52 protein-coding genes (1 of these 52 running past the window's edge) are annotated in these 57,671 nt (G+C 50.1%); 33 read left to right on the top strand and 19 right to left on the bottom strand.

Annotated features, from left to right (window positions below; genetic code table 11):
* Window positions 1-415, top strand: the 3' portion of a protein-coding gene (gene cbiQ / locus C7B82_RS22680; protein WP_106258826.1) for a cobalt ECF transporter T component CbiQ. Its footprint begins 389 nt before the window's first position; the window shows 415 of its 804 coding nt (coding positions 390-804); the start codon falls outside the window, past its left edge; the stop codon is at window positions 413-415.
* The gene (locus C7B82_RS22675) at window positions 399-1,253 is read left to right on the top strand and encodes an energy-coupling factor ABC transporter ATP-binding protein (RefSeq protein WP_106258825.1); all 855 of its coding nucleotides are present in this window, start codon (window positions 399-401) and stop codon (window positions 1,251-1,253) included. The genes cbiQ and C7B82_RS22675 overlap by 17 nt, the downstream gene beginning before the upstream one ends.
* 239 nt (window positions 1,254-1,492) lie before the next feature.
* On the opposite strand, the gene C7B82_RS22670 is transcribed toward C7B82_RS22675, so the two are convergent.
* The 10 genes from C7B82_RS22670 to C7B82_RS22630 all read right to left on the bottom strand — a co-directional run bounded on the left by C7B82_RS22670 (window position 1,493) and on the right by C7B82_RS22630 (window position 6,884).
* Window positions 1,493-1,903 (bottom strand): VOC family protein, encoded by a 411-nt coding sequence (locus C7B82_RS22670; protein ID WP_106258823.1) that lies wholly within the window; start codon window positions 1,901-1,903, stop codon window positions 1,493-1,495.
* A gap of 116 nt (window positions 1,904-2,019) precedes the next feature.
* The gene (locus C7B82_RS22665; protein ID WP_106258822.1) at window positions 2,020-2,418 is read right to left on the bottom strand and encodes a cupin domain-containing protein; all 399 of its coding nucleotides are present in this window, start codon (window positions 2,416-2,418) and stop codon (window positions 2,020-2,022) included.
* Window positions 2,419-2,493: 75 nt separating this feature from the next.
* Window positions 2,494-2,976 carry a DUF1579 domain-containing protein gene (locus C7B82_RS22660; protein ID WP_106258820.1) on the bottom strand — a complete coding sequence of 161 codons (483 nt, stop codon included), beginning with the start codon at window positions 2,974-2,976 and terminating at the stop codon, window positions 2,494-2,496.
* Between the two features lie 60 nt (window positions 2,977-3,036).
* Complete coding sequence (locus C7B82_RS22655; RefSeq protein WP_106258818.1) at window positions 3,037-3,447, bottom strand: VOC family protein; 411 nt, start codon at window positions 3,445-3,447, stop codon at window positions 3,037-3,039.
* A gap of 369 nt (window positions 3,448-3,816) precedes the next feature.
* Window positions 3,817-4,293, bottom strand: coding sequence for an SRPBCC domain-containing protein (locus tag C7B82_RS22650; protein ID WP_106258816.1), 477 nt, complete (start codon window positions 4,291-4,293; stop codon window positions 3,817-3,819).
* 341 nt (window positions 4,294-4,634) lie between these two features.
* Window positions 4,635-5,129: an SRPBCC domain-containing protein gene (locus tag C7B82_RS22645; RefSeq protein ID WP_106258815.1), complete on the bottom strand. Its 495-nt coding sequence runs from the start codon at window positions 5,127-5,129 to the stop codon at window positions 4,635-4,637.
* Window positions 5,119-5,463, bottom strand: coding sequence for an ArsR/SmtB family transcription factor (locus C7B82_RS22640; protein WP_106258813.1), 345 nt, complete (start codon window positions 5,461-5,463; stop codon window positions 5,119-5,121). Before C7B82_RS22640 ends, C7B82_RS22645 begins: the two co-directional genes overlap by 11 nt.
* A gap of 80 nt (window positions 5,464-5,543) precedes the next feature.
* Entirely contained in the window at window positions 5,544-5,933 is a 390-nt protein-coding gene (locus C7B82_RS22635; RefSeq protein WP_245940047.1) for an anthrone oxygenase family protein, read from the bottom strand.
* 172 nt (window positions 5,934-6,105) lie between these two features.
* Window positions 6,106-6,246 (bottom strand): hypothetical protein, encoded by a 141-nt coding sequence (locus C7B82_RS32605; protein ID WP_181357615.1) that lies wholly within the window; start codon window positions 6,244-6,246, stop codon window positions 6,106-6,108.
* Complete coding sequence (locus tag C7B82_RS22630; RefSeq protein WP_106258810.1) at window positions 6,243-6,884, bottom strand: FMN-dependent NADH-azoreductase; 642 nt, start codon at window positions 6,882-6,884, stop codon at window positions 6,243-6,245. The genes C7B82_RS32605 and C7B82_RS22630 overlap by 4 nt, the downstream gene beginning before the upstream one ends.
* A 196-nt stretch (window positions 6,885-7,080) precedes the next feature.
* Between C7B82_RS22630 and C7B82_RS22625 the strand changes: the two genes are divergently transcribed.
* The 5 genes from C7B82_RS22625 to C7B82_RS22605 all read left to right on the top strand — a co-directional run bounded on the left by C7B82_RS22625 (window position 7,081) and on the right by C7B82_RS22605 (window position 12,349).
* Window positions 7,081-7,953: a helix-turn-helix domain-containing protein gene (locus C7B82_RS22625; RefSeq protein WP_106258809.1), complete on the top strand. Its 873-nt coding sequence runs from the start codon at window positions 7,081-7,083 to the stop codon at window positions 7,951-7,953.
* 153 nt (window positions 7,954-8,106) lie between these two features.
* Entirely contained in the window at window positions 8,107-9,171 is a 1,065-nt protein-coding gene (locus tag C7B82_RS22620) for an AI-2E family transporter (protein WP_106258808.1), read from the top strand.
* A 196-nt stretch (window positions 9,172-9,367) separates the two neighbouring features.
* Window positions 9,368-10,429 (top strand): RnfABCDGE type electron transport complex subunit D, encoded by a 1,062-nt coding sequence (locus C7B82_RS22615; protein WP_106258807.1) that lies wholly within the window; start codon window positions 9,368-9,370, stop codon window positions 10,427-10,429.
* Window positions 10,430-10,497: 68 nt separating this feature from the next.
* Window positions 10,498-11,874 carry a DUF2330 domain-containing protein gene (locus tag C7B82_RS22610; protein WP_106258806.1) on the top strand — a complete coding sequence of 459 codons (1,377 nt, stop codon included), beginning with the start codon at window positions 10,498-10,500 and terminating at the stop codon, window positions 11,872-11,874.
* Window positions 11,875-11,986: 112 nt separating this feature from the next.
* Complete coding sequence (locus C7B82_RS22605) at window positions 11,987-12,349, top strand: hypothetical protein (RefSeq protein WP_106258805.1); 363 nt, start codon at window positions 11,987-11,989, stop codon at window positions 12,347-12,349.
* A 78-nt stretch (window positions 12,350-12,427) separates the two neighbouring features.
* Here C7B82_RS22605 and C7B82_RS22600 read toward each other — a convergent pair whose 3' ends face one another.
* Window positions 12,428-15,223 carry a WD40 domain-containing protein gene (locus C7B82_RS22600; protein ID WP_106258804.1) on the bottom strand — a complete coding sequence of 932 codons (2,796 nt, stop codon included), beginning with the start codon at window positions 15,221-15,223 and terminating at the stop codon, window positions 12,428-12,430.
* 178 nt (window positions 15,224-15,401) lie between these two features.
* Window positions 15,402-16,223, bottom strand: a complete 822-nt coding sequence (locus tag C7B82_RS22595) for an MOSC domain-containing protein (RefSeq protein ID WP_106258802.1) — start codon at window positions 16,221-16,223, stop codon at window positions 15,402-15,404.
* Window positions 16,224-17,321: 1,098 nt separating this feature from the next.
* Here C7B82_RS22595 and C7B82_RS22590 point away from each other — a divergent pair.
* The 12 genes from C7B82_RS22590 (at window position 17,322) to C7B82_RS22535 (ending at window position 31,345) form a co-directional block, all read left to right on the top strand.
* Window positions 17,322-17,966, top strand: a complete 645-nt coding sequence (locus C7B82_RS22590) for a type 1 glutamine amidotransferase (protein WP_219904645.1) — start codon at window positions 17,322-17,324, stop codon at window positions 17,964-17,966.
* Window positions 17,967-18,252: 286 nt separating this feature from the next.
* Window positions 18,253-18,486 carry an FAD-dependent oxidoreductase gene (locus C7B82_RS35260; protein ID WP_106258799.1) on the top strand — a complete coding sequence of 78 codons (234 nt, stop codon included), beginning with the start codon at window positions 18,253-18,255 and terminating at the stop codon, window positions 18,484-18,486.
* Between the two features lie 359 nt (window positions 18,487-18,845).
* Window positions 18,846-19,712, top strand: coding sequence for a glycosyltransferase family 2 protein (locus C7B82_RS22580; RefSeq protein ID WP_106258797.1), 867 nt, complete (start codon window positions 18,846-18,848; stop codon window positions 19,710-19,712).
* A gap of 219 nt (window positions 19,713-19,931) precedes the next feature.
* On the top strand, window positions 19,932-20,999 hold the full coding sequence (locus C7B82_RS22575; protein WP_106258796.1) for a glycosyltransferase: 1,068 nt from the start codon (window positions 19,932-19,934) through the stop codon (window positions 20,997-20,999).
* A gap of 62 nt (window positions 21,000-21,061) precedes the next feature.
* Window positions 21,062-22,075 carry a glycosyltransferase family 2 protein gene (locus C7B82_RS22570; protein ID WP_245940046.1) on the top strand — a complete coding sequence of 338 codons (1,014 nt, stop codon included), beginning with the start codon at window positions 21,062-21,064 and terminating at the stop codon, window positions 22,073-22,075.
* Window positions 22,072-23,343: a glycosyltransferase family 4 protein gene (locus C7B82_RS22565; protein WP_106258794.1), complete on the top strand. Its 1,272-nt coding sequence runs from the start codon at window positions 22,072-22,074 to the stop codon at window positions 23,341-23,343. Before C7B82_RS22570 ends, C7B82_RS22565 begins: the two co-directional genes overlap by 4 nt.
* A gap of 109 nt (window positions 23,344-23,452) precedes the next feature.
* Entirely contained in the window at window positions 23,453-24,646 is a 1,194-nt protein-coding gene (locus tag C7B82_RS22560; RefSeq protein WP_106258792.1) for a glycosyltransferase family 4 protein, read from the top strand.
* Window positions 24,647-24,749: 103 nt separating this feature from the next.
* Window positions 24,750-26,057, top strand: a complete 1,308-nt coding sequence (locus tag C7B82_RS22555) for a glycosyltransferase family 4 protein (protein WP_106258790.1) — start codon at window positions 24,750-24,752, stop codon at window positions 26,055-26,057.
* A gap of 126 nt (window positions 26,058-26,183) precedes the next feature.
* A complete protein-coding gene (locus tag C7B82_RS22550) occupies window positions 26,184-27,194 on the top strand; it encodes a hypothetical protein (protein ID WP_106258789.1) in 1,011 nt (336 codons plus the stop codon).
* A gap of 427 nt (window positions 27,195-27,621) precedes the next feature.
* Window positions 27,622-28,656 carry a glycosyltransferase family 2 protein gene (locus C7B82_RS22545; RefSeq protein ID WP_181357614.1) on the top strand — a complete coding sequence of 345 codons (1,035 nt, stop codon included), beginning with the start codon at window positions 27,622-27,624 and terminating at the stop codon, window positions 28,654-28,656.
* The gene (locus tag C7B82_RS22540; protein ID WP_106258785.1) at window positions 28,610-29,803 is read left to right on the top strand and encodes a glycosyltransferase family 4 protein; all 1,194 of its coding nucleotides are present in this window, start codon (window positions 28,610-28,612) and stop codon (window positions 29,801-29,803) included. Before C7B82_RS22545 ends, C7B82_RS22540 begins: the two co-directional genes overlap by 47 nt.
* 258 nt (window positions 29,804-30,061) lie before the next feature.
* On the top strand, window positions 30,062-31,345 hold the full coding sequence (locus tag C7B82_RS22535) for a hypothetical protein (protein ID WP_219904644.1): 1,284 nt from the start codon (window positions 30,062-30,064) through the stop codon (window positions 31,343-31,345).
* 171 nt (window positions 31,346-31,516) lie between these two features.
* Here C7B82_RS22535 and C7B82_RS22530 read toward each other — a convergent pair whose 3' ends face one another.
* Together C7B82_RS22530 and C7B82_RS22525 are read right to left on the bottom strand one after the other, a co-directional pair.
* A complete protein-coding gene (locus tag C7B82_RS22530; protein ID WP_106258782.1) occupies window positions 31,517-31,981 on the bottom strand; it encodes a ribonuclease toxin HepT-like protein in 465 nt (154 codons plus the stop codon).
* Window positions 31,963-32,319, bottom strand: a complete 357-nt coding sequence (locus tag C7B82_RS22525; RefSeq protein WP_106258781.1) for a nucleotidyltransferase family protein — start codon at window positions 32,317-32,319, stop codon at window positions 31,963-31,965. The genes C7B82_RS22530 and C7B82_RS22525 overlap by 19 nt, the downstream gene beginning before the upstream one ends.
* 749 nt (window positions 32,320-33,068) lie before the next feature.
* On the opposite strand from C7B82_RS22525, the gene C7B82_RS22520 reads away from it, so the two are divergent.
* From C7B82_RS22520 to C7B82_RS22505, 4 genes are all read left to right on the top strand, one after another.
* Window positions 33,069-34,541: a polysaccharide biosynthesis/export family protein gene (locus C7B82_RS22520; protein ID WP_219904643.1), complete on the top strand. Its 1,473-nt coding sequence runs from the start codon at window positions 33,069-33,071 to the stop codon at window positions 34,539-34,541.
* 115 nt (window positions 34,542-34,656) lie between these two features.
* Window positions 34,657-37,014, top strand: coding sequence for a GumC family protein (locus tag C7B82_RS22515; protein ID WP_106258779.1), 2,358 nt, complete (start codon window positions 34,657-34,659; stop codon window positions 37,012-37,014).
* A gap of 35 nt (window positions 37,015-37,049) precedes the next feature.
* The gene (locus tag C7B82_RS22510; protein WP_181357613.1) at window positions 37,050-38,885 is read left to right on the top strand and encodes a GumC family protein; all 1,836 of its coding nucleotides are present in this window, start codon (window positions 37,050-37,052) and stop codon (window positions 38,883-38,885) included.
* Between the two features lie 48 nt (window positions 38,886-38,933).
* Window positions 38,934-39,758, top strand: a complete 825-nt coding sequence (locus C7B82_RS22505; RefSeq protein ID WP_106258776.1) for a metallophosphoesterase — start codon at window positions 38,934-38,936, stop codon at window positions 39,756-39,758.
* Window positions 39,759-39,844: 86 nt separating this feature from the next.
* Here the strand turns inward: C7B82_RS22505 and hisA are convergent, their stop codons facing one another.
* Entirely contained in the window at window positions 39,845-40,618 is a 774-nt protein-coding gene (hisA, locus tag C7B82_RS22500) for a 1-(5-phosphoribosyl)-5-[(5-phosphoribosylamino)methylideneamino]imidazole-4-carboxamide isomerase (protein ID WP_106258774.1), read from the bottom strand.
* A gap of 374 nt (window positions 40,619-40,992) precedes the next feature.
* Between hisA and C7B82_RS22495 the strand changes: the two genes are divergently transcribed.
* Together C7B82_RS22495 and C7B82_RS22490 are read left to right on the top strand one after the other, a co-directional pair.
* Window positions 40,993-43,152, top strand: coding sequence for an MFS transporter (locus tag C7B82_RS22495; RefSeq protein WP_106258773.1), 2,160 nt, complete (start codon window positions 40,993-40,995; stop codon window positions 43,150-43,152).
* Between the two features lie 490 nt (window positions 43,153-43,642).
* A complete protein-coding gene (locus C7B82_RS22490) occupies window positions 43,643-44,176 on the top strand; it encodes a DoxX family protein (RefSeq protein ID WP_106258772.1) in 534 nt (177 codons plus the stop codon).
* Between the two features lie 203 nt (window positions 44,177-44,379).
* On the opposite strand, the gene C7B82_RS22485 is transcribed toward C7B82_RS22490, so the two are convergent.
* From C7B82_RS22485 to fmdA, 3 genes are all read right to left on the bottom strand, one after another.
* Window positions 44,380-45,462 (bottom strand): aliphatic amidase, encoded by a 1,083-nt coding sequence (locus C7B82_RS22485; protein ID WP_106258770.1) that lies wholly within the window; start codon window positions 45,460-45,462, stop codon window positions 44,380-44,382.
* 187 nt (window positions 45,463-45,649) lie between these two features.
* Entirely contained in the window at window positions 45,650-45,916 is a 267-nt protein-coding gene (locus tag C7B82_RS22480; protein ID WP_106258768.1) for an FmdB family zinc ribbon protein, read from the bottom strand.
* 136 nt (window positions 45,917-46,052) lie between these two features.
* Window positions 46,053-47,258 carry a formamidase gene (gene fmdA / locus C7B82_RS22475; protein WP_106258767.1) on the bottom strand — a complete coding sequence of 402 codons (1,206 nt, stop codon included), beginning with the start codon at window positions 47,256-47,258 and terminating at the stop codon, window positions 46,053-46,055.
* 591 nt (window positions 47,259-47,849) lie between these two features.
* Here fmdA and C7B82_RS22470 point away from each other — a divergent pair.
* From C7B82_RS22470 to ureC, 8 genes are all read left to right on the top strand, one after another.
* Window positions 47,850-48,806, top strand: coding sequence for a leucine-rich repeat protein (locus C7B82_RS22470; protein WP_106258765.1), 957 nt, complete (start codon window positions 47,850-47,852; stop codon window positions 48,804-48,806).
* A gap of 38 nt (window positions 48,807-48,844) precedes the next feature.
* Window positions 48,845-49,678 carry an urease accessory protein UreD gene (locus C7B82_RS22465; protein ID WP_106258764.1) on the top strand — a complete coding sequence of 278 codons (834 nt, stop codon included), beginning with the start codon at window positions 48,845-48,847 and terminating at the stop codon, window positions 49,676-49,678.
* 14 nt (window positions 49,679-49,692) lie between these two features.
* The gene (ureA, locus tag C7B82_RS22460) at window positions 49,693-49,995 is read left to right on the top strand and encodes an urease subunit gamma (RefSeq protein ID WP_106258762.1); all 303 of its coding nucleotides are present in this window, start codon (window positions 49,693-49,695) and stop codon (window positions 49,993-49,995) included.
* A 32-nt stretch (window positions 49,996-50,027) separates the two neighbouring features.
* Window positions 50,028-50,384, top strand: a complete 357-nt coding sequence (locus C7B82_RS22455; protein ID WP_106258761.1) for an urease subunit beta — start codon at window positions 50,028-50,030, stop codon at window positions 50,382-50,384.
* 99 nt (window positions 50,385-50,483) lie between these two features.
* A complete protein-coding gene (locus C7B82_RS22450) occupies window positions 50,484-51,872 on the top strand; it encodes a cytochrome P450 (RefSeq protein WP_106258759.1) in 1,389 nt (462 codons plus the stop codon).
* Window positions 51,873-51,963: 91 nt separating this feature from the next.
* The gene (locus C7B82_RS22445; protein WP_106258758.1) at window positions 51,964-52,341 is read left to right on the top strand and encodes a DUF2237 family protein; all 378 of its coding nucleotides are present in this window, start codon (window positions 51,964-51,966) and stop codon (window positions 52,339-52,341) included.
* 33 nt (window positions 52,342-52,374) lie between these two features.
* On the top strand, window positions 52,375-52,980 hold the full coding sequence (locus tag C7B82_RS22440) for a hypothetical protein (protein ID WP_106258757.1): 606 nt from the start codon (window positions 52,375-52,377) through the stop codon (window positions 52,978-52,980).
* Window positions 52,981-53,148: 168 nt separating this feature from the next.
* On the top strand, window positions 53,149-54,879 hold the full coding sequence (gene ureC, locus C7B82_RS22435) for an urease subunit alpha (protein ID WP_106258755.1): 1,731 nt from the start codon (window positions 53,149-53,151) through the stop codon (window positions 54,877-54,879).
* A gap of 257 nt (window positions 54,880-55,136) precedes the next feature.
* Here the strand turns inward: ureC and C7B82_RS22430 are convergent, their stop codons facing one another.
* Window positions 55,137-56,966 carry a pentapeptide repeat-containing protein gene (locus C7B82_RS22430; RefSeq protein WP_106258754.1) on the bottom strand — a complete coding sequence of 610 codons (1,830 nt, stop codon included), beginning with the start codon at window positions 56,964-56,966 and terminating at the stop codon, window positions 55,137-55,139.
* Window positions 56,967-57,671: the final 705 nt, after the last annotated feature.

The raw sequence follows: 57,671 nt of genomic DNA, 5'->3' as shown, positions 1-57,671 counted from the left end.
TGCCTGCATCTACTTCATCATCCTCACCGTTCCCTTTACCGAAATTTTGGACGTGCTTCGTCGCTTAGGCTGTCCAACGTTGCTCATAGAATTGCTGCTGTTGATGTATCGCTTTATTTTTGTGCTGCTGCGCACTGCCAGTGAACTTTGGACGGCACAGCAATCACGCTGTGGCTACCGCACCTGGCGGCTTTGGATGAAAAGCCTGGGTCTTTTGGTTGGGCAGTTGTTGCGGCGAACGCTAGAAAACTACCGCCAGGTATCGCTTGCCCTCGAATCGCGTGGCTTTACGGGCGACTTTCGCGTTTGTCATTCCCGCCGCTATCAACCATCCAGGCGTTACAGTTTAGAGGCTTTCTTTGGCTGCGCGTTCTTAGCGGCACTAGCAGGGTGGCAATATGCTGTTGGCCTTTGAGCACATTGACTATACCTATCCTGGCAGCCCTCAGCCTGCCGTTCAGAACCTGACGCTGCGCCTTCCCGCTGGCAAACGCTGTGTGCTGCTGGGTCACAATGGTTGCGGTAAAACAACGCTATTCTTGCTGGCTAATGGCCTCTACAAACCTCAACGGGGCGTTATCCGCTGGCAAGGGGCACCCTTGCAGTACGATCGCGCCTCATTAATGGCGTTGCGTCAGCACGTGGGATTAGTGTTTCAAGACCCAGAGCAACAGCTGGTAGCATCTTCGGTAGAAGAAGATATTTCCTACGGACTGTGTAATTTAGGCTTACCGGATGCCGAAGTCAATCGAAAGGTCAGTGAGGCGATCGCTCATTTCAACCTGTCTGAACTGGCATCACGCCCAGTGCATCACCTGAGTTTAGGACAAAAGAAGCGCGTCTCTCTGGCTGATGTGATGGTGCTCCAGCCCAAACTATTGCTTCTGGATGAGCCAACTGCCTATCTCGATCGACTCCATACCCGTGACCTGATGGCAAAGTTGCACCAAATTCAAGCCGCAGGAACCACGATCGCGCTATCAACGCACGACCTGGATTTGGCCTACTGCTGGGCCGACTGGATTTTCGTGCTCAATGAAGGACAACTCGTGTTGGAAGGAACCCCTCAAGACGTCTTCGCCCAACGAGAAACCTTAGAACAAATCCATCTGGGAGTGCCCCTGGTTTTTGATGTCTTGGATAAAGTTGCAGACGCGTTGTCCAAGGATTCCCAAACAACAGAAGAGTCGGCGAGGCATGGTCTACCAGAAACATTGCGACAACGCATTTTAGATTCATTTAGAGCTGGCTAAAAAACGAATCAGTGACTCAGATTTTGGACTTGTTAAAAAGTAACTGCATACGTTTGGATGAGCGATCAGCGATCAGCGATCAGCTTTTTTCTGATAGCTGATCGCTACAGTCCATGACATTATTTCTTTACAGTCTCTTTAGTGTGGCTGTTTGAGGCGTCAATCAACTGGTATCACAGGCTTACTCTGGTGCCATTTGTTGGCTGATATGGCCTCAACAGCCGACATAACGGCATAAACTACGTCTCCTCCCAATGAGACGCTTCAATTTTGTGACCATCTGGATCACGCACAAAACACCCATAGTACGGTTCACCATAGTCTGGTCTACCGCCTGGTGTGCCTTCGTTTATGCCACCCGCCGCTAATGCTGCCTCATAAAACGCATGCACTGCCTCTTTGGTAGGCGCGATGAAGCCAATATGGGTACCGTTGCCAACGGTGGCCGTTTGACCGTCGAGCGGCATACAAACCCAAAACTCTGGATACTGCTTGCCATAGGCGACGGTTCCGGGATGTTCCATGATGCGCTTACAGCCCAGCGTGGGTAAGACACGATCGTAGAAGGCAACGGCTTGCTCAAAATTATTCGTACCAATAGAAATGTGGGAAAGAATGCTGGGATTAGCATCAATAGTCACGTCTGACATCTTTGAACCCTCTATCTGATGGACTAAAATCTGGGTCAAAATCAACACGCGTGTAAGTTCACATTTGAATCAAAAAACGGCTATACCAAGAGACGGTAGAGTGCCATGCAACAGGGTTAAAGCGGTCGATTCTGGGTGCCTTCACCGGGAGTAATAAACAGCATGGAGCAGGGCGTATGCACTTTGGCAGTATGCCATATACCCTGTGGTATAAGGGTGTACGAACCTGGGGTACTCAGTCGAACCGTCTTTTCGGCTCCCACTTGCTCCAGAATCAAATCGACCTGTCCAGACAGCAAACAAACAAATTCATCTCCGGCTGGATGCATTTCCCAAGTGTCCCAGTCTTGATGAAACGTAAAGTGTGAAAGGAGTCTCTTGCCCTTGAAGTCACCAAATTTGTGCTCAAGCGCTTCAAAAAAGCGATCACTCACTGCTACTGGAATGGCGCTACCATCGTCACCAAGCACGACATAGGTGGAACTGAGACTAAAGCAATCGACTTCATGTGTCATGAGCTTAGCTCCGAGCGATAGTATGTCATCAACTTCAGCCTCCTATGTTCCACACTCTTTAGCTTTGGCCTGTCACTATGGCTGCCGCCAATAGTTTGCCGTCATAAACCCCTGCCATTGACCGTCATCGCCCAGCACATGAGACGTTAGCACGCGATGATCGTCACTCTTAAATTCGATCACATCTTTGTACGTCACCATCTTTCCATCATCAGCCATGCTGGGTCCTTCGGTGGTAAGTGTCAAAACCCTTTTTGTCGAGTCTAGCTCACCGTTATAGACCCAGAGATAGGTCATCATCGACCCAATCCATGTGCCGACGTATAATTCTTTTTGTGGGTCATAGCCCAGAGTTACTAAGGTGGTCACGGTACCGCAACCGGGCATCTCGCCTTGTCCTTCGCCTAAAATCCAGAGTCCATCCAGCGATCGCACACTCTCAGTTCCTGTAGATTTTTCAGGTGGTTGATCCGGTCCCATCTTCGCCTCGGTCTCATACGTCCACTCACCAACGAGCTTCTGCAACCATTGATGTTCGCTCTGTAGTTCGGGTTTCATGGTTAACTCCTGTTGTTTTAACGTTTCTAGCAGCAGTTGGCGATTTAGTACATCGAACGGTTAAGCGGCTTTGTCGCAGTTGACCATCCAGGGAATGCCAAATTGATCGACGAGCATCCCAAAACGGGCAGCCCAAAAGGTTTCTTGGATCGGCATCCGTATCGCTCCGTTCTTGGCTAAGGCATGAAATAGACGCTCTGCTTCGACTGGATCGTTAATATTGATCGACACAGAAAAGCCTTTGGTTTCTTCGTAAAGCTCAGGTGGACTGTCAGAACCCATCAGCTCTTGGTCGCCCACAACCAGGTTGGCATGCATAATTTTGTCGCGCAATTCTGGTGACATTTCCTCTGCCACGGGCGACCCCCCGTAGGTCATCATTGCTTCGATTTTGCCACCCAGACACTGCTCATAGAACTTAAACGCTTTTTCACATTGTCCGTTGAACATCAAGTAAGAATTCAATTTCATGCTGTACTCCTTGGATCATTGATTGAGAGATGCGATCGCGTGAAGTGATATCTCTCGCCATCAGATATAGTTCAATTGTACTAATTTTACCATATATGTTGACCCATGAAATTCAACTTCAGCAGGATGCCCTAATTAAGTTGCGGTGTCTGCCACTAAGCGTATTTGAGAGGCATATACGACAGTGAGAGGAAAAGATGGATGCGGGTAAAATTGGTCGTTCACTAACTTTACCTTGCTCCAGTAGAACCTCATCAAAGCGAATCAATCAGGAGTGATGTGAGAAGGGATGCCAAACCCATCTGTTCTCACACCTCAACCGTTCTCACAACGCTGATGACATCACATGTTCTCCTACAAACCCGAGACTTAATCAACCGTTGCCAGATACGCTTCAAGACAATCCAAGCATTCAGACCAGCCCGATCGATGTGCATCACGTCCTTCAACGGACTCAAAGAGCGCTTGATGGAATGTCAGCGTTGTCTTGGCATCACGGTCTGTGAATGTTACCGTCACGATCGTTGTATGACCAGACTTACCGTCTTCGTCCTCCCACGCATGGGTAAAGACAAGGCGTTCTGGCTCGACAATCTCGCGATAGATGCCCTGCACCCAGTAGTCTTTACCTTCCGGCGATCGCAGGCAGGTGCGCCAAGCACCACCCGGCCGGAAGTCTGCCTCGGCGAACGGGATTGTGAAATTGCGTGGCGCACACCAGTGCATCAGGTGCTCACGCTCTGTCCAAACCTTGAATAAGAGGCTGCGTGGTGCATCAAATACACGTGTGATCACAAGCTCCTGATCTAATGATCGAGTCGCCACATCATTGGTTGTTGGGTTCATTTGCTTTCTCCCAAATTGCAGTACAGATTCATACCGGATATGCAGCAAGGCTATCCAGAGCTTCAATCATGGTTGTTCGTAGGCACGCACCAACGTGTCAATATCAAGCTTGTCCATTTGAAGTATGGCGTCCATGACTCGTTTCGATGGCTCTGAACAGGGGCTGTAAAGAAATAACGTCATGGACTGTAGCGGTCAGCCGTCAGCGGTCAGCCATTAGAGAAAAGCTGATAGCTGACAGCTGATCGCTAATCCAAACGTATGCAGTTATTTTTTAACAAGTCCATAGTGGCTCCAGTTTCCTTGATAGTGTGCACAATCTGTTCTGAGGAACGTAGGCTTTACAGAGTCACTAAGTACTCGTCTAGGCAGTCGAAGCTGGAGTTCCACCCACCGATCACTCCCATTTCCTCATGTTTCCGGCGATCGTCAGCAGACGCATGCACGATCTGGAGCGTGAGTTTGGTCTTGCTGCCCAACGCTTCAAAAAGTGCCGTCATAACTATTCCCTGCGGTAAATCAACCTTCACAACCTCTTCGAAACCTTCATCAAATTCATCACTGGTGACAATGCGTTCAAAGGGCACAATTTCGCTAAAGACGCCTTTGACCGGGTATTCTGTGCCATCTGGCCCAATCATGACGTAGCGCCACTGGCCACCTGGCGTTAGATCTAGCGCCTCTACACGGGTTGTAAAGCCTTTAGGCCCCCACCATTGTGCGATGTGTTCCGGTTGGGTCCAGACCTGATAGAACAGTTCAAGCGGCGCATTGAAGATACGGGTGATCACAAGCGTGCGATCGTCTTGAGTCCCCAAACTATTGCTATGGGTCATCATATTTCTCCTGAGTTTGTAATTCGTGCAGGTAATCATCCAGCCGATCGAACCGCTCCTCCCAGAATTGCCGATAGGACTCAAGCCACTCAGCCGCATCCTTGAGTGAGTCTGCTTTGATCTGACAGGGTCGCCATTGCGCTTCCCGACCGCGTGTGATCAGTTGGGCACGCTCCAGCACCTTGAGATGCTTGGAAATGGCCGGAAGGCTCATCTGGAAAGGTTTCGCCAATTCAGTGACCGACGCCTCACCCCTGGCAAGATGAGCCAGGATCGCGCGCCGTGTGGGATCAGCAAGGGCGGCAAAAGTGACGCTCAGTTGATCGGTCGACATCTATATTTAACCGTGCAGTTAATTAAATAATAGGTTAAATGTACTATCCAGGAATGTCAAGTCCTGATTTTATCGATCCGTCATCGACCCAGCGCGATCGTAAATGTAGCGGCAGCGGCGAGTGATGCGACCGTCCGAACGTGATTCCAAAACGTCCAATTAGCAAGATAGTTGCTCCATAGGTTGGCGCCATCAGTGCTGTCTGCTTGGACGATCGCCAGCGCCTCATTGAGCGGCACATTGCATATCATCGTCACGAGAATGGTGCCGAAAAGATAGAGCAGACTGCCAACCAGCCAGTAGGCGGCACCCGGTTGCTGCCACTTTAACAGCGAGGCAACCGCCAGAAAGAGACAAGCTGCCGCCGTGCCAAACAGCACGATCATAAATAACGGATTGATCACCGTAATATTGATCGACTGCATGGCGGCAATGCCCTGTGCTGGCTGCAAGCGGGCAAGAGCGCTCATCACGAAAGAGGAGAAGGCGAAGAAGACTCCGGCTGCCAGCCCGCAGCCTAAGGCTGAAAAAAGCTTCAAGGCGAAAAGTGAGTGGGTTGTACTGGTCATCAAGCCTCCTTCGGATTACCGCTCAACGTTATGGTCTTGCATGAACAAATTAGCGAACAAGCGATCGCCACGCTTAATAAGGATTGTGGATTAAATTAAATTGGTCTAAGAGATTGGTTTTGTCGTGAAGCGATCGCTTCACCAGTAGCCTATCGTCCCAACCGACTCCTACGACTGACTGCTTTTGCAGCAAAAGCAGATGAAAGCGGATCACAACGGCTGCCCCACGAGTTGAGCCACCTGGTCACGGGCAGAGGCGATCGATTGCGCCAAACTTTTACCACCTAATTCATCATTCTCAACATGAATAAAGGTGATAGCAGTGATGCCCATAAACTCAAAGATCGTTCTTAAATAGGGGTCTTGATGATTCATCTTCTCGTTGCGACCACCGGGTTCAAAACCAGAATCCCCTCGTGCCGTAATGATCACCATTTTCTTGCCCAATACAAGCGGTTGGTAAGGGCATGCGGTATTCTCTGGCTCCAACGCAAAAGTTCGTCCCGGACGCACAATCTGATCAATATACGCTTTGAACGTACTGGGAATGCTGAAATTGTACATAGGAATGCCGATGACATAGACATCCGCCGCTAAGAATTCATCCACCAACTGATCACTGATGCGAATGGCCTCTTGGAGCTGTGGGGTTAACAACTCTGGTTGTTGAGTGTACGCGGCTGCAATCCACGGTTCATCCACATGTGGCACAGGGTGACGACCAACATCCCGATAGGTGACCGTGTCGGTAGGATGGGCTTGCTTCCACCGCTCCACAAACTCTCTGGTCATACGGCGAGAGTGCGATCGCTCGCCTCTTGGACTGGAATCAATCTGCAGAATGTGTACCATAGTTCCTCCTGATTAATGACTCGTTCAGCATAGGAAACTTACTTCTGTTGGGCTATCTGATTCCTGTGTCACTATCAAAATCTTGCGATCGATTTGCAGGTGGTGTAGCGGATGTTTCCCTGAAGGTGAGACAACAGGATCAAGCTAAATGGCGTGAGTTCGGTACAATCAAAACTAAATGCCTTGGGTCTGCCTGATGAAGACTCCCGCCACTCATGCAACTGAATCAATGTGCCTACCCGTCTTATCTAGCCGAACGCACGGTTGGGAAAATATTTTGGTCGAGCAATTTCAACATCCTGCCGGTGAGGGAAGCGCGCACTACAGCGATGAACATGCGATTTGTTTGTCTCTTGCACCGCGTCCAGTCCGTTTGCTGCAGATCAGAGGAGGCAAGACCTACGCAGGACTGTATGGGAAAGGCGATATTTCTATCACGCCTGCCAAGATGCCGTTTTTTGCTCGTTGGGATAGTGCTGACCACTACTTGCAGATTCGCCTGACGTCTCGGTTTATCCAACGCGTTGCAACAGAAACCATTGACATCAATCCCGATCGCCTTGAATTAATGCCCGAATTTCGGACTCGTGACCCACAGATTGAGGCGATCGGCATGATGCTGTTTGCCGAACTCCAGCACGAAAATTTAGGTGGCAGGCTTTATATTGAATCGCTGGCAAACGTCCTGGCAGTGCATTTGCTAAGACAGTATGCGGTGTCTAAACCTCACCTTGTCACTTACGAGGGTGGTTTGCCTGAGCGTCAACTGTTGCAAGTGTTGGAGTACATCAATGACCATCTGGATCAAGACATTAAACTTGCAGATTTAGCGTCATTGCTAGGCATGAGCCAGTTTCATTTCAGCCATTTGTTTAAGCAATCGATCGGCACACCGCCTCATCAGTACCTACTGCGGCAACGGATTGAACGGGCAAAGCAACTGTTGAAACAAACCGACCAATCAATTTTGGATATTGCCCTTTTGTGTGGATTCAGTAGCCACAGTCATCTGAGCAAACAGTTCCGGCAATGGACAGCCATGACGCCGACCGCCTACAGAGCGAATTAAATGACCCTGCTTGCATGATTGAGAGCGTTATGGATGCTATAGCTTATGAGCTGAAGCGGCCATTGCTGCCATATAGGTGTGCTTTCAGAAAGGTCTTGGGTCTGAGATACTCAACTCTATGCACCCATTGCCATTCACCTATCGCCACATACCATGCGTCCGCCACCCTCATCCCAGCCCTTGGCTCAACTATGGCAAACCTTCAGTAACTCTACGCTGCTCCACTACCTGTTGCTGTTTGGTTGTGGTTGGGTCACTGTCCTGCTGATTAATTATTTCTATGGCACGATCGCCCTTTTTACCGCTGCAGGCATTTTTGCCGCACTCTTAAACTATCCGGTGGCTTGGCTAGAGCGCTTTATCCCCAGAGGGTTGGCGATCGCGCTCACCTTCATCGGAGCCGTTGCCTTACTGCTGGGGTTGATCACGCTTGTCGGCTTGGAAGTGCTGAATCAGGGACAAGGATTGCTAACTCAGCTGAAAGAGGCGTTGAAGCAGCCAACCTTCCTGCCCTTCCGAGACTTGCTCAACCAATTGGATCTCAGTAACGTCATCGGAACGCTGCAAACAGGGTTGGCTTCTGGCTTAGGCATTGTGCAAAGCATCTTTTCCAGCGTCTTTACTGGCATTTTTGGGGCAGTCATCAGTCTCTATATGCTGATTGATGGTGAAAAGCTGTGGCAGCTATTGCTCAAGCTGGTACCTGTAGCGTCTCGCGATCGTTTTGCCCAAACCTTCCGACACAGTTTTCTTGGCTTCTTGCGTGGGCAACTGCTGTTGATGCTGTTTCTCTCGATCGCTACGTTCCTTGTCTTTTCGCTTTTAGGCATTCACTATGCACTGATTCTGGCGGTGATTGTTGGCGTACTTGATGCCATTCCTGGCGTTGGGGCAACACTTGGAGTTGTGATCATCACCTTACTGGTTCTGGCGTCTCAAGGGGGCGCGATCGCCCTCAAAGTAGTCATTGCCTGCGTCGTACTCCAACAAATTCAAGACAATATTGTGCATCCCAAAGTCATGGGAGATGCGTTGGAACTCAATCCAGTACTTTTGTTTCTGGCTTTGTTTATTGGTGAGCGAGTCGCGGGTTTGTTGGGAGTGTTTCTTGCGATTCCCATTGCGGGTATGATTGCCGCCTGGATGCGATCGGTGCGGGCGGAGACGGCCCCCTTACTGGACGACCCTTTGGAGAATGTTGTTGAGCGATCGGAGTAAGGAACAAGCCTTTAATCACTCCTGCATTCCCCATACAGGCGCACAGCCGTGCGTCCCTACCTACGCCATTCATCTTGCAACGCCGCAATGCCAATTTTTGTTACCCAACGTGTTACTTAATTTGTAACGATTCAGGGATTTCTTTTTAACAAAGTCATAATAGCAGCCATCCAACGTTCTTCACTGAGGGCTGTCGATGCTGTTATGGAATGATACCCGCGTATGGAATGATGCCCGCACGTATCAAATTCTCTTCCTGGGGCTTTTTCTGGTTGTGGGTTTGGGGACACGCGATTGGACGCTACAACCGACCATGATTGCAGTGGCGATCGCAACCTGTGTGACAACGCAGTGGGTGATGATAGCGGTCAGCCATCAGCGGTCAGCGGTCAGCGGTCAGCCGTCAGCCGTCAGCGATCACTCTGAACTCTCTAGCGCAGCAGCGCAAAGCACTACTCAAAACTCAAAACTCGAAACTCAAAACTCAAAACTCAAAACTTCATCCTTCATCCTTCATCCCTCATCCTTCATCCCTCCTTCCTCCTTCCTCTCCTCTCTCCCCAGTGCCCTCGTCACCTCATTGGGGCTGAGCATCCTGGTTCGCGCCGATCACTACAGCACGATAGTTTTGGCGTGTGTAGCGGCGATCGCCAGCAAGTTTCTCATCCGGGTAAACGGGAAGCATGTCTTTAATCCCGGCAACTTTGGCATTGTGACCGCACTCACGCTTGCGCCAGATGCGTGGGTGTCGCCAGGGCAATGGGGTGAAGAAGGCTGGTACGCACTGATGTTTTTAAGCTGTGGTGGTTTAGTTGTGGGGCGAGTCGGTCGGTGGGATACGACGGTGGCGTTTCTGGGCAGCTATGCCGTTCTGGAGGCCGTTCGCAACGTCTTGCTGGGCTGGACGTGGGATGTATGGGCGCATCGCTTGATGAGTGGCTCGCTGTTGATGTTTTCCCTGTTTATGATCACTGACCCGCGCACCATTCCGAATGCCCGGATTGGACGAGTGCTTTGGGCAATGGCGATCGCGCTGCTCACGTTTTCCCTGCGCAACTACCTGTTCCTTTCGACTGCTGTCTTCTGGGCACTCTTCGCGCTGGCACCCCTCAGCATTCTGATTGATGCCTTGTTTCCTGCCGATCGCTTTGTTTGGGGTGAGTCTCTTGGGAAGGGCGCGGAGGGAATGGAGGCAGTAGAAAGCGCAGGGGGAACAGAGGAGCAAGAAATGACTGTACTTGCCACTCAAATCTCGTAACTCAAAACCCTCGTGCTAACCGCTGACGGCTGAACGCCAAATCAACTCAAAACTCAAAACTAATCACCATGAAACCTTTACGTATTCTCATTACTTTATGTTTCACCTGTCTTGTTTGTCTGCTGGTCGCTCCCAGTGCGTGGGCGTTTTGTGGCTTTTACGTAGCCAAGGCAGATGCCAAGTTATATAACCAGGCATCGCAGGTGGCGATCGCGCATTCAGGCAATCGCACTGTACTGACGATGGCGAACGACTTTCAGGGTGAGGTGAAGGATTTTGCGATCGTGGTGCCTGTTCCTGTCGTGCTGCGAAAGGATCAAATCAAAGTTGCTGACCCCAAAATCATCGAGCGACTGGATGCCTTTAGTGCACCACGACTGGTGGAATATTTTGATGAAGATCCCTGCAACGAGGCAATGTACGATCGGGCTGTTCCCGCTCCTTCCGCAGCAGCTGGCATGGCTAGGGAAGAAAATAGAGCACGTAAGGACTCTCTGGGCGTTACGGTAGAGGCGCGTTACACCGTGGGTGAATACGACATTCTACTCTTGAGCGCCAAGGAATCAGATGGACTGCAAACCTGGCTCACCCAAAACGGCTACAAAATTCCTAGAGGCGCGAACCAACTGCTGAAGCCCTACATCCGGCAGAAGCTGAAGTTCTTTGTCGCGAAGGTCAATCTCGATGAGTACGATAAAGCCGGTTATCAATCTCTGCGACCGCTCCAAATCGCCTATGAGTCGCCACGCTTTATGTTGCCAATTCGCTTGGGGATGATCAATGCAAAAGCCGCTCAGGATTTATTGATCTACGTTCTGTCACCGCAAGGGCAAACGGAAGTGACCAATTACCGCACCGTCAAAGTGCCGTCGGATTCGGAGATTCCAGTCTTTGTCAAAAACGAATTTAGCGCTTTCTACAAAGCCATGTTCCAGACGGCCTACGATCGCGAAGATCGCAAAGTTGCCTTTATGGAATACGCCTGGGATATGTCAAACTGCGACCCCTGTTCGGCAGAACCGCTATCGCAAACTGAGTTGAAGCAAGCCGGTGTCTTCTGGCTCGATAATCCCAACAGCGACGCTATGCCCGTGCCATCAGGTAATTTCCGTCGTCCGTTTCCGTCCTCCAGCGTTTTCATCACCCGCCTGCACGTTCGCTACACTCGCGACAAATTTCCCGAAGACTTAATGTTTCAGGAAACGGGCAATCGTGACACATTCCAGGGTCGCTATGTGTTGCGTCATGCCTTTGATGGAAAGCCGAAATGTCAGGCAGCGTATCAGTATCGTCGATCGCTCCCGCGTCGCTTTGAACAACAGGCCCAAAATCTATCTCGTCTGACTGGATGGAATATTCAAGACATTCGTAAAAAGCTGCCTCAAATCGAAGGGGATGCGCGTCCCTTTTGGCAACGAATTCTGTCTAGTTTAGTGGGTCAATAGTGCTGATCGTCCTGCCCAATCGTCGAGAGGCAATAATTGTCTCTCGACAGGGGATGACGCCCCTACTAGGTTGAGGGCAGAATAAGGATGTTGCAACTGAACCCGGCATTTTATGGATAGCTTGAACGATCTGTTTCAGAAAACCCTCTATTTTGGAGCCGGATTGGCCTCGTACACGATCGAAAAAATCGAGCATCTGGATGAAAGCCTTTCAGCGCTGCAGACTGAGGTGCAGCAAACGGTGGATGAGCTGATTGTGCGGGGTGAACAGGTGGTAACGCAAACTCAGCGCTCGTCGGCCGCAACAGAATGGCAGGTTGCGCCCCTTCATCGCCGCCTGGTGATGTTGCTCAACGGTAACGAAACGTTGGCAAAACATCTGGTGGAGCAGACTCAAGAGCAGAACCCCGATCGTTCCCCAGTCTGGGTTTACGAGAAAGTCATCCGTGATCTGGAGCGCGATCGGGGCTTATAGCCAGCGATCGATGGGAGTTGTTATGCCATCGATCGCACTTTGGAGAAGATGAATGTGTCTCGCGGCGTAGACGATCGGTTAGGACGCAGTCTTAATGCCGTTGCAGAGGGCGCGATCGCTTGCCGGAACGGTTGGATTGTTCTGTAAATAGCCCTGTAGCCAATGGCAACTTTTAGCAAGAAGACCCTCTAAATCATTGAGGTTTTCTAGATTCCATACGATCACCGTATTGTCATTGCTAGCAGACGCCAGCGTCTTGCCATCGGGGCTAAAGTTAATGCCATGAATCGAGTCTCCATGTCCCCGCAAAATGGCAATGGGTGTGCCATCGGTGCGCCATAACCGCACAGTCTTATCTGCACTGGAAGAGGCGATCGTCTGCCCATCAGGGCTGAAGGCAATGCCTAACACCTTGTCGCTGTGCCCCTCCAGGGTGTGCAAGGCCATGCCATCCCGATTCCACAGTCGTATGGTTCGGTCATGGCTAGCAGACGCGATCGTCTGTCCATCTGGATTGAAGGCAACCGCATGAATCCAATTGGTATGTCCTCTGAAGACTTTAATCATGCGACCGTCTCGACTCCACAGCCGCACTGTTTTATCATGGCTGGCCGAAACCATGAACTGACCATCCGGGCTAAAGCTAACGTTGTGTACGACGTCCGTATGTCCTCGCAGCGTTTTCAACAGTTTGCCGTTCCGATCCCACGTTTTGATCGTGCCATCGCCGCTACTGGTGACGACCATCTCCCCATCCGGGCTGAAAACCACCCCAAACACTCGTCCAGTGTGCCCCTTAAGCGTTTTGAGCAACGCTCCTTTACGGCTCCAGAGCTTTGCAGTGCCATCCCAACTTGCAGTAGCAATGGTTTGACCATCCGGGCTGAACGCAACGCCATGAATTAAATCTGTATGTCCTTGCAGCGTGTTAATAGGCGTACCATTGCGCTGCCAAAGCCTGACAACCTTATCCGCACCCACAGAAACCATGACCTGGCCGTCGGGGCTAAACACAGCATTATAAACGTCCCCACGGTGCCCCTCTAAGGTTTGCAGTGAGATGCCATTGCGCTGCCAAATACGAATGCTGCCGTCTGCGCTGGCGGAGGCGATCGTCTGCCCATCCGGGCTGAAGCTAAGGTCGTAGACGCCATCCTGGTGCCCTTGAAACGTTTGCAGCAGAGTACCATCCCGATTCCATAGTTTGACTAGCGTATCGCCACCGGCTGAAGCAATGGTTTTGCCATCAGGACTAAATTTCGCCTGGTGGATGACATTCCCTTCAAAGAGCTTCGCCAACAAGGTGCCCCCCAGCGTCCAAAACTGAATGGTGCCATCTTCACTGGCTGCTACTAGCTTCTGCCCATCGGGGCTAAAATTCACACTTAAAACGGGTCGGTTGTAGCCCGCGATTGTTTTCAGTAGTTTGCCAGTCCGACTCCAAAGTTGGATGGTGTCACCATCTGCGGTGGCAATGGTTTGACCATTGGGGCTAAAACTGACATCGCGCACTTCACCTGACGATTCAAAGGAGAGATTGCCGTGATGGCTGTCAGCATGATTGTTAGGGGCAATAGGCTTCCTTGCACTGCGAGCCCCGACCAACGTCTGCAAAAGCACTCCATCTTGATCCCAAAGTTTGGTCGTACCATCGGCACTCGCGGAGGCAATCATCCGGCTATCAGGACTAAACGCCACGCTGTAAACGGCATTCGTATGCCCATCCAGCGTTTGTCGGAAGGTGCCATCTGGGTTCCAAAGCCTGACGGTGTGATCGGCACTAGCGGAGGCAAGGGTTTTACCATTCGGACTAAACTTGATTTGATGGACTTCCCCCTCATGCCCTTTCAGCGTTTGTCGGAGTGAACCATCCAGATTCCAAAGTTTGATGGTGTGATCATCACTGGCAGAGGCGATCGTTTTTCCATCAGGGCTAAAGCTAACGCCATACACAACGCCGCCATGCCCCATAAGGCGGTTTTTTTCACGAACCCCATAAATAGATTCTTGAAAGGCGTTAACCACTTGCGTTGAAAGCGGATCATTCTCTTTTCTCCAGCTTGCTTGCCGCAATTGCATACCCGCTCTAAGGCTAGTCATCAAAGCATCAAAGCCTTGCCCAGCAGCAGAGAGCAACTGGGTCGATCCGCTTTCGGCACTCAGCATTTGTTGCTCAGCCACAACCCGCTGCCGATTCGCTTCGTTCCAACCAATGCCAGCAGCGATCGCAAGTAATGCCGAGATCACACCACCTGCGGTCACACCTAACAGTAGTTTGCGCTGACGAGCCGCTTCTGCCTGATGGCTTTGCCCCACATACATGCGTTGTAACGAGGTTGGAGCAGGCATCTTGCCCTCTCCATGCACCAGCCAGTCTTCAGCACTTCTCAAGTCCTGACCGCGCAGCAGTAAACTCCCTTCTTGCCCTTTGTGATCCCACTCCAACGCTCGGGTTAACAAGCGTGTGTGTGCTTTGACATGGGCAAGATCATTATCCAGTGCCGCTGTCAAGGATTGAAACGCCTGATCGAACGCGTCCGTTTCCCGAAAAAAGATCCAGTTGAGCTTCGTTAACGCTGGATGCACGTCGTTGGGAGCCACATCTCGACAAACAATGGGCACCAACCGTTTACTGGTGGCTGCTCGCTCCAACTCTTCTCCACACACGGCTGACGCAATGGAGTCGGGGCTGAGGATGAAAATGAAATTGTTAGCCGCATCAATGCCATCGTAAACTTCTTGTCGCCAATCTGCCGTGTGTGGAATATCCTCCCAATCGACCCAGACTTTGCGATCGTGTTGAGTCAAGGCAGTGTAAAGGTTCTCTACAAAGGCTCTGTCTTTACGGGAATAGGAAATAAATGCCTCATACATAAACACCCCTGCGACGGTCTAGCTGTTGCTCATACCAGACGGATCTTGACAGAAAACTTTTATAAGAAGAGTTATACCTTTCCATGCTGTAGAAATACACACCCAATCGGGTTAAGTTTCACCCCCCGTCACAGCTGAGAGTCAGCAAGACTACAAGTTTAGTTAGCCGAACAAGCTGTTATGGCGACTCTAGCCAAATTGGATCATGGCGACGGATGGTGCCGCTCTGCAAAACCGAGGCACGGATGCCTGCAATGACGTTATTGTACTGAGCCGTTGTGCGTAAGATGCCCAGGTCACTTGGTAAACCAGCCTGTGCCAGCGTTGTCACCACACAGCGAGGACAGGCCGTATCAATACTGAGACGTACTTCATCGCCGATCGCCAGTACATTACCGACCCAGGCATCCTCAACAAACGATGCCTCATCCGACACTGGTTTGATCAACAGATTGGGGCGAAAGCGGCGCAAGTCAAATTGCCCGTCTGGATAAAGCTCCTGGAGCCGCGCCAGGGTTGCGGTTGTGATCGCATGAACGGAGCACGAATCGAAAAACGTACCAGGGGGCAAAAACAGTTCGGTGATTTTTTCCTGATAGGCCGTTCCTTCCACGTTCGGCCAATACTGATCCAGGCTCGATGTCTGCGGTGCCGAGGACAGTAGCTGCACGTCTCGACCCAGAAAGCCAGAGAGAATGCTACTAGTTTCGATCGCCTCACTGGTAATGGAGCCACCATCGGGAAGGGATACTTTGACTGGAGGCAGGGCTTCCTGCACAGGAGACTCGGTGAATGCTGCCTGAAATTCCAGCAGTTTTGCCCATTTTTTCGGGTTTTTGGCGCTGGCAACCCTACCGCTTTGCACATCCAGCAACGCATACGCTCGATCGCCCAGCAATCCACGCTCAGTGATTTCTGAAACCTCCAGTTCCTCTCCCAGCATCGACTTCACTGGATAACGCCAAAGGGTTGCCACTGAACCCACGATCGTTCGTACCATATACTGCATCTTACCTACAACCACTACCTAACGCTAGCAAGGCTAGAGCAACGTAAGAGTATCAGAACGTACATGGTTGATATGTTTTCGGATGCTGCTATGAACCAGATTACTCCATCATCAGCCTGTGTTTAAACGTCACTCAGAGCTGGTGCCCCTTCATAAAAGACGTACGGAATTTGCAAAAGACAAAAAACCTCAGATGATGACGCTCGTGCCGCCAAAACTTTGAAACCCCAACTATCTTTATTCTGTAGAGAATAAAGACATCCGCCTTTGTAAGGCTAGATTTACCAAAAAAATACAGTGTCACGTTATTCAATCAAGAAATCATGATTCAGTATGAACACGCAAAGATAGTCACACTTTTATACCGTATATTTATTTTATTGCAGAGAGTATTTACTGTACGAAGGTTGGTAGATACTTCGGGGCTCTACTGAATCTTGTTAATCTTGATGGCGTGGTAATTCCTATAGCTCCTAATAGGTAATGAGTTCTCTTATAGATAAGGAATAGATAAGGAACTACAGTGACGACTGCACCATGAATTGGGACTGAATCTTAGTAGTACTCCTCATCAATCAAGGGCATAGTTCTGGATGCATCCACCCTATCTTTAATTGACCCTATCTTTATTCGTTAACGAATAGCCATTACTAATCAAGCTCGGCTACGTATTGCGCTCGTCAGTACATTTGTTGCTATTGGTTTGTTTTTGATCAACCATTCCATGTCCTTATAATTGCTGCTAATACCATCAGTCGTTCAAAGCTACAGCTTTGAATTTGTACTTTTGATATCATTAATAGCTGCTGTATGGGAAATTAATTTTCAATTTTCCATCAATAGTATTGCTGTAAGCAGACATAAATTTATTTGTCATAAGTAACAACTCGCGATTGAAAAAAAGTTGCCTCAAGTAGTTGTTAGGCAACCGGATAGCACGCCGAAAGATTGACTCATATCAAGGCTTTGTAGTGGTAGCGCATGGTGAAAAAATGCCTACCGTTCTAATTCAGTACGCAGCACGCAGCCTTCACCATTGCTCAAACCAGTGGTGCTAAGCCGATGCTGGAATTTACTAAAGAGGTAACAATGAACAATATTTTATTACTGCAAGCAATGGCACCTGGGCTTGACAAAGCTGAGCGGGAAGCCATTTGGAACCATATTGGAGAACCCACCGCTTACCACAACTTTCATGAGCACGATAAGCCGCTTGAATTAGAAGGTTTCACTCATGTCATCTTGGGAGGCAGTGAAGTCAACATCTCCGAAGGTGAACAACCATGGTTTTGTGAGGCGCGTCGAATCATTTGGGAATGCGATCGCCAAAACATACCCTTCTTAGGTATTTGCTTTGGTATGCAATTTTTGGCTTACACCTATGGAGCAGAAATTCTGCGTCAATATGAAGAAATTGGTCCTGTCAAAGTTAATCTCAAGGTTAAACATTCTTTCTTTGGGTTCTTGCCAAAGCAAATTGAGGCAAATGCTGCTCATTTTGAATCAGTTATTAACTTGCCCAAACAGTTTTTAAACCTGGGTTATTCTCAGGATTGCCCAGTTCAGATCATTAGCCATAAAAGCAAGCTCTTATTTGGTGTTCAGTTTCACCCAGAACTTAATCAGTCATATATAAAGGCTCTGCAAGAGTCAACAAACTATAAGTATTCAGGGCTATGCCAGGAAATTGTTGGACCCGCCCGATCAATCCTTTCAAAATTTTGTTGCATATGACTTCAAAAAGCTAACTATTAGCTTTCACTGAAACTTCTGCATTGTTGACAAATACGATCAAGGAGTCAATAAGCAGTGCCTACATCAATTCTACAGCAGGTATTCAGCCTATAAAGGCAGAGAATTTGCCCTCCAAAAATGTTTTCTACGGCCCCAACGATCGGTGGCTGGTGAGACAGGTTTGCAACTTAACCGACTTCAATAGCTACAACGCTTAACAACCGTATAAAGAGCACTGACATAACTGCTAAAATGAGATGGAGATTCCCAACCTACTGAGCCCGTTATGACCGTGCGATCGTCCGTTGATTTTTTGGATGCCTTTGATGTCATTGTTTTGGGATCCGGACACGCTGGCTGCGAAGCGGCTTTAGCAACCGCACGCTTAGGTTGTCGGGTAATGCCATTTTGGGAAGGCTGGAGAATAATCGGTATGCTCGGAAGCATTGCGGCATGGATATGCCTCTTTCAGCCTTTTTTGCTTTGCCTTTGCCTAAATAGCACTACCCAATCACTCTGAAGATACTGAGCCCAATCCCAAAGACAATTAGATGACATGGGCTGCCTCAGGCAACGCTGTATCGCGCCACTAACTGACACCGTTCCCAGGGGTTTCTCAGCAGCAGGAATCTGAGGACGGTCTTGATCGATGCAGAGTTCCCTCCTCTAAAAGATGTGGTCTCTAGCTTCAAGAACGCTCAAAAAATGCAGCAAATAGCTTGGCTTTCCTGATCATAGATCTTTACGGAGTATTGGTTAGTGGGTAACGCAAGCCCTGCCTTTCGTCTTTCGAGTGTGTCATGAGGGTGATGACCCGATCGCACCGTCAAAGACCCGGCAGAAGCTGCTTTCCCCATTGACCTACAGCCTCTCGTCACTATGCTTAGTGTTATCACACCGGTTTATAACGGTGAACGCTTTATTGAAGCCTGCATGCAGGTTGTCATTGATCAGCAGTGCCCCGACATCGAACACATCATTGTCGATGGTGGCTCGAAAGACAAGACAGTAGATATCGTCAAACGCTACGCCGGGCAGTATGCGCACATTCGCTGGCTCTCCGAGAAAGACCAGGGACAATCCGATGCAATGAACAAGGGCATTGCGATGGCTAAGGGAGAAGTCCTAGCAATCTTAAATGTTGATGACCACTACGAGCCAAACGTTCTAAACCGTGTGTCAGAGCTATTTAAAGCGTTGCCAGAGCCGAGCTTGCTGGTGGGAAACTGCAATATTTGGGACCCAAACGGATTTTATGGAGTCAATCAACCGAGCAAATTAAAGCTCGTAGACCTGCTTTTAGGCAGACGTATTAATCAGTATCCAGTGAACCCATCCGCTTATTTCTACCATACGTCTTTGCATCAGACGGCAGGTCTTTATGACGTTAGCGAACATTACGCAATGGATCATGATTTCCTGTTTCGGGCTGTTCAAATAGCCAACATTAAATATGTTAATGAAACCTGGGGAAATTTTTGTGTTAGTCCAGGCACCAAGACGGCTAGAGATCACAGCAGCGGTGAGGGTCCGCGTCGTGTGCAACGCTTAATTCGGAAGTATCGAAAGCAGCTTCCATGGCATCAGAGGCTAGCAGTAACAGCCATCTACGAATTGGATAGAACTTTAGAACGCGTTCGCTACTTCTGCAAAAGACCTGAAGAAATTATCCCAAAAGTTCAAGCGAAAGTTGCTCAAAGCCGTCTTCGAGTCACGGCTAGAGTGCTTGCTGAAAGACGATTTTAGTATGAGAAAGGTGGCAGGAATGGCACCTTTAAAACTTTGCAAGACTAGGATTATTCCTACATTCATCCTCCTCGTCCACTGATCGCTCACAATGGCTAGAACATGACTCAAACACTAACATCAAAGGCTTCTTAAACCAAGGCTTCTGGCCACCTTTCAGAAATTAATTGATTCTAGTAAAAAGATCATCCTTTAATTTCGCATCATTTCAGGAGAGCAATGAAACCTCAGCCACTTGTCAGCATTGTCGTCAGTAATTACAACTATGAACAGTTTATTAGCGAAACGATTCATAGTGCTCTGAACCAATCCTATCAACCGATTGAAGTCATCGTGGTTGATGATGGCTCCACTGATCGATCGCGCGATGTGATTGCATCATTTGGTAGTCGTATTACCAGCATCTTGAAAGAAAACGGTGGGCAGGCGTCAGCTATGAATGCTGGTTTTGCTGCTGCCAACGGTGAAATTGTGATGTTTTTAGATAGCGACGATGTGTTGCTACCCGACACATTTCAACGAGTGGTCGAAGCTTTCCAGTCGATGCCTGACGTCGCAAAAGTGCAGTATCGGTTGCAGATCGTTGATAAAGATGGCAAACCCAATGAAGAAATTGTGCCAGCGAAACATTGGGCTATGCCAACAGGTGATCTCAGGCAGGCAGCTTTAAAGTCTGCAGGCTATATTTATCCACCGACCAGTGGCATCGTGTTCTCGGCTGCCGCCCTTCAGCAAATCATGCCGATGCCAGAACCGCCATTTCGTGTCTGTGCTGATATCTACCTCAATGAGCTCTCTGTGCTAACAGGTGCGATCGTATCTCTGGATGAAGTCGGTGCCCACTACAGAGTGCATGGCAAAAATAATGTTGGTAAAGCGACGCGCGAAGTGCATCCAAAAGATATGCGTGAGTATCTTGCCCGGATGAATGCAATCCATGTTCGGAAAAAGTCGCTTGTAGCAGCCCTTTATCCTGATCTAGCCTATGACCCAACACAGGACAAGGGTGGCTTTTTAACCGCTCGCATTATTTCACGTAAACTAGACGCCCCAAGGCACCCCTATCCAAACGACAATCTGGCCGTTTTATGCGTGCGTGGGTTCCTGCATAACATCACGATGAATCATCGTCGTAAACACGTTGGCGTTTTATTAGCTTTTTGGCACCTGGCAATGCTTCTGGCACCAAAGCCAGCGGCTCAAAAGATGGCAAATAATCTCATTTATGCAGACAGCCGAGGACGGCTGATGAATACGCTTCGGAAAATGGTGCAGCTTTTTGGTTAGCACGCGTTGTGTCAATGCTTGCAATGATGACTGGTCATTGTGCCACTAGCAATAAATTAAAGATGCAAACCTCAATTAACGTGATTCCCTTAGTCAGTCTTATTATCAACAACTACAACTACGATCGCTTTCTAGCACACGCGATCGACAGTGCCTTGAGTCAGACGTATAAAAACGTTGAAGTCATTGTCATTGATGATGGCTCTCAAGATTCCTCTCAAGCAATCATTGCTAGCTACGGCGAGAAAATTGTTGCCATTGCCAAAGAGAATGGGGGACAAGCCTCTTGTTACAACATTGGGTTCGCCGCCAGTCACGGCGACATCATCTGCTTTCTGGATGCGGATGATGTTTTTCTGCCCCATAAAATTGCCGAAATTGTTGCTGCTTTTCAACGCTCCGATAACATTGGCTGGTGTTTCCATAGCCTTACACTCATCGACCAAGACAATCACTCCCTGCCTGGCACAACCACCGTCAACTATGTCACCCAGGCCTGTGACTTTCGCGCTTTGCTGACAGCAGGCAAAATGCCTCCCAACTTGCCTCCCTCGTCCTGCCTCTGTTTCCGGCGATCGCTCCTGGCTCAAATTCTCCCTATGCCGACCTCAAAAGCACTCCGCGCCGGAGACAACTACGTGAAGTTTGTTGCCGTTGGGCTGAGCCAAGGGTTTATGTTAGCCGACTCCCTCACCCTCCAGCGAATACACGATGCAAACATGGTGACCATGCAGCCCCAAAAAGCGCATTTAACCGCCAGAGAGTATGCCTATACAGGATCTTGGCTGAGGCGAGAATTTCCCGAGTTTCGTAAGTTTGCCAATAAATTGCTCTCGTTAGCCATTTGCATCACTTGGCGTCTTGTAGACAGCGATCGTGAAAATACCCAAACCATTCAAGACTATCTGTCTTGTAGCACCGCTCTGGAAAAGCTGAAAATCTATCTGCTGGCAATCTACTACACCCGAAAAACATTGATAGTCAAACTGCTGCGTGCCATCTCACAGTTCCTTGTTGCGAGTAGCCTCTACCAACCCAGTCGCAAGCTTGAGACCTCCAACCGCAAACCCTTATGACTCAACCCTTTCGCTTAGGCGTCGTCTTCACCCATCCCACCCAGCACCACGCACCTCTGTGGCGCAAACTCAACCAGCAACCCGGTGTTTCGGTCACGGCTCTTTATTTGTGCAACGAAAACCAGGTTGGGGGCGATCGACAACTGGGTAGCAGCCAACCGTGGGATGTGGATTTGACCAGTGGCTATGAGTATGAGTACCTCAAAACCATCAACGGCACCATTGCCTCCAGCATTGAGCGCGGCTTATTCAACCCAGCCCTGATCGATCGCTTGACCCCACAAAGCTTTGATGCCGTTTTTATCTCCAGTTTTTATACCCTGTCTTATCGGTTAGCCGTCCTGCTCTGCAAGCTCCGCAAAATTCCCATCTTGATGCAGAACGATGCCACCATCATCACCGACAGTGACACCAGCTATGCGCGAAAGCTTGCCACAGCCGTCTTATATCCCTGGATGTATGGGTTAGCCGATTATTGGATTGCAAGCGGCGACCATAATGAAATCTATCTGCGCCATTACGGGGTGAGTCGCGATCACATCGTGCGTGGTTGCTATCCTGTCGATCGCGAGCGGTTTGAACAAACCATCGCCAGTCAGCAGGACGAGATTCCCATCATTCGACAGCAGCTCGGCTGGGATGATCAAACCATTCTCTATGGGTTTGTCGGCAAATACATCGATCGCAAAAACCCCTTTGAATTCATCGATGCGATTGCTGCCGCACACCAACGCGATTCGAGAGTGCGTGGCATTATGATTGGCGGTGGCGACCTGGAACCCGCCATCAACCAACGGTTGGCCGAGCTGCATGGCGAAGTGCTTAACGTTGGCTTTGTGAATCAGAGCAAACTACCGCTCTACTATGCTGCCTTAGATGTTTTCGTCTCCACCTCCTGGATTGATCCCCATCCCTTAGTCGTCTCCGAAGCCATGGCGGCAGGGTGTCCCGCGATTTTGAGCGATCGCTGCGGCAACTGGGGCTATCGCGATACCGTTCAGCACCGCTACAACGGTCTGGTCTACCCCAGTGGTGATGGCACTGCGCTAACAGACGCCATTCTGGCATTGACGGATGCCTCCACACGTCAAATCTATAGCCAGCACGCCAAAGCCGTCTTTGCGCAGCAAGACCTGGATTGTGAACTCAATGCCTTTCTAACGCTAATGGCGCGGATCAACGGTCAGCCGCTAACCAACACCGAGATACTTGCTGCCCCGCTGCCCGAACCCCTTGCGGTGACTGCAAAGGAGGTTTCCACACCATAAATCCTTTAGCCATATCACGTAGGGGTACACGGCCGTGCGCCCCTACAGGGAAGACGAATCCCCGGTTACTGTTTCTGCTCATGCCCCTGCTTATCTCCCGGAGGAACCGATGCGCGTTGCCATTGTGCGCCCCATGCCCAACTTCAGTATGGATACTTATGCAGACGGTCTTATCGCCGGACTGACGATCGTGCGTCCTGATTGGGAGATTACCGAGCTAGTGCCCCATCCGGCCGATCGCCGGAGTCGATCGATCGTGCTGCGAGCCCAAAAAGCCTACGAACGCTTCTGGCGGTTTCCCCATGCCGTAGCTCAGCAACCTGCCGATCTGGTGCACATCATCGACCACAGCGAAGCTCATATCGTGCGCTGGGTCAAAAAACGTGGGATACCCGTTGTGGTCACCTGTCATGACTTAATCAACTTTTTTTACCGCGACAACCTGCAAGGCTCTGTGCAAGTGCCGTTTGTCAGCACTGGATTATGGCAGCGATCAGTCAGAGGCATGAGCCAGGCAAATCATGTCGTCACCGTTTCCGCGGTCACCGCTTACGACACGACCCAACTGTTAGACATCGATCCATCTCACATCACCGTCGTCCCCAATGCGGTTGAGCCTATCTTTCAGCCCACCACTCCCCAGCAAACCGAGGCGTTGCGGCAGCAGCAGGGTGCATCGGCTGAAACCATCTGTCTGCTCAACGTTGGGTCAAACCATCCCCGTAAAAACCTGATCGCCATTCTGCAAGCGCTAGCCAGTCTGGTGAAACAGGGGCTGCCCGTTCAGTTCTGGAAAGTGAGCGCCGACTTCACCGACGAGCAAAAAGCCTTCATCCGCGATCGGGCCTTAGAACCCTATATTCGCTACCTTGGTAATCCTGATAAAGCCGCGCTGGTCAAAATCTACAGCGCTGCCGATGTGCTGGTGGCACCGTCCCTACATGAGGGCTTTGGGCTGACGCTCCTCGAAGCCATGGCCTGCGGCACGCCCGTCATTACCGCTAACTGTTCCGCTATGCCCGAAGTAGCCGGTGATGCCGGGATTTTAGTCGATCCCAACGACAGTCAGGCGATCGCCAATGCTGTTACTCATTTGCACAACGACCCGGCGTTTTACCAAAGCCTGGTTGTCAAAGGGCTCGATCGCGCCAAACAGTTTACCTGGGAAAACACCGCTGCCCAAGTTGCCCAGGTCTATGAACAGTTGCTAAGAGCCAACCGCGATCGCACCTTACCCACCGTGAGTATGCCCCTCACTCAAGGTCGTGTGAGCGATCGCCCCACCGCCATATCCAACCTCTAAAGCGGCTATCTAACGGTTGCAAAGCCTTACGTCACTAACAGCCTCCCCCGCTCCCCGTCTTTCCTCAGATCCCCTGCCTCCTCACTCCTCACTCCCCACTCTCATGAACATCCTCATCTCCGCCTACTCCTGTGAACCGGGCAAAGGGTCTGAACCTGGCGTTGGTTGGAACGTGGCACGGGAAGTTGCCAAATACCATGACGTTTGGGTGTTGACCCGCCCTGATGAAAGCGGAGCCGTCATCGACGCTGAGTTAGCGCGTCACCCAGTGCCGAGCCTGCATGTGGTCTACTGCACACTCCCCTTCTGGAAGGACAGCATGCGTTGGGGACAGTCTGGTGCGATGCAAATTCACTACTATCTCTGGCAAATTCAGGCCTACTTCGTGGCTCGTCGGCTGCACCGCGAGATTGGGTTTGATATCGCTCACCACGTCACCTTTGTGCGCCATTCCACCCCTAGCTTTCTCTCGCTGCTGCCCATTCCCTTTATTTGGGGGCCTGTAGGCGGCGGTGAGTCGGCACCCAAACCGTTTTGGAACGACTTCAGCCTGCGTGCCAAAGTGTACGAAACGGCACGTGCCTGGTTTCGTGGCATCGGTGAACATGATCCCTTTACGCGCCTGACCGTTCGCCGCAGTACGGTTGTGCGAGCCACGACCGAAGACACCGCTCAACGGTTGCGTCAATTGGGCGCCAAACAGGTGCAGATCATTTCCGAAACAGGGTTGCCTGATGAGGAACTATTGCGACTGGCTCAATACCCGATGCCTGCCAGCAGCTACCCGGTCAAATTCATTAGCATGGGCCGACTTTTACATTGGAAAGGCTTTCACCTGGGCGTGCGTGCCTTTGCAGCTGCCAACCTACCCGACGCCGAATATTGGCTTTGTGGTGAGGGTCCTGAGCGAGAACGCCTACAAGCCCTGGCAGCAGAGTTGGGTGTGGGCGATCGCGTCGAATTTTTCGGACGTTTACCGCGTCAGCAAAGCCTAGAGAAGTTGGGCGAGTGCATCGCGCTAGTGCATCCCAGCCTACACGATTCTGGCGGTTGGGTCTGCCTGGAGGCAATGGCAGCCAGCCGTCCAGTCATTTGTCTCGATCTGGGTGGCCCAGCCGTTCAGGTGACAGAGGAAACGGGCTTTAAGGTGGCAGCGGATACCCCCGACCAGGCCGTTACCGATTTAGCAGTGGCAATGCAGCGCCTGGCAACCGATGTCGACTTGAGAGTGCAAATGGGCAAAACTGCCCGTCAACGCGTTGAGCAAGTCTTTGCCTGGGAACGGGTTGGGCGATCGTTGGCTCAACTGTATGAAGATGTGGCGACTCAAGCGGCAATAGTCTCCAAGCCGCTTCACCGCCAAACCGCTCCATCAGCAGCGGTCGGGTTGCAAACAACCAAGCCGGAATAGTCACAAGGCAACAAAGACTTAGTCTTTGTTGCCTTGTGACTCAATGTTTAACCGTTCAAAGTCCTTAAATTTTCTTGTTTAAGAAATTAAGTTCTACGGCTATTAACTAACAGTGAGGCTCAAGTGATGACTGATCTTCGAAGCGTCTTCTTAATACTATCGCCAAAATCGTTGCCCTACGCCAGCATTTGCTTAGAGACGTTGTTCTCTAACGCCTTAGAGGCGCTCAATATTAAGTTAATTACAGATTCAGAAGAGGATAAAAAAGATCTTGCTCATGCACTAACAACGATTGCTAACCCACAAAATCATCAATACCAGATTTTTAGCAAACGTGAAGCAGATGATCATGCTGCTGAACAGTTTCGCGATCTACCTCATCTGCAAGCATTCAGAAATGGACATCCTTGCTGGCGTAAAATCACCGATCCGTTACTCTTCGCGGCAGTTGGTGAAGAGATGATTATTCTTGATCCGGATCTTTATTTCCCAAATAAATTTACGTTTGAGTCTACTCCAGAGACAACATTGCTTTTAATGTGGCAACCGCCTAGCTGCTTGCAACCATTAGAAACAGTGCGAGCCGCTTTTAATGCTTCTGTTAAACTGGCACACCACGTTGATATTGGTGTAGCTCAATGGCGAAGACCCGTTGAGCTAACCTGGCTAAATTGGTTGTTAGGCGAATTGGGTGGCGAAGCGATTCCCAACTCTATGTTTGTTGAGGCGATTGTTTGGTCAGCCCTGGCGATGAAATTTGGTGGAGCCTATTTGGACACCCAGCGCTGGCACTGCTGGTATAACGATCACTGGAAACGCCTGTTGATTAAAAGCGGTTTTCCGGTTACTCGCCTTCTAGAGATGGAAAATATGAAGCAGGCGAAGTGTTTTCATGCGACAGGCCCCTGTAAGTGGTGGTTGAAGGAAGCCTGTGAATCAGGACGGTTGAAAGGTGGGAATCGATTAGATCAGCCTTCTAAATTGTCTCCACTCACAGAATTTACCCCAGGTAGATATCAGCTAGAGCAAAATATTAAGGGCTTTCTTAAAAAAATTGGCTATTACTCGCTGATTAATCCTGCCTGGGATGAACTTGAGAAACCTCGCCGTACTGCTAGTGGTGGAAAAAGCATGTAAGTTGAAGCGGGTGCATCCCACTTTTGTAGCCCTCACCCTAAATCCCTCTCTCGCCCTGGGAGAGGGATTTTTAATCCCCCACCTCCTTCTCCTAAAACGGGCGAAGGGGGTGGGGGATGAGGGCAAACTTGCAGGGATGCTCCCAGTTGAAGCGTGCTGAAAATAGGTTTTAAGCGGTCGTGAGAGGTGATTTTCAGAGTGAGCTTTGCCTGCTTTAATTCAGCCGTTAATATTCTATTTGAGTGCTGTAATTCGAGTTTTTTAGTTACTTTAATAAACGAATATTTCCAATGTTTAAACCGTCCATTCCTTAGATATCTGTTGTGGTTATTGCGATAAATTCAATCCAAGCTAAGTAGATGTAAAGTCAATCTTTGGCTTACTCCACATTCACCAAGCACGGTTGAATCTCATGATTAGTGTCGTAATGCCTTCTTATAATGCCTCTGCATTCATTGCTGAAGCGATCGAAAGTATTCTCAATCAAACGTTTCAAGAGTTAGAATTGATTATCGTAGATGATGGCTCGATCGATGACACCGTTGAGATCATTCAACGCCATCGCTATCGCGATCAGCGACTACGCTTAATTCAAATTCAACATGGCGGCATTTGTCAGGCGTTAAACACAGGTATCAAAGCTTCAAAGTATGGCTGGATTGCACGTATGGATGCCGATGATATTGCCGTGCCAACTCGTCTGGAAAAACAAATGAAGGCGGCTATAGCTAACCCCAATGTGGTGGTTTGGGGGTCGTATGTGCATCACCTAAGCTTAACTGGTGAAGTGCTGAGCTTACAGCGGCAAGGACCATTGACCGAACACGAATTCTACAGCCTGAAAGAGGCAGGTGAAATTCCTTTCGTGATTCATCCAACGATGTTCTATAAAAAGGATGCTTTATTAGCCGTTGGTGGTTATGACTCTCAAATAGCCCTTGCTCAAGATCTCGATCTTTTGAGCCGTCTCACAGAATATGGCCCCATTCTTACGGTTCCAGAGCCATTGCTGCTCTATCGCATGCATCAAAAAAGCTCGTCGATGGAGAAATTTTTCGCCCAACAGTTTTTCTCCAGATACATTGTGGCGCGTCACCATGCACGCCTGAATGGAACGCCATTGCCGGTACTGGATGCGTTCAAGCAGGCAGAGGCCAATACCCCCTTCATCGCTCAATTTAGTCAAAAAGTGCATCTCTGGGGACAGTTTTATTACCGCAAAGCCGGTCTACATGTTGCTGAAAAGAAGTATTGGCGTGGCGGGTTTTACTTGAGCCTTGCGATCGCCACCCACCCCACCTATGCCATTCAGCGCCTCTGGCAGCAGAAATTCTCTCCTGAAGCGCGGCGGGCTTTGAAACAGGTCAGTACAAGCGCTGGCAATAGCCATCCTGAACTCGATAGGAGTCCTCAATATGCACATCTTAGCCGTCCACAATCTCTACCAAATTCGCGGCGGTGAAGATGAGTGCTATGAAGCCGAGATCAAGCTGTTAAAAGATGCAGGGCATGAGGTCGATGCCTATGAAGAAACGAACGATCGCGTTGCTAGCTTGAGCAAAGCCCAAATGGCAATCAAAACGGTGTGGTCTCAAGACGCCTATCAAGCCGTCAAGCAGCGTCTAGCGCAACAGACCTACGACGTCATGCATGTGCAAAACTTCTTTCCCCTGATTTCACCATCGGTTTATTATGCCGCGCGTGAGCAGGGGGTTCCGGTGGTGCAAACCTTACACAATTATCGCTTGCTCTGCCCCAATGCGCTGTTCTTCCGCAACGGCAGCGTATGTGAAGACTGCCTTGGCAAAGCTGTACCCTATCCTGGCGTCTTGCATGGGTGCTACCGCGAAAATCGCCTCGCGAGTGCCGGCGTGACCGCCATGCTGGCCTTTCACCGGGCCAAGCAAACCTGGACAGAGACGGTCGATCGCTACATCACTCTGACTGAATTTGCGCGCCAGAAATTCATTGAAGGGGGCTTACCCGCCCACAAAATTTTCGTTAAGCCCAATTTTGTTGATCCTGATCCGGGTGTGGGTGAGGGTCAGGGCGGCTATGCCCTCTATGTCGGTCGGCTCTCGGTTGAGAAAGGCTTAGACACACTCCTGGCTGCCTGGGCACAATTAGAACATCCCCTGCCGCTCAAAATTGTGGGCGATGGCCCCTTAGCCGATCAAGTGGTCGAAGCAACCCAACGCATGCCTCATGTTACCTGGTTAGGACGGAAACCCATGACAGAGGTGCACGCCCTCATGGGCAACGCGATGTGTTTGGTCTTCCCCTCTAAATGGTACGAAACGTTTGGCCGGGTGGCGATCGAAGCCTTTGCCAAAGGTACGCCTGTGGTTGCTTCAGACATTGGTGCCATTGCCGAGCTAGTGGAATCGGGTCGTACAGGGCTTTTGTTTGAACCGGCGAGCCCACAGGCGTTAGCAGCCAAGGTGGAATGGTTGCTAGCAAACCCGGCCAAGTTGGCACACATGCGTCAGAACGCAAGGGCTGAATTTGAAGCGAAATACACGGCGACAAAAAACTATCATCAATTGATGGCGATTTATGCAAGTGCTGACACTAACCTCCCGGACACTAATCTAATGCTGACGCAATAAGCGGCTACCACACCGATGCCACAGAAAAGCTGCTGAAACTTCACGGGTACTTTCCTGATCCGCGCGACCGACTCACTAATAAAGAAGTAGGGATATGGCACTGATGTATCCCTATCCGAAGATGGCAAGTAGATCACCAGAAAGGGCTCAATGAACACAGACGCAGGCACATATCAAGAACAGAGCGGACTGATCAAAGGCTCAACGCTTGTCCTTATTGCGTTCGCTACCGCTTTCTTTCCCAGGCTTCTCAGCTCCATGGGAGCACCCGCTGCAATCAACTTTTTGCACTTTGTGGTGGTTCCACTCGCTTGCGGCATTGTGCTGGTGCAAACGCGCGTCAAACATCGACAGCAGATCTCGACCAGTAAAGCGCTGTTTATGGGTCTGCTGATCCTCTTTGGTATCACTGTAGCCAGTGCGATTCTGAATGGTGCAGGAGCCATTAATGCGCTCGTCGATTTTTTGCTATTAACAGAACCGTTTCTGCTGCTGCTCACCATCACCTGCATCCCCTTTTCAGCCAAAGATTTGAAGCGGTTTAAAGGGTGGCTGTTGGGCTTTGGTTTTGCCAATCTCTTGCTGGCGCTGGTCGAACGGGTTCTCATTGATGCACATATTCTTGACCATACAAAATTGACCGTAGAGGACAACGTTCAGGGAGTCTTTTACCTGTCCTACGGTGGGCATGTCGTTTCAGCGAATGTGTCCCTCATCTTTTGTATCTACTTCTTTCTTCGTGTTAAAACGGCTCCGCTATGGCTAAGGCTTGCGGTGGTGGTTGCTACGCTTCTACAAATTCAGGTTGCGGATGCAAAACAGGTGCTGTTAGTGGCGGTGGCAGCCTGGCTACTGTTAATCGTGAGCCGTAGTAAGAATATTGTGCTGGTCATTAAGTACGCGATCGCCGCAAGCATCGTGCTTCCTATTCTCTGGTGGTGTATTCAAAATGTTGATGCCTTTGGCGCTTATAAAGCCTGGATTAACCGCGATATTTATGGGCCCAATGGCGACGCGACGTTACTTAAAACGGGGCCGCTTCGGATTATTCCAACCTATTATGAATCAGCCTTGAATTGGTTTTTGGGGCTCGGCCCTGGCCACACTGTTGGGCGGTTGGGTGGCTGGCTGCTCAAAGACTATGAAGCGCTACTAAAACCCTTTGGTGCCACTACTCACCCAGTGACCGACGTGATTTGGGCGACTTATAATGGCAACTACCTGGATTCCACAATGTTTTCTCCCTTCTGGGGCTTCGCTGGTGTTTGGGGTGATTTAGGCTTTCTAGGCTTGCTTAGCTATCTTTATCTGTGGTTTCTGGCATGGACTCGGCTCTGCCCGACTGACAGTTGCAGATTTATCTTGCTCAACGTCATCGTCAACGGGTTTATCCTGACACTGATGGAGGAGCCAGGGTTTATGCTGTCAGTCGCTGCTTTAATTGGCTTGCAGTGGCATGAATGGCAAGTTGCGAAGCGCGCTCATTATCAGCAGCTTTATCAGCAACAACTTGATGGGATAGGCACTGCCAGCCATTTCTGAGCAATGTTTTATCTCTGTAAAGACGTAAGGTCGTGCCTCCCTACCTTGGGAGCAAGGCCTTTCGTCAAACAATGGTTTCAGACGATCCTCAACTCTATTATTCTACTTGAAGATAAAAGTCTTGTGTTCACTGCGGTCGGGCAATCAAGCTGGCGGTAGAGACCATTGGTACTATTGCAACTGTTGCAAAAACTGTTTCACATCCTGTTCCAATATTGGCAGTACAGCTCTCACTCGGTTTAAATTGGCAAACAGCTGCTCGTACTCAATCGGCACCCCATACGCATGGCGAAAGAAATGTCGAAACCCTCGTAAGGCATTCAACGCTTCAAAACTATTCTGAGACAAAAACGCCGGCCTCACTGCTGGAATCTCTTGCGTCATGCGTTGCAAAATCAACTGGTGCCAACGAGAGGTGTCTGTCACCTGATTTTCAAACTGAACGGCGATCGTCTTCAGTAAATCTTCAACGGCATTATAAAAATTGTGCACCTGATACGCGACACTCTCCAAACGTGCTGCATCCTCTCGCTGCAACCCTTGTGCCCGCAACTCAACTAATTGAGCGACCCGCTGGATCAACTGGATCTGCGATCGTACGTCGGCTGTAAAGACGGTTAACTGTCGCGCATCCATAGCAGCCCTGCTTCTCGAACACGATGAGCGAAATGGCAATAGCGCAAATCGACGATATCGACCTCCCGTAATAACGCCATAGATAGAGCCGCGATCGCCTCAATCTGCTTCACTGAGTGCATCGTCTCAACGCCCAAGTCCACATCTGAACCGTCATGGAATCGCCCTGGTCGCAACACTGAACCAAAAATATAAGCACTGTCGATGCCATAGTGGCTTCCAGACTGCTCTAGCCACGCCAAAACCTGCTGCAAGACCTGCTGGCGCTCCTGCTCACGGTTCTCTTGCTGTTCCACTAGGACTTCGTCTAATAGTCGGGTATCAAACGGAACGACCATCGGATGATTTCACACGTCAAGTTATTCTTAAAGTGTAGCTGCACTCGTTGGCACCATTGACTGATCATTCTCTTCTCTCTTCGATCAGCCAAACAGCAAAGAAAGCGGTGCCTCCACAGACATTTTGACCTCGTCAATGCATCCGGTCAGCTTGAATGGCCTCTTTACGCTGCTAGGGGGCTGTAAAGAAACAACGTCATGGACTGTAGCGGTCAACCGTCAGCGGTCAGCCATTAGAGAAAAGCTGATAGCTGATAGCTGATAGCTGACCGCTAATCCAAACGTATGCAGTTATTTTTTAACCAGTCCTAGGGTGCGATCGAGCCTCCAAAGCACCGCATCAAAACCTCGATTGAAACCAGATTGCTGCACCAGAAAAGCTCAAGACGCTTGGGTGACGTTGTTGTGACATTCGTGTAGTGCTTCTCCAAACGCCCTACTCATCTATATTTCGAGCCTTCTGCGCCCCAGCATGACGTTGCTTAAAAGATCCTGATCAAGGCTGTCTTTACTGTAAAGACTAAGGAGAGGGTTCCCTACGGTTTCTAACCCGATGGTCACAGGTGTCTACAGAGGCGATCACTCCAATGCAAAACTCAACCACTAAACGAGAGGGCTCCGCTGCGGCCGATGGCAGAGATCCGGTTAAAAAACGATGGAACTTCCATCCAACCTTAGCGGTCTTGCGTGCTAGCGCCAAGCGTAAACCGGCGACTTTGCACCGATTGTTTTTTCCTGGAGAGTATTGCGTGATTTCTACTCATCTCCGCTTAACCCTAGCGGCCACCAGTCTGACGCTCCTCGCAGGTGGTTTGACAGCCGCTCCGACTTACAGCGCGACTCAGATGTTGCCGTCACCCAGTGCACCTACCTACAATAGCCCCACCGTATCGGAAAGCTCCTACACGTTGGGAGCGGGCGATCGCTTACAGATTGATGTGTTTGATGCGCCTGAGTTCAGTGGCGAGAACGGCCGACGGCAGGTGTTAGTCGATGGCACCCTCAACGTGCCGCTAATTGGCACCCTCTCGGTCAAAGGGATGACGCTTAAACAGGCAGAGGCAGAGCTTTCTAAACGGTATGCCCGCTTCTTTAAGCGTGCTGGCATCACCGTGACACTGCTGACACCACGACCGCTCAGCGTCGGCATTCTGGGCGAAGTGGGACGCCCCGGTACATACACCATTCCACTTGCAGCTCAGGATGGTGGCACTCAGTTTCCGACCCTTACCCGCGCCCTGCAAACGGCTGGCGGCATTACCCAGGCAGCAGATGTTCGACAAGTGCAAATTCGCCGCCCTCAGCGTGTGGGTGCACCCCAGGTCATTACCGTTGACCTCTGGAATTACTTCCAGTCGGGTAATTTGCAAGCCGATTTGACCCTGCGGGATGGTGATTCCATCTTTATTGCGGCTAACCCCAATCCCAATCTTGCCGAATCGTTGCAGCTGGCAGATACGACCTTTGCGGCTGAGAAAGGGAAACCCGTCAATATTGCGATCGTGGGTGAAGTGTTTCGCCCTGGTTCTTATGTGGTGGCGGGGGCTAACTCCAAAAATGCAGTGGCTGGGGCGCTCGGTAGCACGGCTGCTGTAGCGAATAATCTTGATAAGCCACCCACCATCACTCAGGCGATTCAAATCGCTGGTGGCATTAAGCCGTTGGCGGATATTCGAAACGTGCAGATTCGTCGCCTGACCCGTGCGGGTGGCGAACAGCTCATCGCGGTCGATCTGATGAAGCTGTTGCAAACGGGTGATGTGCAGCAAGATGCCATTCTGCAAACAGGGGATACCATTTCCATTCCCACTGCAACGGCCATCAGCGCTGCCGAAGCCTCAAAGATTGCCAGCGCCAGCTTTTCACCTGACATTATCCGCGTCAACGTCGTGGGTGAGGTGCGACAACCCGGTGTGGTACAGGTTCCACCCAACACTCCACTCAACCAGGCTTTGCTGGCTGCGGGTGGGTTCGACGTTCGTCGCGCTCGCAAAAAATCAGTCGAACTGATTCGTCTCAATCCTGATGGCACCGTGACACGCCGGGATGTGGCGATCGATTTTGCTAAAGGCATCAACGATCAAACCAATCCAGCGATGCGAAACAACGATGTGATCATCGTGGGTCGGTCTGGTTTAACTTCATTCACCGATACGGTCGGCAATATCCTCAACCCGCTCTTCCCGCTGGCAAGCTTCTTAAACATTTTTGGTTTGCCCTAATACTGTCCCAATGCTGAGGCGATTGTCTACAGCAATCTGAGTCAGGCAACTGGAAGCAGCCATGCCCCTTTAGATTGCGATCGATGCTGTGAATCAAGAATCCATACGGTGCCCCATGGAAATTCAACCCTCCCCCAACTTATCGTCCAGAAATGGTGGTAGACCCCTACAAGCTCTACCAGCCAATTTTTCGACTGCATCGTTTGAGTCGGAGGAGAGTACGTTTAATCTTGCTCAACCTCTGATCATCCTGCGGCGGCGACTCAATGTTGTCCTGGGCGTGGCGATCGCCCTCTCAGTTGTCACTATCCCACTCGCGATCTGGGGTGCAACTCGCAAACCACCGCAGTATGCGGGCTCGTTTCAGCTGCTGGTAGAACCCGTAACAGCCGATGCACAGCTCAAACGGCTGACGCTAGATTCGCAGCAACGACCGGGAGAAGCCCTGCAAACAGCGCCGACTGCCCTGGACTATCCGACGCAGATTCAAATTCTACAAAGCCCCAAAATTCTGGCACCCGTTCTTCAAACCTTGCAGGTCAAGTACCCAACCCTGACCTACGATCGGCTGGTGAGCAATTTGAAAATTGGACGCATACTGCCAAAGAACGCCACGAAAGATACTGAAGGCACCAAAATTTTGGGCTTCACGTATCAGGACTTTGATCCAGCGTTGACCGAGGCTGTTGTGAAAGAATTGGCCACTACCTATTTGAAGTACAGCCTGCAAGAACGCCAAACTAACATTGGTCAGGGCATCAAGTTTATTGATAATCAACTGCCCCAGCTACGGCAACGGGTGAACACGTTGCAACGACAACTACAGGTGTTTCGGCAACAAAACGCTATCATCAACCCCGATCTCCAGGGCACACAGGCATCGGGGCAGGCGGGTGCTCTGCAACAGCAACAGTTTGAAGCCTCGGCAAACCTGGCAGAAAAACAGACTCAGTTCAGCACGCTCGCCCAACAGTCTGCCAGAGCCAATACGGTAACGGTGTTAGCAGGGTCGCCGCAGTATCAGGCGCTGCTGAGCAAATATCAGGAAATTCAAAGCGCGATCGCGTTGGAGTCAGCGCGATCGCGCGAGGCGAACCCCACGCTTCAGGCGTTGCGGGCTAAACAGCGCAATATGGAGCAGTTACTGCAGCAAGAGTCGCAGCGCGTGTTGGGCAAGACAGGGGATGACATCCAGATTCTCCAGGCGCGTAACCAGGCAATCAATCGTGCCAAAGGTGAAGTAGACCAAAAAATTCAGGCGTATCCTGCACTCGCACGACAGTTTGCCGATCTCGATCGGGAGCTCAAAGTGGCAACCGATAGCCTGACCGAGTTTTTAACCAAACGGGAAGCGCTGCAAATTGATGCGGCGCAAAAGGAAGTGCCGTGGGAACTGGTCTCGCCACCTGTGCTAGCGTCCGACCCACTCACGGGTGAACCGCAGAATGTGAGTCAGAGCACACTGCCGAACTACCTGGCACTGGCCGTGTTTTTAAGCCTCATGATGGGGATTGGTGCTGGGTTCCTTGCCGATGGCAGTAGCAATGCTTACCACACGTCTAATCAACTCAAACAGGCCATTAGGTTGGCGCTACTAGGAGCCATTCCACTAGATGCAGAACGGCAGCACACACCGCAATCGTGGTTGACGAAACTACCGTTTATGAAACGGAAGCGCAGAGTGGCGACACCTCATCAGACTGGCGATCCAGCGGCATTAGATGGCTTGGAGGAAATCGGTGGCATGCCTGTATACTTCCCTTCCAGGCCAGCCTTAGCAACGTCTCTTACAGCCTCTTCGCCCTTCTTGGAAGCGTTTCGATCGCTCTACAAAAACATTCGCTTACTGCCGCTGAATGCGCCGATTCGGTCACTCACCATTAGCTCAGCCGAACCAGGTGATGGAAAGACCACGATCGCCGTTAACTTAGCACAGGCCGCTGCCGCCATGGGACAACGAGTGCTGCTGGTGGATGCCGACCTCCGCCATCCTCAAGTCCATCACGTCATGGGGTTAGCCAATCAGTGTGGGCTGAGTGATGTGATTACCAGCAACGTCAACGTCAAAAATGCCCTGCAACCATTCCCGATTCGCGAAAACCTGATGGTGCTCACGGCTGGTCTGGCAGCCGTTGACCCTACCGAGGCACTCACATCCGGCAAAATGCGGGTGTTGATGGAACGGTTCCAAATGGTGTTTGACCTGGTGATTTACGATACGCCGCCGCTGGTGGGTTTGGCAGACGGTAGCCTGGTGGCCGCGCAAACCAATGGTCTTGCACTGGTAGTCCGCCTTGGCAAAACAAAGCGTCCCTCGGTCGCACAAGCCATTGAGGAGGTGAAGCTCTCCTCGACGACTCTTTTAGGGCTGGTTGCCAATGGTTCCACCGAGGTGATTATGCCCTACGGCTACTACTACCAACCCAGAGCCCAGCCGCAAAAAGGCACTGCACCGATTGAACTTGAAAATTGAACTTGAAAACTGATGATGCCGTTTGAGGGTGGATGATGCGTACAACGTCAATGGACATCAACTCTTTTTTCCCAACTGTGCCCGAGGCTGAGTCTATCATCCAGGCGTTAGTTGCGGAGCCGGAGCCACGGGTAGACCACAGCCCGTCGATCGAGGACGCTTGGTTCCCCCACCTGTTCAATCGTCGAACGGGGGCATTGGCAGGCGCCGCGATCGCGACCGTTGCAGGCACTAGTCTCATCCAGTTAGCTGACCAACCTGCCACGTATGAGGGCAAATTTCAGCTACTGGTCGAACCGGCTGGCACGATCGAGCCCGCGAAGCAGACACCTGTCCAAACGGCTGCTAACCAGGCCACTCTAGCCGCACCCGGTGTTGATTACGATACCCAAATGCAGGTATTGTGGAGTCCCAAGCTGCTCTCACCCGTGGTGCAGCAGCTCCAGTCGCAGTATGTCGACCTTAATTACGAAACGCTTTCGCAGAAGCTAGACATTGCGCACCGCGATGGCGAGAAAACGCTAGAGATTACCTACCAGGACACTGACCCCAAAAAAGTGCAGGCGGTGCTAGAAACCGTATCGAAAGCCTACCTGCAATACAGTCAAGAATGCCGAACTGAACTCTGTCGTGAACTGAATTTCGTTGAGCGACGGCTACCCCAACTACAGCAGCAGGCCACAGTCGCAAAGCAAAACCTCCAGGCGCTCCAGCAGCAGCATGGCATCAGTGAACCGACGGTGCTGGGGCAGCAGTTGTCCCAGCGTTTGGGTGTGTTGACCCATCAGCGGCAAGACCTGCAAATTCGTTTGACGGAAGCACGTACGCAAGCTGCCATTTTACAAAAGCGAGCAGAACAGCAACAAGCGGGACAAGCGGAAACCAGGCAGCCTGGGCAATCCGCGACTAGACAGCCCGCGACTGGACTGATAGAGCAGGCGCTGCAACAGAACGATCGCTATCAGGATTTGTTGTCCCAATTTCAAACGATCGCCCATCAGCTTACGATCGAACTGGCTCGTCCACAGCCAGATGGCGCGACGCTACAAACGCTCAAACAACGCTATCAACAGGTGTCTGCCCAGATGACGCAGGCGGCACAGCAACCGATCGCCGTTCAAATGGCGCAGGCGATCGCCGACTTTCAAGCCGACAAGACGACCAACTATGCAGAGGTGATGCGCCAGCAAACTCTCTTAGAAGGGGTGACAGCGGCCACTCAGGTGCAGGTCTTGGCGATCAGTCAGCAGGCGATCGTGCAAACGGAGGGGCAGATCAAGCAGCAAATCAAGCAATGGGCGGCACTGGCACGGCAATATGACGAACTTAATCTGGAGTTAAAGTTTGCCACTGATAATCTAAACCTGTACACAACCAAACGCGCGGCACTCCGGCAAGTTGTCCAGGCGCGGACTCATTGGCAACTCACTGAAGCACCTGCTGTTGAGCAAGCTTCTCGTGGCTTTACCCTCGCTGATCCCGAATTTCGCTTGAGTTTAGGGTTTTTGCTGTCGTTTTTTCTGGTCGTTTTTGTTATGTCTATTGCAGAGCAGACCATACCCACAAAACTGCTACGGCGACGGCGATCGTTTAGGCAGCCAGAATTCTCCTGGCAAGTGGACTCATGGCAAGCAGACTCATGGCAAGCAGACTCATGGCAAGCAGACTCATGGCAAACCGAAGCCTGGCAATTACAACCTGCGCCAGTGCAATCCTGGCAACCATTTAGTGCGTCAGAACCCTCTGCGTCCTTCTCATTGCTGACCGTACCTGTGCTTGAAAGGCCCTTGCAGCAGCAAAAAACGACCCTGTTCCTGTTAACCGCAGCCACCCGGATTGAAACGATGCAACGGGCAAAGGTCGCTGCCTGAGCCCCTGTGAACAACTGCTAGGCTGGAGATATCCTGCTTAAAGAGCGTATGCATAAACTGTTGACAGGACCGCTGACGGTAGAACGATTACAACTGACGATCGCCGATTTACCCGCTTCGCTTCAAGGCACCACACTGACCCAATTTTCTGATTTTCATTTTGATGGGATTCGGCTGTCTGAGCGCATGCTGGCAGAGGCGATCGAGGCTAGCAATGCCCTTGAGCCTGATCTGGTTGTCCTGACTGGCGATTTTGTGACCGCTGATCCGGCTGCGATTCATCACTTGATCCCCTGGCTCAAAGCCCTTGAAAGTCGGGCTGGTGTCTATGCTGTTTTAGGCAATCATGATATTTGCTATCGCCGATCGCGCACTGAAGTCACGAAAGCCCTCACCAGCATTGGCATTCAGGTCTTGTGGAACGACGTTGCCTACCCGCTGGGAACTGGGCTTGCACTGGTAGGGTTAGCTGATTTTTGGTCGGCTTCGTTTAACCCTTTGCCAGTTATGCGCGCGATCGAGCCCAGCATTCCTCGCATCGTGCTGTCGCATAATCCCGATACGGCCGTTCCTTTACAGCAATGGCGTGTTGATTTGCAACTCTCTGGGCACACTCATGGTGGGCAGGTCGTGCTGCCCGGCATCGGCAATGTGTCACAGTTGATTTCAACGACCTACAGCAAGCTGCCACGAAGCACACGACGGTTTGTGCCGTGGATGAAAGAATGCCATCGAGTCTCTAAGCACTGGGAATGGGCTCAAGGGCTACATGACGTGGGCAGCAATCGCCTTTACGTGAATCGTGGGTTAGGGACGTACTTACCGGGTCGGTTGTTTTGCCCCCCGGAAGTGACTGCCATTACGCTTAACTGAAGCACCACGTCAATTAAACAATCTGTCAATCTGCCAGCCTGTAGAGACATGGCAGTGCCAGGTTCTCATACTACAAATTCATCTCACTACGCCAACGCTGAGGAGCCAAAGTCAGGGGGAATATCTTGCCAGCGCCCCTGACCCACTGCACGCAGGGCTTCTTTAAGAACAATATCGCCTGTGTAGAGTGCCCGACCCACGATCGCCCCCGTCACACCCAATGGTTCCAGCGCCAGCAAGCTGAGCAAATCTGTAACCGAACTCATGCCACCAGAGGCGATCACTGGCACGGCAACGCCACTGGCTAGTTCTCTCAGCGCCGTCAAGTTGGGGCCTTGCAACGTCCCATCACGATGAATATCGGTGTAAATAATCGCCGCAATCCCGAATGCGGTCATTTGCTGTGCTAAGTCGATCGCCGCCACTTCAGAGGTTTCTAGCCAGCCTCGTGTCGCAACCATGCCATTACGCGCATCGATCCCAACGACAACCTGGTCAGGAAAGGCTTGACACAGTTCATGCACCAACGTGGGCTGTTCGACCGCAACGGTGCCTAAAATGATTCGCTGCACACCTAGCTGAAGGAGCGCTGCTGCACTGGCACGATCGCGCAAGCCGCCACCCACTTGAATGGGCACATCAACGGCACGAACGATCGCCTCAATAGCCTGCAAATTGACTGGATGCCCTGCCTTTGCACCATCGAGATCGACTACATGCAAACGGGTTGCGCCTTGCTCTGCCCACTGACGTGCGACTGAGACCGGATTTTCGTCAAACGTCTCTGCCTGAGCATAATCGCCCTGATAGAGTCGTACACAGCGTCCCTCCAGCAGATCGATCGCCGGGATAACCTCCATTGCTCTGCCCTCACGCGCCATGTAAACCAGCTATGTGAGCCAGTCATGTAAACCAATTTACAGTACTGTATGACGAGGTGAATCACAATCAAAGGCTGCTTTAATTGATATTGCTAGCGAAAAAAATCAGCATAGGCGTAGGCTAAAATCCAAACAATCTTCTTAACCGGACTGATGCAAAAAAGATCCCCAACTCTTTTCAAAAAGGGGCTTCCAGAAGTGACTCCTTTGAAGAGAGGCAATGGGATCAGGATCTCAGGCCTGCGTCAGTCCTAACCTGTAGACGCTTCTGGTGCTTTGTTCTAGATTCTTAGCTGTCGTATTCCAAGGCAGCAAGGTCACGCTCACGTTTAGTCACGTCATGAGGGTTGAAAATGGATGTCTGGGTTGATGAGTTGAAGCATGAGCAGCCACTGGGCAGTCAGTCAACGGTGCCTGGTTTCTTTGTGCGTAGTACAGCACCAACCAATATTGAACAAGACGAATGTAAACCCGACGGCTTTTTACCGACCATTGGTGATGTGGTTGAAAGCCTGTATCAGAACACAAAGCTAAACACAAGCTATACCGGTCTTGTGATTCAGATTCACGGCTACAATACGGGCATCGAAAAAGTTAATCAGGGTGGTAAAGAGGTCGAGGGTAGAGATTATGTCCGTGAGGGTTGGCAGAGAACATGGGAATACCTGAACCAACACGATCCAGCCATTTTTGGAAAGCCGCATAGTTTTGTCTATTTAGGCTATCGGTGGCCTTCAGAGAGCGTTCCTTCTAGTGTCAAGAACGCAAACAAAGGGTTACCTTTAGCGCTGAAGCTAGTGCTTTGGGGAGGCTTTTTGGTCGCTGCGATCGGCCTACTGGTGCTCTTAATCTTTGCTTCGCCTGTGATCGATGCCGTTGCTGCGATCGTGTTGATGATAGGCATTGCTGCCGCAATGTTCGTTGTAACGTTATTTATTCTTCGCATTATTGTTTATTTTCGGGATCACTATCGGGCGAATAATTTTGGTGTTCCCGATCTGGTCGAATTTATTCGGCAGCTTGATTTAAGTATGGTCAAACGCCACCTCAATGATTCACTGTTTGAAACGGTGCAAAAAGAAGCGGGTGAAGGCTTCAATCTCGCGCCTGATGTGCTGGCAAAAGCAGTGAGGAAAACCTGGGAAGCGATCGAGACTCAGCCAGGGTTGGTCAGCGTTTATAACGAAACCGCTTTTTCTCTGTTGCTGCCTGCATTGAAGCAGAGTAGCCTCGCGTCCCTGGAAGATGTAGTTTTCCTGAAAATCTACGCTAGCTTTGTCTGTGCTGAAAAACCAGCGCATACCACAGCCGCGTTTCAGGCTGCCGCCGCCTATTGGGATAAGGAAAAACGCATTCGCCTTACCTTCGTCGGCCACAGTATGGGTGGCTTTGTCACGACTCAGGTGATTCGTATTCTTTCTGATGTTTTTGACCCGGCTGCTATTGGTGACTCGCAGAGTTTAGAGAAGCTGCCACCGGCTTACATCGGGCGCACGTTTGCCTTGGGGCGCTTAGTTCTCATTTCTCCCGATATACCCCTATCAACCATTGTTTCTGGCCGTACCAATTTTCTGCGTTCTTCGCTCAGACGGTTTGAGGAGGCGTATCTTTTTAGCAATGAAGGTGATCTAGCTTTGCGGATAGCGTCAACTACGGCGAACTATTTCTCTTTTCCAGCCAGTACCCGCACTCAAGGTTTTCGGCTAGGAAACGTGACCGTCAATCTGGATTCAACCAAACATAATCCGTTTAGACAGAATGCTTACGGGATTGTCAACCTTCAAGAGCTAGTGAACGACACTCCTTCGCCACTCCTTGATTTTATTGGCGTGCAGACGCTCGATCGCGATACTCGGAGCATCGGGCAAGAGGCGGTTAAGAAGCGAGAAGCCCTTAAAAAACGAAGCAGCAAAGTGGATGAGGAGTCGCTTGCGACAGCAAAATCAGACCCTGAGTCGATCGCAGACTTGTTTACATACCTCGACTGCACTGAATATCGAGACGTTACGGTATACCCCAAACGCGATAACCAGGAGATCAATGTCTTAATTTGCGAAGGACAGCGATCGCCGCTCAAGTTTTTCGATTACGCGACGCTGCTCAAAGCGTATGTTGATTTCTCCAGCGATCCAGGCAAAGGGGTTGGAGTCGATGTGCATGGCGGCTACTTCTATGGTCGCCTGAGTAATCTGCTCATTTACCGTCTAGCGTTTTTGGGCTTTCAAGGGTTATTAGACTCGTTAGTGTTCCAACCGCCGATCGAACTCACCGAAAGTAGTGACATGCCAGCGGCTTTGACGGCAAAGTTACAACAGGCTAAACAACTACCAGACATCGATCGACGGAAAATAGCAGTGGAAGCCTTATCCTGGCTCTGCGAAAAACGGAAAATTCAAGTTGCAGCGTCTCCAGAGCGCTACCGCGTTGATGTGCTGGGTCGCCCACGTGGTGAGGCTAGAGCTAAAATCTTGACGCAAGCGCAACCTGTAAAGCCAATGCCACCCATGAAGTGATCTTCGAATACGGGCGCACAGCCGTGCATCACCTAGAAAGACCCTAGCTGTAGAAGTTAGTTCATTCGCGCTTCTAAAAATGAGATTTGTGGCAAAGAGTGTAGGCGTTTGCCGTCTAAGGCGAAACCCGCACTCTTTTTCATTTTTAGACTGGCTTAAACCAGCTTGAGTTGAACTGTTTGATGCCAATTTGAGTTGATGCCAATTTGAGTTGAGCCTGCGGCAGCTTTTAGCAGGACATGGCATTGTCATGCCCCTACCAGAGCGGTTGATCTGTCGCGATCGTGCCTTAAAGCGGTATCGCTTCAGACAGATGACTGGCTTTGGTTGTGGAACCACTCTTTTACTGAGATGGAATGTGATCGTATAACTCACGTGAATCTATGAGCGACCGTTGTTTAACGTTTACATAACTTAATCAAATAGGTTAGAATTATTAATATATGTGCTTCGAATTTATGCACAAGTAATCATTGCAGGAATCAAATTCATGTCCAAGATTTCGCTTCTGACGGCTGTCTTCAAGCCTAACGTGACGCCCAATCTGCTATCACAATCATCCTTCGCCCTTCTTCGTGCGATCTTGGGTACCATGATCATTCATAACGGTTTCGACAAGCTCTCTAATATTGAGAGCTTTGCTCAAGCGTACGTTCAGGTGATTGGCTTGCCCTTTCCAATCTTCTTTAGCTATGTTGCTGCCTTTACTGAAATCATCGGTGCACCCTTGCTAATGCTGGGGTTATTGACTCGCCCTGCGGCTTTTGGCTTGTTCTCAACTATGTGTGTGGCAATGTACCACCACGTCTTGGTGGCTGGCTTCAGCATTCCCTATCTGGAACTGTCTGCAGTGTATGCGGCTTGCTTCTTATTCTTTGCCGTTAACGGTGGTGGTCTGTTTTCAACGGATGCACTGATCGTCAATTGGCTCGATGTAACCGCGTTGTCTGCACAAGCGAAGCAAATCATGCGCCTGGAGAAGGCTTACGGAACTGTGAGTACTGACCAAAAGGTCAATGCTTGAGGTCGGGCAGAACTAGCGCTCTTAGACAATGTCAAATTCGCATTCCCGTTAAGCCCTAGAGAAGTCTCTGGGGCTTTGTTTTAGGTACTGCTCATCACGAAAGCCTTTGCAGCGATCGAAGGCATCCATCAAACAATCAAAAAAGCGCCCACATGTTTATGTGGACGCTCGGTGAAAGACAGCAATGATGGAATGCAAGAGGGTTAGTTATTCAGTAAGACCGTTTCTTTTTCCTTCACAACCAGTGGCGTTTCAGCAAGCTTTTCGGTGGGCAACCCTTCGATCGGGCATTCCTTGACGCCCACGGTGGGTCGAGTGATGGATTCGGCGATTTCCTTTGCTTTCGCAGGATCGTTAACCCAGGTGCGGTAGAACTCGTAAGGACACTCTTGCACACCTTCAGCCCCTTCACCAGAGTTAATCATGCCTGTGTAGCCACGGTGCAGCAGCTTGAACAGATGGTTCTGAGACTGGGAATTCTTGCGGAAGTCACGAATGGCAAACTTAGAGAGCGCCGCGTACTGCACGCCCATATCTTCTTCACCACATTCGCCCAAGGTGCGACCATCAAAACCCACGATCGCGGAATGTCCAAAATAGCTGTAAACGCCATCGAAACCAGCCGCATTTGCCACTGCAACATAGACGTTATTCATCCATGCCATCGCCTTCGACACCATGATTTGCTGCTCTTTCGCAGGGTACATATAACCCTGGCAACGCACAATCAGTTCAGCGCCTCGCATGGCGCAATCGCGCCAGATTTCGGGATAGTTGCCGTCGTCACAAATAATCAGGCTAATCTTCAAACCCTTGGGACCGTCTGACACGTAGGTGCAATTGCCGGGATACCAACCCTCGATCGGCGTCCAGGGCATGATTTTGCGATACTTTTGAACGATCTCACCTTCGTCGTTCATCAGAATCAGCGTGTTGTAAGGCACCTTGTTGGGATGGTCTTCATGGCGTTCGCCGGTGAGTGAAAAGACGCCCCAGGTTTTGTTGCGGATACACGCCTCAGCAAAAATGTCCGTTTCTGGCCCAGGGATGGATGAAGCGGTTTCCATCATCTCTTTGGCGTCATACATGATGCCGTGGGTGGAATATTCCGGGAAAATCACCAGATCCATCCCTGGCAGACCAACCTTCATCCCATCAATCATGGAGGCAATATTTTTACAGTTTGCCAACACTTCTTCCTTCGTGTGAAGGCGTGGCATTTTGTAATTGACGACTGCAACACCGACAGCATCATTGCTGGACGAAATATCACCGTGATAAGACATGAAGGCCTCCTAATAATCTTTGCTCGATGCAAATTTGTCCACACAAACCTCTTGCGTGCAGGACAATCTAAAGCACTGACAAGAGGCTTTAGCTATCGAATTAGCAGTTTATCGGCTCCATAAAGACTACCTTGTAGCATTGGCTACAAAACCGTGTCGAACATAGCTCCATAAACCCAATGGCAAGCTAATGACCAATCATCCAAGGACGTCCACCATTATGCGTTTGGGCTTTAGGACGCTCTGGCTCACGATCGTTCGATCGTTGCACGAGCTGCGGTTCTGGGCTTTCCTTTTTCAACCGCAGGGATCCGGATAACAAAGCGGGTGCTGAAAAGAGGCGTCTGGTTGCACCCTGACAGGTGGGACAGCTAGCCGGATCGTTGCATTCTGCAATCGATCGCCACTGATCAAACACACCACAGTCGTCACATTTAAATTCGTAAAGAGGCATTTTGGTTAATAGTTGTTGGTTGTTGGTTGTTAGTTGTTAGTTGATCAGAGGATTGAGACTGAAGATCGTTTCTCCAAACACCATCAGGTTCCAAATCCACCTCTAAAAACCAACAACTAACAACTAAAAACTCTTTTTACACAGGAAGAATGGGTTTGTCGAAGATTGCCGTTGGAATGGCTACTGTACAGCAGGCGTTGGGAATATCCACAATGCCGCTCACTCTACCTTCCACCGGAGCACAGCTCAGTAGCAGGTAGGCTTGTTCGCCCGTATAGCCGAATTTCTTCAGATATTCGATCGCGTTCAAGCACGCACGCCGATAAGCAATATGGACATCCATGTAGTACTGTTTGCCAGTGAACTCATCCACCGAAATACCTTCAAACACCAGGTATTCCGAGAAGCGAGGCTCAACGGGACCGGGCTTGAAGATGGGATTAATCATGCCATACTTCTCAACACCACCTTTGATGATCTCTACGTGAATATCAATGTAGCCCGACATTTCGATCGCGCCACAGAAGGAAATTTCACCATCCCCTTGAGAGAAGTGAATATCACCCATGGATAGCTTTCCACCTTCCACGTAGACCGGGAAGTAAATGCGGGTGCCCTTGGACAGGTTCTTGATATCGCAGTTGCCGCCATGCTCACGGGGTGGAACGGTGCGTGCGCCTTCAGCTGCCACGCGCTCGAACTCAGACTTGGGCAATTGTCCAAGAATCGCGTTGGTGGGATTGGGTAGCGCTGCCAGTACTGGCTTGTCGCCCGAAAGACCAGCGCCATACGTCCGCAAATCGGGAGCCGTGTCTACCAGTTCTTTTTCCCGCTTGTTCCACTTTGCCAACAGCTCATGGGATGGCGCACAACCAATCAAACCAGGATGGATAATGCCCGCAAACTTAACGCCTGGAATGTGTCTAGAGGTGGTGTAAATGCCCTGAAAATCCCAAATCGCTTTCGCTGGATCGGGGTAATGATCGGTCAAAAAACCGCCCCCATTTTTCTTGTCAAAAATGCCTGTAAAACCCCATTCGTCGCCTTGAAGGGCACCAATGTCAACCAAATCGACGACCAGAATGTCGCCAGGTTCTGCGCCATTCACGTGGATCGGTCCACTCAAAACGTGAACGACCGTTAAATCGACATCACGAATGTCATCGGGACTGTCATTATCTTTAATCTGACCGTCTGTCCAATCTTTGCACTCAATCCGAAAGACATCGCCAGGATTAACAGACACGACTGCTGGAATATCCGGGTGCCAGCGATTATGTCCCGGCAGATCTTGCTGATCCATCGGCTTCGTTAGATCGACTTGAAATAATGTTTTAGGCATAAAACGCTCCTACGCACCTACCTACTTCAACAAAATTCTGCACGGTTCACCAAACAGATTGCAGCGATCGCTGTTCTCAACTCCTGCTAATGCCTCTAGTAGCAACAAGCGAGCAAAATCAAATCTGCACATGCCTGGGGCTAAAACCCGCAGTAACCCACTATGATTGCCTCTGAATCAGCATTCAAAGGTTCAGATAACGTTTAGACTCTAGTGTCAAGCCTGAGTGCAATCTGTAGCTTTTATCACATTTGCTGCGATCGCTCATCATCCACAGTCAGGTCTTTCTGCTTAGGCTGGTTCAGCCTGATGACAGGATTACCAAACTGCCATTAGGGTCAGGAAAGGATGGGTATGAGCAAGCGTGCGACAGTGCTGTAGAACTGTATAGACCTGTTGGGCGCTGGTATTGCTGGTTGTCTTTAGTGGGCTAATTGTTTAGACTGTTTGCCAACATCATTTTGCCAGCGTCATTGGAGCCATGAAGGTATTGTGATCTTACGGAAGCACCTAAAACGTTGCCCTTCATCGCTTTACAGGCGCTATCATCAACCAGCAGTTAAGCTCACTGTTTGCCTGCTCATCGGATGCTTGAGTCTCTCTGCACTTTCTTTTCTGGCATTTCCCCCAGCAGCACAGTCACAAGCTGCACCTGGTAATCAGGTGAAACGGAATCAGTTGAAGACGTTTGCTGATTGGTGCCTCAAAAAAACAACGCTTCCTGCTACGGCAAGACATACGGTTGATGTGCTGATGAAGCGATCGCGCACTCGTGATTGCTATCAGGCAAGTGAAATTCTTTCGAGTACCGCTACGCTGGATTTAAGCGATACCAGAATCAACGATATTAGCCCTTTACAAGTGCTGACAGAGCTGAATGAGCTCTATTTGGGCAACAATCAAATTGCTGATTTAAAGCCCTTGAGTTCTCTGACTAAATTGACCCGACTGTATCTCAGCTATAACCAGATTTCTGATCTCAGTCCACTCAAGCCGTTACGCAACCTGGACGCTCTGTATCTTGGTAACAACCGTATTTCAGACATGAGTGCGTTGCAATCTTTGGTGAATCTCACTAGCCTTGATTTAGTCTCTAATCAAATTGTTAATCTGAGCCCTTTAAGAGCGCTATCAAAGTTAAGCACGCTCGATTTGAGCTTCAATCAAATCACAGATATTAGTCCGTTGCAGTCATTAATTAGTTTGACTGAGCTTTCCATGTCAGCTCAAAAAATCGCTGACCTCAGCCCACTCACAGCGTTAGAGGATTTAACCGCGCTTGACCTGAGCGGTAATCAAATTACTGATCTTAGCCCGTTAAAAACGCTGCAAAATCTGACTAGCTTAGCGTTGGGAGGGAATCAAATCGCTGATATTCGTTCGCTCAGCACGCTTCCCAAGCTGACCACGCTTTATCTGGGCGGTAATCGGATTCGTAATTTAAATCCCTTAAAGCCGTTAACCAACCTCAATGTGCTTTACTTGCAAGATAATCCGCTGGCCAGCCTGGATTGCCCTGTAAAGCCAGAATCAATTTGCCGCTTTTGAGGCATTGCTCCGTTCTTTCACCTTGAAGTCTTCTTTTTATGACAATCGATTCCGGATGGCATGGCAGTTTACAGTTAATCTATGCCAATCGTGAAGACTCCACCCACGTGGCTTCATCCAAAGCACAGGCACCCCTCAAAATCCAGCGATCGCTCTATCCAGAAGGGAAAGCGGTTTGCCACAACGTGATTTTGCACACGGCCGGTGGGATTGTGGGCGGCGATCGGCTCTCGCTTGATATCCAACTGCAACCACAGACGCAGGCGTTGATCACCACGGCTTCGGCGGGCAAAATCTATCGCACGAATGGCTTAGAGGCGAGACAAACTACTCATGTCAAAGTCGCGACTGGCGCTCGTCTCGAGTGGCTACCGCAGGAAACGATCGTCTTTGAACAGGCAATGTATCAGCAGGACATGCGCATCGAACTGGCTCCTGGTGCTACCTGGCTGGGCTGGGAGATCACTCGCTTTGGGCGCAGTGCCAGGGGCGAACAGTTTTTGCAGGGGAACTGGCGATCGCAGACTGAAATCTGGCAGGAGGGGCAGCCCTTGTGGATCGATCGCCAATGGCTCCCTGGCAGTGAGGCGTCCTTTCATGGCACTCACGGCTTAGGGGGGTGCCCTGTGGTCGGTAGTTTTGCCTTTGTGGGACAGGCAGTGGAGGCTGAATTCATCGAAAAGGCGCGATCGCTGTGGACAAATGACATGGGTGACTTTGGCGTGACCCGGTTGCAATCGGGCTTGCTGTGTCGCTATCGCGGACATTCAACAACGGCAGTACGGCAGTGGTTTGTTGAAGTTTGGCGACTAATCCGCTTATCATTCTTAGGCTGCTCTGGTTGCGTACCAAGAGTGTGGGGAGTGTCATAGGTAAGGATTGAACAATGCAACTAACGCCACAAGAAAAAGACAAACTACTGATTTTCACGGCCGCCCTGGTGGCAGAACGCCGCAAAGAGCGTGGGCTAAAGCTGAACTACCCTGAAGCGATCGCTTACATCTCGGCTGCCATTTTAGAAGGTGCCAGGGACGGACGCACGGTTTCTGAATTAATGAGCCACGGTACAACATTGCTATCGCGTAGTGATGTGATGGAAGGCATTCCTGAAATGATCCATGAAGTACAGGTTGAAGCGACCTTTCCTGATGGTACAAAACTCGTTACTGTACACGATCCCATTCGCTAAACGTTCGCTAAAAATCAACTAATGGAGTGACTATGATCCCAGGTGAACTGTTTGTTGAAGACGGCGAGATTGAATTAAATGCAGGACGCGAAACAGCGACGCTAGCTGTGGCAAATACCGGCGATCGACCGATTCAAGTCGGCTCCCACTTCCATTTTTACGAAGTTAATCAAGCGCTGAGATTCGATCGCGATCGGGCTCGTGGGATGCGTTTGAATATTCCCGCAGGTACAGCGGTACGGTTTGAACCAGGCGACGAAAAAGACGTGACGCTGGTTGCCCTTGCAGGTAGCCGCGAAGTCTATGGCCTCAACAACAAAATTGATGGAGCCCTGGACGGAAAGAAAAGCGACGGAAAGAAGAAAAATGAAGGGAAAAAGAAAAAGTAAGGGCTGATTGCTAGAATCCATACATTAGAGTCTTTTCTCGCAGGAAAATATAAGGTCAGTAACGCTTTGCATTGACCAATACCGAAGGATTTAGCCACTATGCCTACGACTCAACTGCCCCCCGGTCCTGAGGTTAGTCCAATGATGCAAACGGTGCAGTGGCTTAAAGACCCACTCGCCTTTATGGAAACCTGTCGACAACAGTATGGTGATATCTTTACTGTCAAAATTGGACCCTTGTTTTCGCCGCAGGTGTTTGTCAGCCATCCGCGTGCAATTCAAGAGATTTTTGCCACCGATCCCAAAAACCTCGATTCAGGAGCCGATGCGGGTATTCGTTCACCGCTGTTGGGCGAACAGTCATTGCTGACGATCGCAGGCGAACCACACCGCAGGCAACGACGGCTGTTAACGCCACCGCTACATGGCGAACGGATGACTGCCTATGGTCAACTCATTCGCGAGTTGACTCTGCAAGCAACGGCATCGTGGGCGATCGATGACCATCTGGTTGCCGTCTCCCTCATGCAGCAGATTTCCTTCCAAATTATTCTCAAAGCCGTGTTTGGCTTACAGGAAGGAACGCGAGCCCAGGCACTTCAAACGTTACTCCTGGAACAGTTAAACCCCGGTCAGCCATTACTTCAGGGGCTATTGTTTCTCTTCCCCGTGTTGCAGCGAGATTTTGGACCCTGGAGTCCGTGGGGGCGATTCCTCCAAAAGCTGAAAGCGATCGACAATTTAATCTATGCCGAGATTCAAGAGCGTCGATCGCAGCCGGATGGCGATCGCAGCGACATCTTATCGTTAATGATGGCCGCACGCGATGAAGCCGGAGAGCCCATGACCGATGTGGAACTGCGTGATGAGTTAATGACGCTTCTCATTGCGGGTCATGAAACGACGGCAACGATGCTGGCATGGGCGATGTATTGGGTTCACTCCTTGCCACACGTGCATGAGCGCTTGCAGCAAGAGTTGAACACGTTAGAAAACCCAGCCGATCTCAACGCCATCATGCGCTTGCCGTATTTGAATGCCATTTGCCAGGAAACCTTTCGCATCTATCCTGTGGCAATGTTGGCACTCAATCGTGTGGTCAAAGCACCGATCGAGATTATGGGTCACCACTTTGAACCGGGAACGTTGCTGGTTCCCTGCATTTATTTGACCCATCACCGTGAAGAGCTGTACCCAGAACCCAACCAGTTCAAACCAGAACGTTTTCTAGAGCATTCCTTTGCGCCGTATGAGTATTTGCCCTTTGGCGGGAGCAATCGTCGCTGCATTGGCATGGCGTTTGCCCAGTTTGAAATGAAGCTGGTGCTCGTCACACTGTTGCAGCACTGGAAATTTGCCTTGGCAGACGATCAGCCTGTCCAACCTGCGAGAGGTGGCGCACTCTTACGACCCAAAGGGGGCGTGCATCTGATCGTCAAAGGCAAACAGACTCACCAGCCATCCGTATTGGAACCGAGTTTGAGCTGAAGTTGAATGGATTATAAAATGGTGGACGATCGTGTTTCCATCCATTAGTCGTACGATCGATACAGCCAAGCGGTGGAGCAGGAGCAGAGGCATGACAGACGCAAAGAATGTGATGGGAAAAAAACTTGAGCTTTGCTGCACCGATCCCATGACCGGCTTTTTCCGTAATGGTGTCTGCGAAACAGGGCCGCAAGATTTGGGCACGCATGTAGTATGCGCTCAAGTGACCGAAGAGTTTTTAGCCTTCACAAAAGCTAGAGGCAATAATTTGAGTACGCCAGTCCCGGCATATAATTTTCCAGGGTTAAAGCCTGGTGATCATTGGTGTTTATGCGTTGCACGCTGGAAAGAAGCGTTGGATGCAGGCGCAGCACCCCCAATTCTGCTGTCTGCAACCCATGAGGCCACTCTCAATGTGGTACCACTGGCGGTCTTGAAGGAACACGCTTTGGATCTATCAGTGAACTAAAGCCCTCAGCAGAAATTTAATCAGGGAAATTCTATGCTTGCTTGCAAGACTTGCCGCCCTCACGCATACTGCGGTTCCACATGTGGCGATCGCGTCTGTCTAGTTGCGTCTGCGATCGCCCTCACTCTGGCAGTCTTCCCTGCCTATGCGGCTGAACCACCCACGTCTGCGTTGCCCAAGCCCGATCCTCAATTAGAACAACTGCAATACTTTCAGGGCAAGTGGTTGTGTGTGGTCAAACCAGTGGGTGCTCCTGCTAACAGACCCGCAGAACCGTTTACCTGGGAAATCAAGCGCGAACTCAACAACTTCTGGTTTTTGGGGCAGGTGTCAACGAAGCAAAATATTGCCATCACTCACGACACGCTAGGCTACAACACCCTGACCAAGCGCTTTGGACGCACCATTTTGACAGGTGATGGTCAATTTATTAATCTGCTATCAGAGGGTTGGTCTGATGACAAGTGGGTCTGGGAAGGCAGCGTGGTGCGCGGCACCCAGAGAAATGGGCTGCGACAAACGATCGTGAAAACGGGCGATCGCGCGTTTGAAGCCGCCTACGAACAAGCAGATCTGGTGAAAAAAGACTGGCAACCTGTGCTGAAGGAAACGTGCCGCAAAGCAAGTGAACCAATTTGATGCTTGTCCAACAGTTTATCGCCGATTCTGTCGTCGATTTAACTCGCTAAAGACGGCTAGAGCGGTATTCTAAGGAAGCTGAAGCCCCAATGGCAAACGCGGATCGTGATGCGATCGCTAGGGTTGCACAATGTTTGATCGGTTACAGAATTGGAGTGAGGAGTCCCCATGAGTTACAGAATGAATCGCCGCGCCTATGCGGAAACGTTTGGTCCCACTGTGGGCGATCGCGTCAGGTTAGCCGATACCGATTTGATCATTGAAGTCGAAGCAGACTACACCACCTACGGCGATGAAGTCAAGTTTGGCGGCGGCAAGGTCATTCGCGACGGCATGGGGCAGTCACCCATTACAAATGCCGATGGTGCAGTGGATACAGTGATTACCAATGCGCTCATTCTCGACTGGTGGGGCATTGTTAAAGCCGATATTGGCATTAAGGACGGCAAAATTCACGCGATCGGCAAAGCTGGGAATCCCTATATTCAAGACAATGTGACGATCATCATTGGGCCCGGTACCGAGGTGATTGCGGGTGAAGGCATGATTCTCACCGCAGGTGGTATTGATACCCATATTCACTTTATCTGTCCCCAGCAAATTGAAGTAGCGATCGCGTCTGGTGTCACGACGCTCGTGGGTGGTGGCACCGGGCCAGCTGCAGGAACGAGCGCCACCACCTGTACACCCGGCCCCTGGAACATTTACCGGATGCTACAAGCGGCCGATGCCTTTCCCATTAACATTGGCTTTACGGGTAAGGGCAACAGCGCAAAGCCAGAAGGATTGGTGGAACAGGTGGAAGCAGGCGTGATCGGTCTGAAGCTCCATGAGGACTGGGGCACGACACCTGCGACGATCGACACCTGCCTGAGTGTTGCCGATGACTATGATGTGCAGGTCGCTATCCACACCGATACGTTGAACGAAGCAGGCTTTGTCGAGGACACGATCGCGGCGTTCAAAAATCGCGTTATTCACACTTATCACACCGAAGGTGCAGGTGGCGGACACGCACCCGACATCATCAAAATCTGCGGCGAACTCAATGTCTTGCCCTCGTCCACCAATCCCACACGTCCCTACACCCAAAACACGCTGGATGAACATCTGGATATGCTGATGGTTTGCCATCACCTTGATCCCGCGATCGCCGAAGATGTTGCCTTTGCTGAATCCCGCATTCGTCGCGAAACGATCGCCGCTGAAGATATCCTGCACGACATTGGAGCCTTCAGTATGCTGTCGTCTGACTCACAGGCAATGGGACGCATCGGTGAGGTCATCATCCGCACCTGGCAAACCGCCCACAAAATGAAGTTCGATCGCGGCTGGTTGGCTCCCCACACCGAAGGCACCGTCGAATCCCACAACCGCAACGACAACTTCCGCGCCAAACGCTACATCGCCAAGTACACGATCAACCCCGCGATCACCCACGGTATCGCCAACCATGTTGGTTCCGTCGAAGTTGGTAAGCTGGCTGACCTGTGCCTGTGGCGACCGGCTATGTTTGGCGTGAAGCCCGAAATGGTCATCAAAGGTGGCTTGATCGGCTGGGCGCAAATGGGCGATGCCAACGCCAGCATTCCCACCCCGCAGCCAGTTCACATGCGCCCGATGTTTGCTAGTTTTGGCGGCGCGATCGCGGCAACCTCCCTCACCTTCGTCTCCAAAGCTGCGCTCAAGAAAGGCATCCCCGACCAACTCGGTTTGCAAAAGAAAGCTGTTGCGGTCTCCGGCATCCGCAAGCTCACGAAGAAAGACCTGAAACTCAACGATGCCACACCCAAAATGGAAGTCGATCCCGAAACCTACGAAGTCCGCGCCGACGGAGAACTCCTCACCTGCGAACCCGCCACCGTCCTCCCCATGGCACAACGCTACTTCTTGTTCTAGATTTCTGCCCAAATTGCGGACTGATCAATGGGCTTTGTATTGCTATGACTTAGTAAGCTGTTCAACATTTAAACTGGGTATTCAGAAGGCTGAAACCCTTTGCCAGATTAGATCGTCTCGAAAATTCAAATGACTAACAGCTTACAGCCCTCAACTCGTTTCCGAAACTCCCTCGAAACAGATATCTTGACCGACTCGGCTATTCTTTCGAGCAAAGTTTTTATGGAGTGAGAAAGGGCAAGATACCAATCACTGATTTACAAGAAATCATTTACATGCCTGCTGTTCAAATCCGCAGCCTTCTTTATTACCAATTCTTGATGCTTCTCTAGAGCTGGCGTAACGATCGCTTGTTCAATTACCTTAATTAAATTTGAGCAAGAATCATACTTTAATACATCCAAGACCCATTCTCCATGCTTTTGTTTCAAATCTTTGAACATGGCAAATGGCTCTTCTCCTTCATGAATAATTGGCACAAATGGAATCATATAGTTTGGAACGGTTGCTTGCAGTTCAAGTGGACTAGATTTTGGATTGGTAATATCAGCAACAATGAAAAGACACAGTCCAGCAAGTGTTTGAATTGTCTCAGTGAAGTCTCGCTCTGTTGGTTTTTCAAAATCAAAAACTATCGGCACATAGCCTAATTGATGCAACTTATTCCGAATAGCATCTAGAATAACTTTCCTCTCTTTTGAAAATCGACCGAGTATAAGAACAACCTTTTTGGCAACAGTATCAATTACTTTGCAAATTTTAGGATTGTCAAGAATTAAGTAAAGAAATTGAGCAATCTCTATATCTTCAATCGTGATGATAGAACTATCGCTAGGAGCAATATTCAAATTAGATTGAACAGTTCCATCAAGTTTTAGATCCCAGGCAGAAACTCCCCAAATTGCACAACTTTTAAGGTTTGCATTTGTGAGATTGGATCCAACCAATCTTGCTCCACGTAAATTTGAATTGCTTAGATCAGAATCAGTCAGATCCGCCCAACTGAAATCCACCCAACTAAGATCCGAATAGGTAAGATTTGAATGATTAATTTCAGCAAAACTAAGATCAGCTTTTCTGAGATTCGCTCGGCTTAAGTTTGCGCTACTGAGTTCAGCTTTGGTAAGTTTAACTTCGCTTAGATCCGCGTAGCTGAGATTTGCATTAGCTAGATTGGCATCATAAAGATATGCTGAGTGCATATCCGACGATTCGAGATTTGCCTCACAAAGATTAGTTGAGCACAGATTCGCTCTCTGTAGCTTTGCATAACTGAGATTTGCCCCGCAGAGATTTGCTTCATCAAGATTTGCTAAATTAAGAATTGCATGGCTTAGATCTGCTTCACTCAGATTTGCCCCTTCAAGCCTAGCTTGACCAAGATTGGAATTGCTCAGATCTGCATGAGCTAGGTTGGCAGCATGAAGATTAGCTGTGAAAAGATTTGCATTGTTTAGATTTGCATTGCTCAAATCTAATCCTTCAAGCTTTGTTCCTCCTAAAACTGCTTGCATCAAATTTGCAGCTTTAAAGTTAACCCCATGTAAGTTCGCTCCCAGAAGATTAGCTCGACTTAAATTAATATCAGAGAGATTAGCCTGACTAAGATTCGCTTTAGAGAGATTAGCTTGGCTGAAATTTACTCCGTTGAAGGTCGCGCCGTAAAAAATTGCTCTGCTTAAATTAGCACCACTAAAGTTCGCTTGACTGAGATTTGCATCAATAAAATTCGCACCAACAAATCTAGCTTCAGTAAGATTGGCTTGGCTAAAGTTTACCTCAGACAGAGTTGCTTCAAAGAGATTTGCACAATGTAAATTTGCATGACTCAAGTTCGCATGGCTGAGATTTGCTTCACTCAAATCCGCTTGACTTAGATCTGCACCACTTAAATTTACGCCTTTGAGATTTGCTCCAAAAAGGTTGGCTTTTCTTAAATTAGTTCCTCTTAAATCAAACTTAGTGAGGTCTTTGCCGCTGAGGTTGGCATTTGATAAATCCGGCTGAGTCTGGCGATGATTACTCCTCCACCGTTTCCAAGCAGACTCACCTTGCATAAGAAACGCTAAGTGTTGACGATCAGCCATACAAGTTTGGTTTGAGTTAGTACGTGCATATTACCCCTCATTTTTAACGTAAGAAGTGGAAAAGCTACAAATTTTTTCTAGAGATATGCCCTTGAGGGATGCATATGAGTTACTGAAAACAGTTTTTAACGGCACTTCCGCATGTGCTTAAATTGCGAAATGCTATCCCTGTTCCTCTCCTTCTCGTTCATCCTTATTAAATCTCCCAACTGAACCACTATGCACTGAAAGTGCATAGGTTCCTGAAGGGCTGAAAGCCCAAGTTAACCCGTCATCGCCTAGATCGTCGTAAAAGATCTGTTACCTCAGAATCTCTCGTGCTATCGTTCTTCCGACAAGCTCTTTCACGGCTAACAACCTCGCTATCAGAAGGTGTGTAGCAGCTAAAGCCTCCCACTAAAGGATACCGTTGGCGAAACATTGCTTAACACCACAAGGACAATGTCACCGATGCTCATTGGCAACAAGGGGAGAGGCACCAGTGAAATCTGTAGAAAAACTGAACTGGTTGGACCTGGGTGCTGGGTTTAGCGAGCATGAATAAAAGAGCTTCAAAACGAGGAGCCATTGCCATGTCGCTTCAACCCCAATCGATCCCTCCAGTGCCTGAAGAAACCGCTCGTGTTGCTCAGGCAGCCTTTGCTAAAGGCAACGTCTACATGCGGATGCGCGACGAACTGGGAAGTTTATATGACGATGCATCAT

Source organism: Stenomitos frigidus ULC18 (genome assembly GCF_003003795.1).
In the GTDB taxonomy this organism is placed as follows: domain Bacteria; phylum Cyanobacteriota; class Cyanobacteriia; order Leptolyngbyales; family Leptolyngbyaceae; genus Stenomitos; species Stenomitos frigidus_A.
Note: the sequence above shows the minus strand (reverse complement) of the source record. Positions and strands in the feature narration are given on the sequence as shown.

Coding starts and splice junctions, on each gene's coding strand:
- C7B82_RS22675 (WP_106258825.1), top strand. CDS start 399: ATGCTGTTGGCCTTTGAGCACATTGACTATACCTATCCTGGCAGCCCT.
- C7B82_RS22670 (WP_106258823.1), bottom strand. CDS start 1,903: ATGTCAGACGTGACTATTGATGCTAATCCCAGCATTCTTTCCCACATT.
- C7B82_RS22665 (WP_106258822.1), bottom strand. CDS start 2,418: ATGACACATGAAGTCGATTGCTTTAGTCTCAGTTCCACCTATGTCGTG.
- C7B82_RS22660 (WP_106258820.1), bottom strand. CDS start 2,976: ATGAAACCCGAACTACAGAGCGAACATCAATGGTTGCAGAAGCTCGTT.
- C7B82_RS22655 (WP_106258818.1), bottom strand. CDS start 3,447: ATGAAATTGAATTCTTACTTGATGTTCAACGGACAATGTGAAAAAGCG.
- C7B82_RS22650 (WP_106258816.1), bottom strand. CDS start 4,293: ATGAACCCAACAACCAATGATGTGGCGACTCGATCATTAGATCAGGAG.
- C7B82_RS22645 (WP_106258815.1), bottom strand. CDS start 5,129: ATGACCCATAGCAATAGTTTGGGGACTCAAGACGATCGCACGCTTGTG.
- C7B82_RS22640 (WP_106258813.1), bottom strand. CDS start 5,463: ATGTCGACCGATCAACTGAGCGTCACTTTTGCCGCCCTTGCTGATCCC.
- C7B82_RS22635 (WP_245940047.1), bottom strand. CDS start 5,933: ATGAGCGCTCTTGCCCGCTTGCAGCCAGCACAGGGCATTGCCGCCATG.
- C7B82_RS22630 (WP_106258810.1), bottom strand. CDS start 6,884: ATGGTACACATTCTGCAGATTGATTCCAGTCCAAGAGGCGAGCGATCG.
- C7B82_RS22625 (WP_106258809.1), top strand. CDS start 7,081: ATGAAGACTCCCGCCACTCATGCAACTGAATCAATGTGCCTACCCGTC.
- C7B82_RS22620 (WP_106258808.1), top strand. CDS start 8,107: ATGCGTCCGCCACCCTCATCCCAGCCCTTGGCTCAACTATGGCAAACC.
- C7B82_RS22615 (WP_106258807.1), top strand. CDS start 9,368: ATGCTGTTATGGAATGATACCCGCGTATGGAATGATGCCCGCACGTAT.
- C7B82_RS22610 (WP_106258806.1), top strand. CDS start 10,498: ATGAAACCTTTACGTATTCTCATTACTTTATGTTTCACCTGTCTTGTT.
- C7B82_RS22605 (WP_106258805.1), top strand. CDS start 11,987: ATGGATAGCTTGAACGATCTGTTTCAGAAAACCCTCTATTTTGGAGCC.
- C7B82_RS22600 (WP_106258804.1), bottom strand. CDS start 15,223: ATGTATGAGGCATTTATTTCCTATTCCCGTAAAGACAGAGCCTTTGTA.
- C7B82_RS22595 (WP_106258802.1), bottom strand. CDS start 16,223: ATGGTACGAACGATCGTGGGTTCAGTGGCAACCCTTTGGCGTTATCCA.
- C7B82_RS22590 (WP_219904645.1), top strand. CDS start 17,322: ATGAACAATATTTTATTACTGCAAGCAATGGCACCTGGGCTTGACAAA.
- C7B82_RS35260 (WP_106258799.1), top strand. CDS start 18,253: ATGACCGTGCGATCGTCCGTTGATTTTTTGGATGCCTTTGATGTCATT.
- C7B82_RS22580 (WP_106258797.1), top strand. CDS start 18,846: ATGCTTAGTGTTATCACACCGGTTTATAACGGTGAACGCTTTATTGAA.
- C7B82_RS22575 (WP_106258796.1), top strand. CDS start 19,932: ATGAAACCTCAGCCACTTGTCAGCATTGTCGTCAGTAATTACAACTAT.
- C7B82_RS22570 (WP_245940046.1), top strand. CDS start 21,062: ATGCAAACCTCAATTAACGTGATTCCCTTAGTCAGTCTTATTATCAAC.
- C7B82_RS22565 (WP_106258794.1), top strand. CDS start 22,072: ATGACTCAACCCTTTCGCTTAGGCGTCGTCTTCACCCATCCCACCCAG.
- C7B82_RS22560 (WP_106258792.1), top strand. CDS start 23,453: ATGCGCGTTGCCATTGTGCGCCCCATGCCCAACTTCAGTATGGATACT.
- C7B82_RS22555 (WP_106258790.1), top strand. CDS start 24,750: ATGAACATCCTCATCTCCGCCTACTCCTGTGAACCGGGCAAAGGGTCT.
- C7B82_RS22550 (WP_106258789.1), top strand. CDS start 26,184: ATGACTGATCTTCGAAGCGTCTTCTTAATACTATCGCCAAAATCGTTG.
- C7B82_RS22545 (WP_181357614.1), top strand. CDS start 27,622: ATGCCTTCTTATAATGCCTCTGCATTCATTGCTGAAGCGATCGAAAGT.
- C7B82_RS22540 (WP_106258785.1), top strand. CDS start 28,610: ATGCACATCTTAGCCGTCCACAATCTCTACCAAATTCGCGGCGGTGAA.
- C7B82_RS22535 (WP_219904644.1), top strand. CDS start 30,062: ATGGGAGCACCCGCTGCAATCAACTTTTTGCACTTTGTGGTGGTTCCA.
- C7B82_RS22530 (WP_106258782.1), bottom strand. CDS start 31,981: ATGGATGCGCGACAGTTAACCGTCTTTACAGCCGACGTACGATCGCAG.
- C7B82_RS22525 (WP_106258781.1), bottom strand. CDS start 32,319: ATGGTCGTTCCGTTTGATACCCGACTATTAGACGAAGTCCTAGTGGAA.
- C7B82_RS22515 (WP_106258779.1), top strand. CDS start 34,657: ATGGAAATTCAACCCTCCCCCAACTTATCGTCCAGAAATGGTGGTAGA.
- C7B82_RS22510 (WP_181357613.1), top strand. CDS start 37,050: ATGCGTACAACGTCAATGGACATCAACTCTTTTTTCCCAACTGTGCCC.
- C7B82_RS22505 (WP_106258776.1), top strand. CDS start 38,934: ATGCATAAACTGTTGACAGGACCGCTGACGGTAGAACGATTACAACTG.
- hisA (WP_106258774.1), bottom strand. CDS start 40,618: ATGGAGGTTATCCCGGCGATCGATCTGCTGGAGGGACGCTGTGTACGA.
- C7B82_RS22495 (WP_106258773.1), top strand. CDS start 40,993: ATGGATGTCTGGGTTGATGAGTTGAAGCATGAGCAGCCACTGGGCAGT.
- C7B82_RS22490 (WP_106258772.1), top strand. CDS start 43,643: ATGTCCAAGATTTCGCTTCTGACGGCTGTCTTCAAGCCTAACGTGACG.
- C7B82_RS22485 (WP_106258770.1), bottom strand. CDS start 45,462: ATGTCTTATCACGGTGATATTTCGTCCAGCAATGATGCTGTCGGTGTT.
- C7B82_RS22480 (WP_106258768.1), bottom strand. CDS start 45,916: ATGCCTCTTTACGAATTTAAATGTGACGACTGTGGTGTGTTTGATCAG.
- fmdA (WP_106258767.1), bottom strand. CDS start 47,258: ATGCCTAAAACATTATTTCAAGTCGATCTAACGAAGCCGATGGATCAG.
- C7B82_RS22465 (WP_106258764.1), top strand. CDS start 48,845: ATGACAATCGATTCCGGATGGCATGGCAGTTTACAGTTAATCTATGCC.
- ureA (WP_106258762.1), top strand. CDS start 49,693: ATGCAACTAACGCCACAAGAAAAAGACAAACTACTGATTTTCACGGCC.
- C7B82_RS22455 (WP_106258761.1), top strand. CDS start 50,028: ATGATCCCAGGTGAACTGTTTGTTGAAGACGGCGAGATTGAATTAAAT.
- C7B82_RS22450 (WP_106258759.1), top strand. CDS start 50,484: ATGCCTACGACTCAACTGCCCCCCGGTCCTGAGGTTAGTCCAATGATG.
- C7B82_RS22445 (WP_106258758.1), top strand. CDS start 51,964: ATGACAGACGCAAAGAATGTGATGGGAAAAAAACTTGAGCTTTGCTGC.
- C7B82_RS22440 (WP_106258757.1), top strand. CDS start 52,375: ATGCTTGCTTGCAAGACTTGCCGCCCTCACGCATACTGCGGTTCCACA.
- ureC (WP_106258755.1), top strand. CDS start 53,149: ATGAGTTACAGAATGAATCGCCGCGCCTATGCGGAAACGTTTGGTCCC.
- C7B82_RS22430 (WP_106258754.1), bottom strand. CDS start 56,966: ATGGCTGATCGTCAACACTTAGCGTTTCTTATGCAAGGTGAGTCTGCT.